The 57,527-nt window shown below is 49.2% G+C and carries 38 protein-coding genes and 1 pseudogene; 33 read left to right on the top strand and 6 right to left on the bottom strand.

All coding sequences use genetic code 11. The features are described 5' to 3' along the window. Positions 1 to 72: 72 nt before the first annotated feature. On the bottom strand, positions 73 to 477 hold the full coding sequence (locus AC6RNO_RS30320; protein ID WP_497107786.1) for a hypothetical protein: 405 nt from the start codon (positions 475 to 477) through the stop codon (positions 73 to 75). A 590-nt stretch (positions 478 to 1,067) separates the two neighbouring features. Here AC6RNO_RS30320 and AC6RNO_RS30315 point away from each other — a divergent pair. The 19 genes from AC6RNO_RS30315 (at position 1,068) to AC6RNO_RS30225 (ending at position 19,829) form a co-directional block, all read left to right on the top strand. Further along, positions 1,068 to 1,472 carry a hypothetical protein gene (locus tag AC6RNO_RS30315; RefSeq protein WP_497107785.1) on the top strand — a complete coding sequence of 135 codons (405 nt, stop codon included), beginning with the start codon at positions 1,068 to 1,070 and terminating at the stop codon, positions 1,470 to 1,472. 22 nt (positions 1,473 to 1,494) lie between these two features. Further along, a complete protein-coding gene (locus AC6RNO_RS30310; protein WP_474679924.1) occupies positions 1,495 to 1,917 on the top strand; it encodes an SAM domain-containing protein in 423 nt (140 codons plus the stop codon). 56 nt (positions 1,918 to 1,973) lie between these two features. Beyond that, on the top strand, positions 1,974 to 2,351 hold the full coding sequence (locus AC6RNO_RS30305; protein ID WP_497107791.1) for a hypothetical protein: 378 nt from the start codon (positions 1,974 to 1,976) through the stop codon (positions 2,349 to 2,351). 182 nt (positions 2,352 to 2,533) lie between these two features. Continuing rightward, a complete protein-coding gene (locus tag AC6RNO_RS30300) occupies positions 2,534 to 3,172 on the top strand; it encodes an FCD domain-containing protein (protein WP_497107784.1) in 639 nt (212 codons plus the stop codon). A gap of 68 nt (positions 3,173 to 3,240) precedes the next feature. After that, the gene (locus AC6RNO_RS30295) at positions 3,241 to 4,494 is read left to right on the top strand and encodes a glycoside hydrolase family protein (protein WP_474679926.1); all 1,254 of its coding nucleotides are present in this window, start codon (positions 3,241 to 3,243) and stop codon (positions 4,492 to 4,494) included. Positions 4,495 to 4,639: 145 nt separating this feature from the next. Next, a complete protein-coding gene (locus AC6RNO_RS30290; protein ID WP_497107783.1) occupies positions 4,640 to 5,977 on the top strand; it encodes an extracellular solute-binding protein in 1,338 nt (445 codons plus the stop codon). Positions 5,978 to 6,035: 58 nt separating this feature from the next. After that, positions 6,036 to 6,914 carry an ABC transporter permease subunit gene (locus AC6RNO_RS30285; protein WP_497107782.1) on the top strand — a complete coding sequence of 293 codons (879 nt, stop codon included), beginning with the start codon at positions 6,036 to 6,038 and terminating at the stop codon, positions 6,912 to 6,914. Between the two features lie 14 nt (positions 6,915 to 6,928). Beyond that, a complete protein-coding gene (locus AC6RNO_RS30280) occupies positions 6,929 to 7,744 on the top strand; it encodes an ABC transporter permease subunit (RefSeq protein WP_497107790.1) in 816 nt (271 codons plus the stop codon). Between the two features lie 16 nt (positions 7,745 to 7,760). Next, positions 7,761 to 8,498 carry an amidohydrolase family protein gene (locus AC6RNO_RS30275; RefSeq protein WP_474679930.1) on the top strand — a complete coding sequence of 246 codons (738 nt, stop codon included), beginning with the start codon at positions 7,761 to 7,763 and terminating at the stop codon, positions 8,496 to 8,498. A gap of 18 nt (positions 8,499 to 8,516) precedes the next feature. Beyond that, the gene (locus AC6RNO_RS30270) at positions 8,517 to 9,632 is read left to right on the top strand and encodes an isocitrate/isopropylmalate dehydrogenase family protein (RefSeq protein WP_474679931.1); all 1,116 of its coding nucleotides are present in this window, start codon (positions 8,517 to 8,519) and stop codon (positions 9,630 to 9,632) included. Next, positions 9,632 to 10,564: a sugar phosphate isomerase/epimerase family protein gene (locus tag AC6RNO_RS30265; RefSeq protein ID WP_474679932.1), complete on the top strand. Its 933-nt coding sequence runs from the start codon at positions 9,632 to 9,634 to the stop codon at positions 10,562 to 10,564. Before AC6RNO_RS30270 ends, AC6RNO_RS30265 begins: the two co-directional genes overlap by 1 nt. Beyond that, the gene (locus AC6RNO_RS30260; RefSeq protein WP_474679933.1) at positions 10,561 to 11,928 is read left to right on the top strand and encodes a four-carbon acid sugar kinase family protein; all 1,368 of its coding nucleotides are present in this window, start codon (positions 10,561 to 10,563) and stop codon (positions 11,926 to 11,928) included. The genes AC6RNO_RS30265 and AC6RNO_RS30260 overlap by 4 nt, the downstream gene beginning before the upstream one ends. A 157-nt stretch (positions 11,929 to 12,085) precedes the next feature. Continuing rightward, complete coding sequence (locus AC6RNO_RS30255; RefSeq protein WP_497107781.1) at positions 12,086 to 12,688, top strand: class II aldolase/adducin family protein; 603 nt, start codon at positions 12,086 to 12,088, stop codon at positions 12,686 to 12,688. 35 nt (positions 12,689 to 12,723) lie between these two features. Beyond that, positions 12,724 to 13,734, top strand: a complete 1,011-nt coding sequence (locus tag AC6RNO_RS30250) for a Gfo/Idh/MocA family protein (protein WP_474679935.1) — start codon at positions 12,724 to 12,726, stop codon at positions 13,732 to 13,734. A gap of 180 nt (positions 13,735 to 13,914) precedes the next feature. Continuing rightward, positions 13,915 to 14,733 (top strand): helix-turn-helix domain-containing protein, encoded by an 819-nt coding sequence (locus tag AC6RNO_RS30245; RefSeq protein ID WP_497107780.1) that lies wholly within the window; start codon positions 13,915 to 13,917, stop codon positions 14,731 to 14,733. Positions 14,734 to 14,738: 5 nt separating this feature from the next. Further along, entirely contained in the window at positions 14,739 to 16,223 is a 1,485-nt protein-coding gene (locus tag AC6RNO_RS30240) for an ATP-binding cassette domain-containing protein (protein WP_497107779.1), read from the top strand. A 120-nt stretch (positions 16,224 to 16,343) separates the two neighbouring features. After that, complete coding sequence (locus AC6RNO_RS30235) at positions 16,344 to 17,339, top strand: substrate-binding domain-containing protein (protein ID WP_488435309.1); 996 nt, start codon at positions 16,344 to 16,346, stop codon at positions 17,337 to 17,339. Positions 17,340 to 17,364: 25 nt separating this feature from the next. Further along, complete coding sequence (locus AC6RNO_RS30230) at positions 17,365 to 18,870, top strand: ATP-binding cassette domain-containing protein (RefSeq protein ID WP_497107778.1); 1,506 nt, start codon at positions 17,365 to 17,367, stop codon at positions 18,868 to 18,870. Beyond that, a complete protein-coding gene (locus AC6RNO_RS30225) occupies positions 18,870 to 19,829 on the top strand; it encodes an ABC transporter permease subunit (RefSeq protein WP_497107777.1) in 960 nt (319 codons plus the stop codon). The genes AC6RNO_RS30230 and AC6RNO_RS30225 overlap by 1 nt, the downstream gene beginning before the upstream one ends. 87 nt (positions 19,830 to 19,916) lie before the next feature. On the opposite strand, the gene AC6RNO_RS30220 is transcribed toward AC6RNO_RS30225, so the two are convergent. Together AC6RNO_RS30220 and AC6RNO_RS30215 are read right to left on the bottom strand one after the other, a co-directional pair. Then, positions 19,917 to 25,646: an invasin domain 3-containing protein gene (locus AC6RNO_RS30220; RefSeq protein WP_497107776.1), complete on the bottom strand. Its 5,730-nt coding sequence runs from the start codon at positions 25,644 to 25,646 to the stop codon at positions 19,917 to 19,919. A 383-nt stretch (positions 25,647 to 26,029) separates the two neighbouring features. Then, positions 26,030 to 26,503: a hypothetical protein gene (locus AC6RNO_RS30215; protein WP_474679942.1), complete on the bottom strand. Its 474-nt coding sequence runs from the start codon at positions 26,501 to 26,503 to the stop codon at positions 26,030 to 26,032. Between the two features lie 572 nt (positions 26,504 to 27,075). Between AC6RNO_RS30215 and AC6RNO_RS30210 the strand changes: the two genes are divergently transcribed. From AC6RNO_RS30210 to AC6RNO_RS30165, 10 genes and pseudogenes are all read left to right on the top strand, one after another. Continuing rightward, entirely contained in the window at positions 27,076 to 28,116 is a 1,041-nt protein-coding gene (locus AC6RNO_RS30210; protein ID WP_497107775.1) for an alcohol dehydrogenase catalytic domain-containing protein, read from the top strand. 184 nt (positions 28,117 to 28,300) lie between these two features. Beyond that, positions 28,301 to 28,693, top strand: a complete 393-nt coding sequence (locus tag AC6RNO_RS30205) for a MerR family transcriptional regulator (protein WP_474679944.1) — start codon at positions 28,301 to 28,303, stop codon at positions 28,691 to 28,693. A 67-nt stretch (positions 28,694 to 28,760) separates the two neighbouring features. Beyond that, complete coding sequence (locus AC6RNO_RS30200; RefSeq protein WP_497107774.1) at positions 28,761 to 29,333, top strand: TetR family transcriptional regulator; 573 nt, start codon at positions 28,761 to 28,763, stop codon at positions 29,331 to 29,333. Between the two features lie 492 nt (positions 29,334 to 29,825). Further along, on the top strand, positions 29,826 to 30,584 hold the full coding sequence (locus tag AC6RNO_RS30195; RefSeq protein WP_497107773.1) for an SIR2 family NAD-dependent protein deacylase: 759 nt from the start codon (positions 29,826 to 29,828) through the stop codon (positions 30,582 to 30,584). 439 nt (positions 30,585 to 31,023) lie between these two features. Beyond that, a complete protein-coding gene (locus AC6RNO_RS30190; RefSeq protein WP_497107789.1) occupies positions 31,024 to 32,157 on the top strand; it encodes a rhodanese-like domain-containing protein in 1,134 nt (377 codons plus the stop codon). Between the two features lie 16 nt (positions 32,158 to 32,173). Continuing rightward, positions 32,174 to 32,740, top strand: a pseudogene (locus AC6RNO_RS30185) (sulfurtransferase TusA family protein); the annotation flags it as partial. A 27-nt stretch (positions 32,741 to 32,767) separates the two neighbouring features. Then, positions 32,768 to 32,989: a sulfurtransferase TusA family protein gene (locus tag AC6RNO_RS30180; RefSeq protein ID WP_488435361.1), complete on the top strand. Its 222-nt coding sequence runs from the start codon at positions 32,768 to 32,770 to the stop codon at positions 32,987 to 32,989. Between the two features lie 28 nt (positions 32,990 to 33,017). Further along, positions 33,018 to 33,500, top strand: coding sequence for a DsrE/DsrF/DrsH-like family protein (locus AC6RNO_RS30175; protein WP_497107788.1), 483 nt, complete (start codon positions 33,018 to 33,020; stop codon positions 33,498 to 33,500). Positions 33,501 to 33,587: 87 nt separating this feature from the next. Continuing rightward, the gene (locus tag AC6RNO_RS30170) at positions 33,588 to 33,848 is read left to right on the top strand and encodes a metal-sensitive transcriptional regulator (protein ID WP_474679952.1); all 261 of its coding nucleotides are present in this window, start codon (positions 33,588 to 33,590) and stop codon (positions 33,846 to 33,848) included. A gap of 144 nt (positions 33,849 to 33,992) precedes the next feature. Then, complete coding sequence (locus AC6RNO_RS30165; RefSeq protein WP_497107772.1) at positions 33,993 to 34,715, top strand: alpha/beta hydrolase fold domain-containing protein; 723 nt, start codon at positions 33,993 to 33,995, stop codon at positions 34,713 to 34,715. Positions 34,716 to 34,770: 55 nt separating this feature from the next. On the opposite strand, the gene AC6RNO_RS30160 is transcribed toward AC6RNO_RS30165, so the two are convergent. Further along, entirely contained in the window at positions 34,771 to 36,159 is a 1,389-nt protein-coding gene (locus AC6RNO_RS30160) for an MFS transporter (RefSeq protein WP_497107771.1), read from the bottom strand. Positions 36,160 to 36,688: 529 nt separating this feature from the next. On the opposite strand from AC6RNO_RS30160, the gene AC6RNO_RS30155 reads away from it, so the two are divergent. Then, the gene (locus tag AC6RNO_RS30155) at positions 36,689 to 37,306 is read left to right on the top strand and encodes a hypothetical protein (protein ID WP_497107770.1); all 618 of its coding nucleotides are present in this window, start codon (positions 36,689 to 36,691) and stop codon (positions 37,304 to 37,306) included. 119 nt (positions 37,307 to 37,425) lie between these two features. Beyond that, a complete protein-coding gene (locus AC6RNO_RS30150) occupies positions 37,426 to 40,611 on the top strand; it encodes an SNF2 helicase associated domain-containing protein (RefSeq protein WP_497107769.1) in 3,186 nt (1,061 codons plus the stop codon). 27 nt (positions 40,612 to 40,638) lie between these two features. On the opposite strand, the gene ppsA is transcribed toward AC6RNO_RS30150, so the two are convergent. Then, positions 40,639 to 43,236, bottom strand: a complete 2,598-nt coding sequence (gene ppsA, locus AC6RNO_RS30145) for a phosphoenolpyruvate synthase (protein WP_497107768.1) — start codon at positions 43,234 to 43,236, stop codon at positions 40,639 to 40,641. 519 nt (positions 43,237 to 43,755) lie between these two features. Here ppsA and AC6RNO_RS30140 point away from each other — a divergent pair. Next, positions 43,756 to 49,542, top strand: coding sequence for an Ig-like domain repeat protein (locus AC6RNO_RS30140; protein ID WP_497107767.1), 5,787 nt, complete (start codon positions 43,756 to 43,758; stop codon positions 49,540 to 49,542). A 70-nt stretch (positions 49,543 to 49,612) separates the two neighbouring features. Beyond that, complete coding sequence (locus AC6RNO_RS30135) at positions 49,613 to 56,752, top strand: S-layer homology domain-containing protein (protein ID WP_497107766.1); 7,140 nt, start codon at positions 49,613 to 49,615, stop codon at positions 56,750 to 56,752. Positions 56,753 to 57,258: 506 nt separating this feature from the next. Here AC6RNO_RS30135 and AC6RNO_RS30130 read toward each other — a convergent pair. Continuing rightward, on the bottom strand, positions 57,259 to 57,527 hold a 269-nt coding region (locus AC6RNO_RS30130; RefSeq protein ID WP_497107765.1), incomplete at its 5' end, for a hypothetical protein.

Here is a 57,527-nt window from a genome sequence, read left to right as displayed (position 1 = left end):
TTGCGACGATCAGGAGGAGAACAATCTAGCGATTTGAGCTGAATACGATTCCCTTGTCCGAGTTTTATAGATTTATATTACCCATGTGAAACTGCGAATAGCCGCATTTTCGGGATTTTCTACGCTCAAAATAAGCCGCGAGAATCCTGCTGGCCTATCATAGATAAGGTCGTGCAAGGAAATATTTGAGAAGCAGCATGGAAGTTGTGCATGTAAATCCTCGAATGAAGTTTTCCAAGCGGTATCCATCGCATCGTGCCACCATTCCAGATCAACGATCATCTCGCAATTTGGACACGTAATTTTAATAAAGTTTTCTCCTTGATCAACGAATTGGATCTTTTCCGATTTCTCAACAGATACAACCGCAGTTGCGAAAATGGATTCGAGGAAGGTTCGAGCCTGATCAATTTTTAAATTCTCGGGCATAAAGGTTATATCTTCGGGTATCAATTTAACTATGGTATCAGACAACATCTATCTCTCCCTCCAACAAATTCCTCTGAATAAAGAAGTTCCACAATAATTTTTGTATTCCTGCAAAATCGTTTTCTCTGGTTTTGTCCCAACCAAATTGTGGTAGTATAGAATTGTTAGGCAGATTGATCTTGGTTTTTATAGATGCATAGTAAAGACCTAATTTTGAGTGTGATTTTTCCTACGACGGTGATGACATCGCCAATACTGGCATCTATATGATTCATCCTGAATTCGAAGATGAACATGGCAAAATCATTTTGGATCGTGAACTGCCGATTGCTTCGAAAGATACGGCGAGGAATGCGTTGGAGTTAGGGATATAACTGCAAAGCCGCCCTTTATTGGGCTATACAGTGAGCCGCGATGTAAAATCGTATTTGAATCCGAAGAGGAGTTTAGTATCTTCAGGAATAAGATTCATGATTTTGGATGGACAACTCTGGATTTGAGTTAATGGTAAGGTGCTAGAGTAGAAGATGATATGAGGGTTCAAGAATAATGGATTTGCTTGTGATGAAGAAATGGCGTACGAATTAACGAGGATTACCTTACATTAAGCTTAGAAATAAGGTTGGAAGAGGGAGATCATGACTGACTTCGTTTTTAATATGGATTACGAAAACCGAGATCTCATTTTAGGCATTCCTGGAGAGTGGGAGAATAAACGAGGTTCGGGAAGCATTCGTCGTTTTGATTACGTGAATGTCGATGTTTTGAGGAAGTTAATTGGACAAAAATATATAGATCCGGAAGATCGCGAAAATAGTTCGCCGAGTGTCGCTCAGATTTATGAGTTTATGATCAAGCACCCTCAAGTCTTAGTACAGGGATATGCGGTAAGCCCTCATCGCAAGGATTATCGAGTAACGATTACGACTCTTTTTGTGCTGGAGGAGAAAGTCAATCCGAAAATAAGGAACGAATTTAAGATGTTCTCTGCAAACGCGGATGAATTGATTACGGATACATACTTGTATGCCTGGTGGGACTGAAGATAGGCAGGAGGTGGAGTCTATGAAACAAGTACAAATACCCAAGCTAGAAGAGCTTGAAGAAATTTCACAAAGGAATGGATTTTGCACAAGGTTAGATGCCGATCTACAAAAGGAATTTGAAGTATTTAACTTGGATACAGAAAGCGGATTCATATGCTTAATGACTGCCGAACTTGACCTTTTTAGTATTGATATCATGAAGCCGAACGATAGAAAGCTCCTGGAAACATTAGCGGGAATACTTGAGCTATACGGGCTGCCAGCAGCAAATCTAACGGAAGATATCGTTTGTTGTGTGGAAAAGAAAGAAGAATTAAATCGGGATTATGAAGCTTACTGGGTTCAGTATTTTTTGAATGAAGAAGATCCAAATGTGATGTATGTCAGATACAGGGCGTTTGTAGATGAATCATGTGCTGAAATAAACAGTATGCGATGTTGAGGGGAAATAAAAAGGCTCGAAGTAGCCAAATGCACGGAGAAAGGTAGGTGTTAATCATGTGTCGATATGCAATGTATGGTCCTTATAAAGATATCTACGCATGCTTTCAATGCAGAAAAGCATTTAAGCAAATATCTGATCGTGAACTAAGTAAACGTGATGTGCAGAATAGAGCATATAAATGCCCACAATGTAGCGGAACTATGAACGACATGGGACATGATTTCAAGGCACCCAAACAGAATGATGCGAAGCAGTGGATGAAAGTAGAGATTCTATATAATAGCGGATTTACCTATCATTCATGTGGCTGTGGAGGTCCGGGATATAGACCTGCAAAATTATCAGAAGTAGAGCAATTCCTTGAGAATAATAAAACATTTAAGTCTGAAGGAGAAGTATTGCTCAAGATGCTAACAGTAAAGGCTTATTAGACTACATCATCACACGCGAGCGAAGCAATCCATTCAGAATCGAACTACAAACATTTCCTAATCCTTTCTGACATTATAATAACGCTTGCAATTTTACGGGGATAATGATACTGTATAACCATCAAATATTCGTACACCGTATACGAAAGTAAGTGGTCGAAAAGGAAGGAGGGGCATTATAATTGAGTGTTATAAAAATCGAGTATGAAGATTTGGACCAACTGACTTATAAAACATTAAAAAAGATGATTCTTGACGGTCAATTGAAACAGGGAGAAAAGATCATTCAAGACAATCTTGCCGATCAATTGGGTGTAAGCAGAACACCGCTTCGCAAGGCGATTGCTCAACTTACCCAGGAGTGTCTGATCGAAACCAACGGAAGAGGGACGTACGTTAAGCAATACACCACTGAAGAAATGATTGCGGCTTTTGAAATCCGTGCCGTACTCGAAGGTTTGGCAAGTCGGCTATGCGTACGATATATGACCGATGAAGATATTCAAGCATTGGAAAACCTTTTTAAGGAAGCCATGGCTAAAATAACGGATGAAGACTGGTCCGCCTATCGTGAAGCCGATCGGGAGTTTCATAACCGGATTTCCAAGCAGGCCAACAGTGTCATGTTATCAAACATGCTCAATCAGTTTCAAGTCTTGAGCATTACCTATTTAAAAGGATTAATGCGCCCTCCTTATGAAACAATCAGCGATCATATGGATATCATTCAAGCGATAAAAAACCGGTCAGAGGATGAGGCTGAACGGGCAGCTGTCGCGCATATTCGTAAATCCATAGAAGCAGTGAAAAATAATAAGTGACCATTCCATTTCTTTTTTTTGTAATTCTTCGTATACGGTGCACGGGATACTAAAAGGGAGTGAGTTGAATGAGTAAAACAGTGTTAAGCATCCAAGGCGAGCATTTTAAGATCAATGGGCAGAAGATATATTCCGAAATTGCCGGAAGCCGTCCTGAAGCGCACGGGCTATTGATGAACGCCCGATTCATTCAGGGCATCTTCGACGATAAAGCCGATCGGAGCCGATACAACCGGTTCGGGAGAGAATTCAACCCCGAGCGGAATACGGACGACTTAATTTCCGCATTGCCGCAATGGTATGCATACGGACTGCGTGCGTTTACCGTTGGCTTTCAAGGTGGAGGGTCCTGCTTTACAATCAACAACAACACGGTTGACAACAATCCGTTCGGTCCGGACGGGAGCGAGCTCGATCCAGCTTATGCCGCGCGTATGGATCGCTTGATTCGTGCAGCCGACGAGCTGGGAATGGTCGTAATCGTCAGCTATTTTTATCCTGGCCAGGTTTTCCAACTCAAGGACGCCCGCGCGGTGCTTAACGCAGTACGCGTTGCCTCGAAATTCCTGAAGGACGGTGGATATACCAACGTCATAATCGAAGTGTGCAATGAGCATGACATCGCAAAGCCGCATCCGTTGATTTATACGCCGGAAGGCATGGTGGCACTCATGGAGATCGCACGGAAGGAATCCGGCGGCTTACCGGTCGGTTGCAGCGGTACAGGGGGCTTCATCGATGAAGGGGTATGCAAGGAGAGCGACGTTATCCTTATTCACGGCAACCACTTAACCAGACAGAGTTATTACAACAGTATTCGGCAGGTACAGAAGTGGGCACCGGGGAAACCGGTCGTCTGCAACGAAGATTCGCAGGCCATTGGCAATATGGGCGTTGCTTACCGTACAGGTACCTCGTGGGGTTACTATAACAATATGACTAAGCAGGAGCCGCCTTGCGATTGGGGGATCACTCGTGGAGAGGACCAATTCTTCGCGTACCGGATGGCTGAGGGTATCGGCATCAAAGTGCCGGAGATACCGGAAGAAGATCGATTTTACCTGCAAGGTCTGGAGCCGGAGATGGAATTTGAAGGACAACGTTGGATTCGCCTCGCCAGCTTGTATCCAGAGGCCATTGACTATGTGGATTTCTATTGCAATGGTGAACTCGTATACACCAACTACGTGGAACCGTTTACCGTCAACTTCGACTCTAACTGGAGGCAGCTAGCTTGGCATGTGCGTCCCGGCGATCGGGAGTGGAAGGCAGTCGTACATTTGAAAAACGGTGAGGTTTTGGAGCGTAGAGCGAGTTTATAAATGAGCCGGCCATCGCCGGTTAAACATCTGAAATCGTTATCAGATCGTTTTGAAAGCGATTTCGAAAGGGCCGGCCAATAGCTCCATGATTGCGGTTGATCGCATTTTATGCTTTCAATAATCAAAAAAAAGGGGAGGAAAAAGAATGTTAAGAAAGCGTTTCAAATCAACGGTATTTACGGTTCTAGCGGGCATGCTCGTATTGGCGGGCTGCTCGCCCAGCGGAGGAAATAACTCCGCGAATGAAAAAGCAAACCCCTCCAAGAGTGGTAAAGCTGTAAAGATACGCTTTGCGCATAATTGGGGCGGATCGGATGGCAAAGCTGGGGTATTCAAAGCGCAATTGGACGCATTTCGGACTCAGCATCCGGAGATCAATCTAGTTGAAGAATTTGCTCCGGGCGATGAACTGAAAACCAAGCTCAAAGTGGACATGGCCAGCAACAATACCCCGGATATATTTCTATACTGGGCGGGGGAATCGTACATGCGTCCGCTCATTGACGGCAAAGTCGCCTTGAACATGAAGGATTATTTTGCGGCAAGCAAATCGGTCAAAAAAGATCAATGGTCAGATGCAGTTTGGAAAGACACGGCAGTCGACGGCGAAGCCTATTTGGTTCCGCTCGAAACGTCAAAGGCGTTCTTCTTGTATAACAAAGAAATTTTCGACAAGTATAAGCTTCAACCGCCGAAGACCTATGAGGAATTTAAACAAGTTTCCAAGGTATTGCGTGAAAACGGTATCATCCCGCTTGCAATGGGCAGCAAAGGCTCCAACCCGGGCCATTGGTTTTATTCGGCGATCGCAACGCAATTCGCGGGCGGCGTAGAAGATGCGGAGAAAATAAGCAAAGATTATAAATTTGATACGGATGCCTTCAAGAAAGCCGCACAAATCGTCAGCGAGATGAAATCCTTGAAGATATTCCCGGATGATACGGTTGCCAACGGCGATTGGGCTCCATCTGTAGTTCCTTACAATGAAGGTAAGGCGGCGATGCTGTTCACCTTGCCATGGTCTTTGCCTAACTTGAGCAAAGAGACTACTGCAAAATCGGAATTAATAAATGTCCCTAAAATGGAAGGTGCGGTAAAAGATCCTGCGTCTTACACGATCGGGGGATATACGATGAGCTTGGTCATCAATAAAAAGTCGTTCGAGGATCCGGCCAAAAAAGATGCGATTGTCGCAGTAGCAGATGCCTTGCTGTCCGATCAAATGAACGCTGCGTTAGCCGGCGCAGGCTTGATGCCTGCCAAGTCCTTGAAAACGACTGGGAACTCCCTGGATCCGTTCGCTGCCAAAGTATTCAGCTTCACGAATTCATACAGCGTTGTACCATTTACGAAATCCATGCTGCCCGGCGCGAAATCCACGGAAGCTTTCAATCGTGCAATGGATGAATTGTTTGCAGGCGTGATCAAACCGGACGATTTTATTAATAAGGTACAGACGGCCGTTGCAGGCGAGAAGAAATAAAACAGTTTGGGGAGGGACGACATCCCTCCTAAAAAATTTATTGTAATTAGGTGATGGCATGACACAAAAACGCAGTTTATTTTCCGCTATTTTCCTTGCGCCAGCCGTTTTACTGTTTTTACTGTTTTTTATCGTGCCCGTCCTGTACTCGATTTACTACAGCATGACGGAATGGGATGCGGTACAGAAACCGGAATTTATTGGGTTTGCCAATTTCTCGCAGCTGTTGCACGATTCGGATTATTGGAAGACGATGAAAAATACACTAGTAATAATCGTTCTTACGTTGACGATTAAAATTCCGGCCGCATTGATTCTGGCGTATTTATTACTCCGAATCAAGAGAGGATTTAAATTTTTCAGAACGGTTTTCTTTCTGCCGGTGGTCGTGTCGCCGATGGCGATCGGCTTGATGTTTTCCCTGATGTACAATTCGGAGGGCGGATTGCTGAATCAAATTTTAAATTTTCTTGGTTTATCCTTTCTCCAGAAAAACTGGTTGTCCGATCCGAACATTGTTCTTTATTCCGTGGCAGCACCGCAAGTATGGCAAACGATCGGCTTGTTCTTCATTATTTTCCTGGCTGCCTTGCAGAGTATTCCGAAAGAAATATTCGAAAGTTCCGAAATCGACGGCGCATCGTCGGGGCGTACTTTCTTCAGTATTGTCCTTCCTATGATGTGGGATGTTTTGCAAGTGTGTATTATTTTGGGTGTTACCGGTGCGCTGAAAACGTTCGAGCATTCCTGGGCGATTACCCAAGGGGGACCCGGCGTTGCTTCAGCTTTTGCTTCCGTGTATTTATTCATGAAAGCATTCGCTTCCTATGAATTTGGTTATGCGAGTGCAATTTCAGTGACGATTGCTGTATATGCTTTGGTGTTTACGGTCCTGTTCAAAAAATTCTTTTCCAGCAAAGACTCTCTGGAGTACTGAAAGGTGGGTTGGCGGTGCTTCAAGCAAAGAAACCGATCAAATATGTGCTGCTTTCCGCATATAGCGTGACAACATTATTTCCGTTCTTATGGGTGTTTCTAAGCTCTTTCAAAACCAACACCGAAATTTACAGCAGTCCGTTCTCGCTGCCGAAGGTATGGCAATTCGGAAACTATGTCAAGGCATGGACCAGCGGAAATATTGGAGCAACCTTTCTTAATAGCTTCTACATTACGGTCATTTCTGTAGTGCTAATCTTACTTTTCGGAGCGATGGCTTCATATATCTTGGCGCGCGTTTATCCAAGTTTAACGATTTATACGTTTTTTGCCCTAGGAATAATGATTCCCGCACAGACCATTCTAATTCCAACCTTTTCAATCCTTAAAGAACTCAATCTGATTAATAACCATGTCGGCTTGATTCTAATGTATGTCGTTAGCAATTTAGCGCTCACGATTTTCATTTTGGTATCCTTTATGCGGACGCTGCCCAAGGAATTGGAAGAAGCGGCGATTATGGACGGCGCAGGGCGGTATCGAACCTTTTTCTCGGTCATTCTGCCGCTGTCCACGCCTGGTTTGGCGACTGTAGGCATATTGGCGCTGCTGTCCTGTTGGAATGAGTATTTGTTCGCCTACGTTCTGATTTCCAATCCGGTACTGAAAACCTTAACCCAAGGCATCTATGGGATGAAAGGCGAGTATATGACTGACTTTGGACCGATGACTGCGGGGCTGGCAATTGCTATGATTCCGGTCGTCATTTTGTATATCATATTCCAGGAAAAGGTAGTTGCCGGGATGACTGCCGGTGCAGTGAAAGGATAAGAAGGGAGGAATCCGTATGCTTTCGATTATAGATACACATGTTCATCTAGGCACCTCCAAATTTTCAGGCGTAACGACAACAGAAACAGAGTTGCTGGAATCGATGGAACGTAACGGCGTCGCGACGAGCTTGGTGATGCCCCAACCGACGCTGGAAAATATCCAGGATGTACATGAACAAATTGCCCGGCTGGCTAGTAAACACCCTGGGGAATTTTACGGAATCGCGAGTTTGGATCCGTGGATGGAGGAGGAACCCTATGTCCAGCAGCTTGAAAAGTGCGTGAAGGACCTGGGATTTATTGCGGTTAAACTGCATCCATACGGGCATAACATCTCTCCGTTGTCGGATCGCTGCAATAAAATATACGAAACTGCACGAAAGTTGAATATTCCGGTAATCGTCCATACAGGTCTGGGTACACCTTCTTCCTTGCCGTCTTTATTAATCGAACCGGCTCGAAAGTTTCCGGATGTGACCTTTATTCTTGCGCATGCAGGCTTCGCGATATACACCGATGAAGCCATCGTAGCTGCCAAAACATGCGAAAATATGATTCTGGAGCCGTCCTGGTGCCCTACGTATACGGTTGTGAAAATGATTAACGCGATCGGACATCAGAGGATGATCATGGGATCGGACCATGTCACGAACTTACCTGTGGAAATTACGAAATATCGTTCCATTGGTCTAACAGAAGCCCAGCTTGACGATATCTTTCATAACAATGCCAAGCGGATTTTTAAATTATAACATTGAGGAGCGAAGGACATGAAGGTTTATAAAATTGCGGTCCTCCCGGGAGATGGCATCGGGACGGAAATTACCGACGAGGCTTTGAAAGTATTAAAAACGGTAGAATCCCATCTAAGCAACGCACGGTTTGAATTAGAGTCTTTCGACGCCGGGGCGGAAAGATTTTTGCGGACAGGGGTTACGATGCCGGAAGACACATTCGACCATTGCAAGGCTGCAGATGTAATGCTTATGGGGGCTATCGGTTTACCGGAGGCACGTCATCCGGATGGCAGGGAAGTGAACGGCGACGTTATTTTCCGCTTGCGATTTGACTTGGATTTGTATGCGGGTGTAAGACCGGTCAAGCTTTACGAAGGCATTGTCAGTCCTCTCCGGGATGTGAGCCGGGGCATCGATTACATCATTGTAAGAGAGAACATAGAAGGTCTCTACGCTTCCCGTACAGGCGGTTGCAATGTAAGAGGCGAGGTAGCGACGGATACGATCATCATGACCAGAACCGGTATTGAGAAAATTTCCCGCTATGCATTCCGATTGGCAGAGAAAAGAAACGGACGAATCTCAGACGGAGCATCCTTGGTAACATGCGTAGATAAAGCAAACGTTCTTAGTTCCTATGCCTATTTTAGAAGTGTTTATGATAGTGTCGGCGATCAGTTTCCGAATATCGGGCGGGATTATGTGTATGTAGATGCTATGACTTTGTACCAAGTGATGAACCCGCAAATGTTTGATGTCGTCGTAGCGGAAAACATGTTTGCCGATATCATATCGGATCTTTCGTCGGCTACGGTTGGGGGACTCGGGATGGCTCCGTCCGGCGATATCGGCGATCGGCATGCATTGTTTCAACCGGCTCACGGTACAGCTCCATCCATAGCCGGCAAAAATATCGCCAACCCATACGCTATGATCTTATCGCTCTCTATGATGCTGGATTGGATCGGAGAAAAGCATGCGGATAACAGCCTTATTGCCGCGGGGCAAGGAATTGAGGAGGCTGTCAAACGAATTTTGGCAAACGGCGGAGCGAAAACGGGAGACATTGGCGGTAAAAGCAGCACTTCGGATGTCGGCAATGCGGTCGTGGAAGCATTGAATCATTCGGTGAACGAGTGGGCGAAATAATGTTTGCGCCGAGGATTGAAGAACATTTAGAGATGGGAATCATCTTCAATGCGATGTATCCGGATGCATTTCAGGAAGATGAATCTTTGCTGCAAGCGGTTGATCATGTATTGCATGACACTTACTTCCGGAGAATTGAAATTTCAGGTATTCGCAACCCCGATTCCCGAGCCAAATTCAAAAAAAGGCTCGACATCTGCCGTATGAAAAACAGCTATCTGGCACAGCCGGCGATTTTTCGAGAGCAGCTGGATTTGGGGAGCCTTGATGAAGCGGTAAGGTCGAAGGCTTTAGCACGCATGCTGAACGCTCAGGACGAAGCGGAAGCTGTCGGAGCCGATATGTTTGAAATCATCAGCGGCCCGAATATCGAAGGAAATAGAAACCTGGCAATCGAGCGATTAGCTGAATCGGTCCTTCTTCTCGGTGAGCAAGCGCAAGCGCGCAATATGAAACTTCTCGTGGAAATGTTCGACTACGATGTGGATAAGAAGCGTTTGATCGGCTCCGTGGAAGATACGGTTCGCTTATTTCAATATATGAAATCGCCGGATCATGTAAAGCTATTGTTGGATTTGAGCCATATCCCTATGGTAAGAGCCGATATCGCAGCCGCCGTCCGGGAGTTGAACCCATGGATCGGCCATGTGCATGTCGGAAACACGGTAATGCGGACTGGCGACATAAGATATGGGGACTCTCATCCTTATTTCGGGTATCATGCAGGAGAGAATGATATTGAACAACTTGTAATTTATTTCCGTTCGCTCTTGCAAGCAGGCTACATTCATGCAACCCGATCTTCCTCGGTAAGCTTCGAATTGATATGCGCGTCTACGGAAAGACCGTCCGATCTCATTGCGAATGCCAAGCGTACGCTGCAACTGGCATGGCGTGAATTCCTTCGTGAAAGCGGGGATCGCAATTTATGACTGCTCATGAATTATGGATGGCCTTCTATGGAGATGACTTTACCGGTTCGACGGATGCGATGGAAGTGTTGGAAGGACAAGGCGTCAGGACGGTTTTGTTCATTCAACCTCCCACGAACGATATGCTGAAGGCCTTTTCCCACGTTCATTGCATAGGTGTAGCCGGTACTGCTCGTACAATGAGCCCTGCCGCGATGGACAAGGAATTGAGCCCGGTTCTGCAGCAATTACAACAATTAAATGCGCAGGTATTGCATTACAAAATGTGCTCTACCGCCGATTCTTCGCCCGAAATCGGAAGCATCGGAAAAGTCGTAGAAATCGGAAGAGAATTGTATCGCGAACAAGCTGCGATCCCCATTTTAGTGGCGGCGCCGCAGTTACGAAGGTACACGGTATTCGGAAATCATTTTGCCGCATTTCAGGGGGATGTTTATCGTCTGGACCGACATCCTTCGATGTCCAGACACCCGGTAACACCGATGAAGGAGGCCGATTTACAGCGCCATTTTTCCCTGCAAATGAATGGAACGATATCTTTATTTTCGGTATCGGACCTTGAACTTGCCGCAGATGAACGGAAAGCCTGGTGGGAGAGCTTGCTCCGGAAAGAGAAGAATGCCTTACTGCTGGATGCGCTACATGAAGGGCATATGCATTCCATCGGCGAACTGATTGGGGAAGCGTCGGAACGCCAGCCCATGTTTGTTATAGGTTCTTCAGGCATGTCTCTAGCTCTTGGCTCCTATTGGAAAGAACGATATGCATTTGAGAATCGGGTTGAACCGGACCTGGAACCGCAGCAAACCCTCGTATTGTCCGGAAGCTGTTCTCCGGTTACCAATATGCAAATCGACCAGGCAGCTGGAAACGGCTTTTGCAAAATGAAAGTAGATGTTTTGAAATTGTTGAAAGAGAATGAAAGCGATGACGCTTGTGATCGTATCCTGAAGGAAGCTAAACAATTGTGGCTGGAAGGCAGAAGCTTGATCTTGTATACCGCGGACGGACCGGAGGACAGCAGCATTAGGTTGCTGCATGACGAGCTTTCCCGGCAAGGCGTCCCCATCTCGAGCACCGGTGAAATGATTGGATGCAAAATGGGTGAAATCGGCAAACGTCTGGTCGAGATGCTTGGCATTCAGCGGGTTATTTTGGCGGGAGGAGATACTTCGGGATTTGCAGCCTTATCGATGGGGATAGAGGCGCTGGAATTGTTGCAGCGTACTGCGCCTGGCGCGCCCTTATGTCGCGGATATTCCAAAGACCCGGTTATGAACGGGATTGAGATCGCTCTGAAGGGCGGGCAGCTTGGACAGCCTGATTATTTCTTGAGAGTGGCAGACGGAAGGAGTGGCTCCTAGTTGAATGAAACGATTTTCCAAAATAAAGAGCTTGAATTAAGACAGATTTTATGCAAATTGGGCGCATATATGCTGGACAGACAGCTTGCATGGGGAAATTCCGGGAATATTAGCGCTCGTCTGTNTAAGACAGATTTTATGCAAATTGGGCGCATATATGCTGGACAGACAGCTTGCATGGGGAAATTCCGGGAATATTAGCGCTCGTCTGTCGGAGAATAAAATGATCATTACAGGTTCCGGAACCGACTTGGGGCAGCTATCTACGACGGACCTTGTCCAAGTGGACATTGAAAAGATGGAATGGGAGGGGAATCTGAAGCCATCCAAAGAAATTCCGATGCATGCCGAAATCTATAAGCACCGGCCGGATGCCAATGCCATTCTTCATGCATCTCCTTTCTGGTCTACTTTGATGTCTTGCACGAATATACCGTATATGTCCGAGCTTTTCGTAGAATCCATGTATTATTTGGAGCGGGTAGCTTACGTTGATTACTTTCATCCCGGTTCCCGGACGCTGGGGGCGGCTGTCGGGGAGAAAAGCAAGCAGGCCAATATTATCATCCTAAGAAATCACGGCGTGATCGTCTTCGATACGAGCGTCAAGGAAGCGAGAATGGCGCTTGAGACACTGGAGATGGCAAGCCGAATGATCATTACGGCACGAACAGGCGATATTTCGCTGCAAACATTATCTTCTGATGTGGCGGCGGATTTCTTGGATAATGCGGGTTATAAGCCGCGTAGAACTTTTTGAATAGCTAACAATCGGATTGGGGAAGGATTGGAAAGATGGAGAGGAAAAAGACATACCGAGGGGTTATTATTGGAGCAGGTCACTTTTCCGATGTGCAGCTGGAAGCTTGGCAATCCGTTTCCGGCGCGGAAATGGTTGCGATTTATGACATTGATGCTGCGAAAGCGGAGCATCTCGCCGATAAATACGGCATTCGTAGTTTTCAAGATTTTAATCGGATGATAACGGAAGTTAAGCCGGATTTTATAGATATTTGTACACCGCCTGCGTCTCATTTTGAATATGTTCGATATGCGGCTGATTTGGGACTGCCCATTTTGTGTCAAAAGCCTCTTGCACCAACGCTCGCAGAAAGCGAGGAATTGGTCCATTATGCGGCAGAACGCAATGTTCCGCTGATGGTGAACGAAAATTGGCGCTGGCAGCCATGGTATCGTCATATCAAAAAAATGATGGACGAGGGACAGCTCGGCGACGTTTATTATGCCTATTTTCATATGCGTCCAGGCGATGGATGGGGCAATGACCCGTATCCCGTTCAACCCTACTTCAAACAAATGGAAAAGTTTCTGATGTTTGAAACGGGAATTCACTTTATCGATACTTTTCGGTTTTTGTTCGGAGAAATAAACAACGTATATTGTCAATCCCGGAGGATTAATCCGGTTATCCGCGGAGAAGATTTGGCCATTATGTTCGCTAATTTTAAAAATGGCATTCTTGCCGTTTACGATGCAAATCGGGTCGCCTACACAACTATTAACCGGTCCCCAACCTACGGCTGCATGATGATCGAAGGCACGGAAGGAAAGCTCCGGCTTGATGAGGAAGGACGCATCTTCCTGACAAATAGAGGTGGCGCAGAGCAAGAGTATGTATATGAAATTAGCGAAGGCTATAAAGGTGGAAGCGCGATCGCTGCTCAGCAGCACTTTGTAGACTGCCTTTCGTCAGGAGGAGGATTTGAGACTTCCGGCTTGGATTATTTGACTAATATGCGAATTCTATTCTCATGTTATGAATCCATGCAGTCAAACGCCATGTAGCGTTTGAACGGGAGACATATAGCGGCAGGAACCGGGGATTGCACCCGGTTCTTTTTTTTAACAAAATACCGAAATAATTTTGCCCATTTTGCTGATTGTATGCAGAGTTTGAATCCGATAAGATAAATTGAAAACGTTTTAGGTACCAGCATTTGTCGAATTTTGAGGGGGGAGAAACGGTTGGGCGAACAACAAAAGCTATTCATCGATCCGCCGGCTCTCCTTTCCATCAAGCTGATTACGGAGAATGATAGCTTTCCTGTCCCTATTCGTACTCAGGAATATGCCTCTCTTTTTTATGTGAAGGAAGGATATTGTACGGGTATGAACGATCATGCCAGCTATGCTCTGAAGAGCGGAGAAGTGCTGCTGATTCACCCGAGAAGCGAGATGAAGCTGCATGCGGCGGATTCTCTACCATTGAAAGGAATCCTTGTCTCAATAGGAATTCATATCAACGGCAGATCGAAGGGGAGTCTGGTCGAGCAAGAAGGGCGTCCCGTACTTGCCTTAGGTATAGAACGTCAAGCCGTTGAAAATTACTTGGAAACGATTCGCCGGGAATTTGAGAACTTCCATTTGGGTTCTTCCGAAATGATCAGCAGCAGCCTGCAATCGCTTGCAGTTATATTAATTCGGCAATGGGAAAGGCCGCATCAAGCAAATACAGCATCGTTAGGTCAACTGGTGAAGGGATATATCGAGGCTCATTTTGAGAAGGAATTGACGTTAGCTGAGCTGGCCAAGTTGGTTCATGTGAGCCCGCATCATTTAGCTCATGTTTTTAAGGATGAAACCGGAATGGCTCCCATTCGATATGTCATTCACTGCCGCATTGAAGAAGCGAAAAAGTTATTGACGAGTACCGATATGAAGGTTTATGAGATTGCAGAAAGAATCGGTTACCCTAACTTGACCCATTTCAATCAAATTTTCAAAAAAATGTCGGGATTGTCGCCCAGAGAATTTCGCAAAAGTCGGGATAACCGAAAGGGGTGATTGCCTTGCTCAAGCTAAAATCCGTAAGTAAAAAATTTCTTAATGTAAAAGCGCTTGAAAAGGTTGACTTCGAGTTGGCGCCAGGTGAAATACATGCGCTCATCGGTCCGAACGGGGCGGGAAAATCGACCTTAATGAAAATATTGACGGGTATTATTCAACCCGATGAAGGACAAATCGAGCTGGACAATGCCCCTATTCAAATCAGATCGATACAGGATGCACAATCGTTGGGGATTGCCATGCTGCAGCAAGAACCTGTGTTGGTACCCGATTTAAGCGTGAGTGAGAACATTTTTCTTGGGGTGGAGCCGTGCATGGCCGGCCTCCTGCCACGCTTTCGTTATATGAAAAATGAAAGCCGAAGTCTGCTCAAAATGCTGGGATTTTCCGTTCACCCGAGTACTCTGGTAAGAGACCTGGCTTTCAGTCAACGGTCTATTGTTGCCATCGCAAAAGCTTTAGCTGTCAAATCAAAAATTTTGATCATGGATGAACCGACATCCTACTTGTCCGGTGTAGAAAGCGCGAGGATGTTCGACGTGATACGAAAGCTGAAGGAACAGTCGGTTTCCGTCGTGTTTATTACGCATCGCATTAAAGAAATTTTGGAATATTGCGACCGCGTAACGATCATGCGCGATGGCAGCAGGGTGCTCACAACCGATATCAAAGGTATGACGCATGAGCATTTGGTTCAATTGATGCTCGGTCATCACTTCGAGGATTATTTTCCCCCTATTTTGGAGGGAGAGGGTGAACCCTTATTTGAAGTGAAGGGGTTAACCAAAAGGCCGCATTTTTACGATGTGAACTTGAAGCTTCATGAAGGTGAAATTTTGGGAGTGGCGGGTCTGGTCAGTTCCGGCAAATCGGAATTGGCGAGAGCGCTGTTTGGACAAGACAAGAACGTGAGCGGGTCGGTGTTATGGAAAGAAGAGCAGATTCGTTACAAGGATATTTTGAATTCAAAGGCGTTTCGTATTGGGCTGGTCCACCAAAATCGGATGGAGGAAGGATTGTTCCACGAAATGGGTGTGAAAAGCAACCTGACCATATCCGCATTAGACAAGATGCTGAAAGGCCGGCTGTTAAGCCCGAGGCGCGAGCTGGATGCAGCATTGGATACGGTAATTGACTTGGGCATTAAGGTAGATTACATGAATCAAGAGGTTCGATATTTAAGCGGGGGCAGTCAACAAAAGGTCATGCTCGGGAAGTGGCTCGTATCGGAATGCGATCTTATTATCCTTGACGAGCCGACCAGGGGGATTGATATGGGGAGCAAGGGTGAAATCTATGCTGCGATTCACGAGCTGGCGGCGGAAGGGAAGGGCATTATTGTTTTTTCCTCCGATGTACCGGAGTTACTCGGATTATGTACAAGGATAGCTGTCATGTATGAGGGTACGATGGTTGCGGAATTGCATCGTAATGAAGCGACGGAAGAGAATATATACAGGCTTGCTACAGGATCTCCGCTTGAGTAAAGTATATCGCAAAAAAACATAAGGATGGCGCAAGATACAGTCTGTGAATTCGCTTCCAAATCCCGGAAAATGGAACGTGTAAGCGAGATTCAAACATTCATAATTTGGGAGGGTACAGCAATGAAAATGGTGAAAAAAGGGGTCGTCGCCATCCTGGCGCTCGTTATGATGTTGGCGCTGGCTGCTTGCGGAGGAAACAATGAGAACAATGCCAAAGGTGCTGGCGGTAATTCTTCCGGCGAAAATAATAAGGCCGGCAAAAAAGTGATCGGCATGTCGTTCCCGGCTGCCGACCATGGATGGCTGGGCGCCATCATCAGCAATGCGAAGGATGAAGCCAAGGCTCAAGGGATCGAGTATGTCATTACGACAGCAGCCGATCCGAACAAGCAAACGAACGACATTGAGGATCTGATCTCCAAGAAAGTCAATGCGATTGTGCTGCTGCCGATCGAAAGTGACGCGATAACGCCTGCCGCGGCGAAGATCAAGGCGGCGGGCATTCCTTTGATCATAGTGGACAGGGAAATCAACAGCGATAATTTTACTGCTTTAATTAAAGGCGACAATAAAGGAATCGGGAGAGGCGCAGGGAAATATTTGTCGGAAGTTCTGGGAGGAAAAGGGAAGATTGTTGAAATCATCGGTGTACCTTCAAGTGTAACGACAATGAGAAGCGAAGGCTTTAAAGAAGCGATCAAAGATTACCCGGGCATGGAGATTATCTCAAGCCAGCCCGGTGATTTTCAGAAGGAAAAATCGCTGAACGTGATGCAAAACATACTGCAAGCTCAACCGCAAATCGACGCTGTATTTACTCATGATGACGAGATGGCTCTTGGCGTACTGCAAGCGGTTAAAGAAGCCAACCGCACCGATATTAAAGTGATCACCGGGACAGGCGGAAACAAGGAAGTGTACAAAATGATTCAAGACGGCAGCAGTCTGATCAAGGCAACCTTTGAATATTCGCCTCTGATGGTTAAAGATGCGGTAAAAACAGCTGTGAAAATCTTGAATGGCGACAGTCCCGCAAATAAAGTGATCACATTGGAAGCGAACCGAATAACGAAGGACAATGTGAATCAATATTACGATCCGAATGCCAACTACTGATTACATGCAATGCGGGGAGAAGCGGATGAAGGAACATGTACTGCAGATGCTGGATATCTACAAATCTTTTAATCAAGTTCCCGTTCTGAAAGGCGTTGAACTGCTTGTCCAAAAGGGCGAAATTCACGCTTTGTTAGGTGAGAATGGGGCCGGCAAGTCCACATTGATGAATATTTTGGGCGGCGTATTGCAGCCGGATCGGGGAGATGTGGCCGTTCAGGGGGAGAAGGCTCATTTCGCGAATCCTCGGGCATCGAAGCAGAAGGGGATCAGCTTTATACATCAGGAGCTGAATGTCGTTGCCGATTTGAAGGTATATGAAAATATGTTTCTAGGCAATGAATTGACGAACCGGTTTGGCTTCTTAAATGTAGCTGATATGTGCAGTAAAACGACGGAAACACTCCATCGAATGGGAATCGAGATCGACCCAAGAAAATATGTCAGAGACATCGGAGCATCTTATAAGCAAATTATTGAGATCGCTCGGGCTTTATTGGATAATGCGAGGATCATCATCATGGATGAACCGACGACATCCTTAACCGAGCACGAAGTTGAGAGTCTCATGCGAATCATGCGCACATTGAAGGAATCCGGAGTAAGCATCATCTATATTTCACACAAGCTAAAAGAAATATTTCAAATTTGCGACCGATTCACGGTACTGCGCGATGGTTATGTAGCGGGTACAGGAGATATCCGGGATGCCGATGAGGAAAGCATTACGAAGCTGATGGTCGGGAAAACGGTGGGCGGAATCGAGTATTACCGGCAAAGGAATATAGGCGCGGAAGCGTTGAGTGTGAAACAGCTAAGCTGCGGCCGGATTTTCAAAAATATTCATTTTTCCGTGCATAAAGGTCAAATTCTCGGCTTTGTCGGTTTGGCCGGCGATGGAAGAACGGAGTTGTTTGAAAGCATTTTTGGATTCCGAAATAAAACGAAGGGTACGATTTCCGTCAATGGCGTTCCTCGCCATATAAAAAATACCAGACAGGCTTTGCAAGCGGGAATTGGCTTCGTTCCAAAGGATAGAAAAGAAAATGCCATCATTAAGGATATGAACGTGCTGCAAAATATGAGCATCTCTGCACTGGATCATTTTTCGCGGAGCGGTTTGATTAGATCGAAAGATGAAAAAGCGAAATTTGCTGAATATCAAGAGATGTTGAACATTAAAGTGACCGACCCCAGTGTCCTGATTACCGCACTTAGCGGAGGAAACCAGCAAAAGGTCATTCTTGCGAAATGGCTTGAGGTTGATTCAGACATTCTCGTGTTCGATCAGCCAACGCAGGGGATCGACGTCGGAGCGAAGAGCGAAATTTATCATTTGATTATGGGGTTGGCGGAAAAGGGCAAGGCCATTATTCTTTTATCGTCTGAAGTTCCCGAGCTGCAGAAGCTTTGCGATGAAGTGAAGGTCATGTACCAAGGCGAGATCGCAGCCACACTGTGCAGAGATGAAATTACTGAAGAAGCGGTAATGCTTTATGCGACCGGCGCCAAAAGAGAGGGAATAGCATAATGAACCTGAATAGTAGGACTCAACCTTTTATGCGTCACATGAACTGGTTATGGTCGGAATATAGCGTAATCATCGCCTTTGTAGTGATCGTTCTGTTCGCAGTCGTCGTGAATGGAGGAGATTTTGCTTCATATAACAACCTGGTAAATATTTTGCGCCAAGTTTCCATTATTGGGATTATTTCGCTAGGTATGTCGGTGGTGATGCTATCCGGGGGCATTGATCTTTCTGTTGGCGCGGTTCTTGCCTTTATCGGGGCCATTACGATCATTATACTGAACGATACGGGAAGCATTCCCATCGCATTATTGACAGCGCTCGGGGCGGGGGCGGCCATCGGATTCCTTAATGGAATCATGATTACCAAGGGGAAGATTGCTTCATTCATCGCTACTCTCGGTGTCATGGCTGCAGCCAGGTCGTTAGGGCTCTACATAGCGAATGGCGGGAGCATTGCCGGGAAAGTCAAGGGTTACACCTCGATCGCGAACAATGAGCTTTTTGGCATCTCATATCCGATTATCATTTTCCTGGCGGTTACCGTTGTGATTTATGTACTCTTGCATAAAACCAAATTCGGCAGATATGTTCACGCCATTGGCAGCAATGAACGGGCGGCGCTGCTTTCCGCGATTCGGGTCGATCGGGTGAAGATCGGCGTATACATGCTATGCAGCATACTTGTGGGATTGGCTGCCGTTATCGAATCCTCAAGACTGAACTCCATATCCTCCGCAAGCTCGGGATTATCGTACGAATTGGATGCTATTGCAGCTGTTATTATCGGCGGCACTCGAATGACAGGCGGGCGCGGCAAGGTCATCGGCACATTTTTCGGAATTTTGATCCTGGGCATTTTAAATAATACGATGAATCTGATAGGCGTGTCGCCTTATCTTCAAGGTCTGGTTAAAGGGCTAATTATCATTATTGCCGTGCTGCTGCAAAAGAAAGATTAGAAGCGGAAGGGATTTTTCCATAAATTGCTGAGGATAGTCAAGATGACCATACATCTAAAAGACGAGCCGTCCGGCTCGTCTTTTGTTTCATTTTTTTTCGATTAATCTTGCTTTTAATAGCACCCGGTAAAGGAGCACGGTCGTCTCGGCACGAGTCAATGACTTTTGAGGACGCAGCTCATGTCCATACCCCTTCACCAGACCCTCTTTAATAGCTGTACGCATCGCATCGCGCGCCCAGTCGCCAATTTGATGGCTATCGGCGTAGGCGGTTAAATCCGTTTGCTTACCGGGAGTTATCGAAGCGGCATTGGCCAGTCGCAGTGCTCGAAAGAACGTTACGATCGCTTCTTGGCGCGATACCTCCTGATTTGGACCAAACGTTCCATCTTCGAAGCCATCCATAATTCCGTATTCTTTAACTGCTGCAACAGCGCCGCTGTACCAGCTCGACTTGGCTACGTCCCGGAAAACGGCGTAATCTCCTTTTTCCGGCAAACCCAACGCCCTTGCAAGCAAAGAAGCGAGTTCTGCGCGAGTGATAGCAGTTTCAGGAGCGAATCGGGTTCCATCTACACCATGTACGATCATTCTGCTATTCATATCGCCAATTTCAGCTTGGGCCCAGTGTCCTTGAACGTCTGTTAATTGGGACGGTTTGTATACCAGTACAAAAGCGCTGTTCGAGAAACTGCGAATAACGGCGGCCTGCCGACCATCTACTTTGGTAAATTCCGTCGGCACCGGACGCACATCGGGTTTCCGATCCCAAGCCATGGCCGTTGAAACCGTTCCGACATCCGTCGGCAAGTAAATGATCCTCTCCACATAACGGCTGAAGCTGGAAATCTCTTTTGTCCCGCCATGACGCGTTACATGCACATTAAAATAAATCGGACCCGCCGCCAACCGGAAACCGCCTTTATTTGCCGCATCCTGCAGTCCAAGTATCGCTTCGTCATTGCCACGTTCGATCGTTATTTGAGCTTCCGTATCGTTCGTCCAATCCGATTCCCGGTTTACGATCTCAGAAAGCGGCAGGCGATATTGGCCGTGTTGTGTTTTTAAAGCAATGACAGTTGCTTTCTCAGCAATGAGCGTGACAGCTTTGCCGGGAAGCCGCAGAGTTATTTTGTCCGCCACATCCTCAACCGCAATCGATAGATTCGCTTGAAATGCGGCAGATAACGGGTCAAGCGCTCTGTTTAGAATGTCTGTATCTAATAGAATATCGATGAATTTCAATCCATTCGCATCTATTTGAACCGAGGCTTTCACGGAAACCTTTTTGTCATTTATCGCTATCAGAAGCCAATTGTCCGGAAACGAATCGCTCGAAAGATTTGCAGCGCCTGAAGGACTAGTTGAACCGGAATTGGAACCGGAACCGGGAAGGGAATTGGAGCTTTCGGTTGAACGAATCACGTTGAGGGTATACGTTTTAGTTGAACCGTCTTGAGCTTTGACAATGACCTCGAACGTGTTTTGGCCCGTTACAAGCGGATATTCATTTGTAATCGAATGGCTTGCTGCCTGCAATCCGTTCACATAGACGGCGGAATAAACATCCGAGGTTGTCAGCATCATTTTCAAACCTAATACCGAATGATTTACATTCACCGTATAGTTCGTAATCCCCGGATTAAAATCAAACTTCGCCGCCCCACCCAAGCCTGTAAGCTGCCAGCCGGTCAAGTTCGCATTGCCGCTCAAAGGAACGATGTTCGTAACCTCGATCAGGCTGACGTTCGCATTGCCGGCCGCATCTGCCACATAGACCGAATAAATCCCGTTCTTTTGCACGGTAAAACGGTCCGTGATTTCCACACCCATCTTATCGAAATCGGCGATCGAACGTCTTCCTGCCGCCCATTTGACCGACGAAACGCTATTGAATTCACCGTATACGGATGCAGTAACCGTTATGGTCACACTCCCAAAGGTTGGGCCGGCAGGATCCTCTTGCAGTCGGATACCCGGAGGCTGATCGTAAGTAAACACAATCTCCACGGTTTGATCTAGCGATAGTCCGCTTGCTTCTACTTTTGCAAAATAAACAACGTTCTCCGCTACAGTATTGCTCACCGTGTAGGCAGCTATGCCATCCGCATTGGTTACTCCGTAAACTGCCTGGATGATCGACCGTCCGTTTTTCGCTTGAAGACTCACTCGTTTGTCGGCTAGCGGATGGCCGTCTGCGTCCTTGAGCGTTACAAAGATCGAAGCGGTGCTTTTGCCATCTGCCCGAACGACCAGATCGCTTGCGGTGAGCGTTGAGTGAGATGCGCTCATGTCTCTCTCCATGAACTGAACGCTGGCCGTCGCTGGTATCGCACTGCCGCCGACCGATGCGCTGATCGTCGCGTTGCCGACTGTCGTCGGAGCCGTGAGAGTCGCCGTGTAGGAGCCGTCGGCGTTATCCGACACGGCGCTTAACGTGCCTAACGTCGAGTTGATGACGACCGCCGACCCTCCGGTCGACAAAGCGTGTCCCTGCGCGTCCTTCAACTTGACGGTCACCACCGTCTGGCTTGTCCCGTCAGCGGCAAGCGAAGCGCTGTCCGCATCGACAGTGCTGTTCGCCGCCGACGGCGCGCCCGGCACGAACTGAACGCTGGCCGTCGATGCAATCGCGCTGCCGTCGACCGTTGCGCTGATCGTCGCCGAACCTATCGTCGTCGGAGCCGTGAGCGTCGCCGTATAGGAGCCGTCGGCGTTATCCGACACGGCGCTTAGCGTGCCTAGCGTCGAGTTGATGACGACCGCCGACCCTCCGGTCGACAAAGCATGTCCCTGAGCGTCCTTCAGCTTGACGGTCACCGTCGTCTGGCTTGTCCCGTCGGCGGTAAGCGAAGCGCTGCCCGCATCGACACTGCTGTTCGCCGCCGACGGTGCGCCCGGCAAGAACTGAACGCTCGCCGTCGATGCAATCGCACTGCCGTCGACCGTTGCGCTGAGCGTCGCCGAACCTATCGTCGTCGGAGCCGTGAGCGTCGCCGTATAGGAGCCGTCGGCGTTATCCGACACGGAGCTCAGCGTGCCAAGTGTCGAGTTGATGACGACCGCCGACCCTCCGGTCGACAAAGCATGTCCCTGAGCGTCCTTCAGCTTGACGGTCACCGTCGTCTGGCTTGTCCCGTCAGCGGTAAGCGAAGCGCTGCCCGCATCGACAGTGCTGTCCGCTGCCGACGGCGCGCCCGACATGAACTGAACGCTGGCCGTCGATGCAATCGCACTGCCGTCGACCAATGCGCTGATCGTCGCCGAACCTATCGTCGTCGGAGCCGTGAGCGTCGCCGTATAAGTGCCGTCGGCGTTATCTGACACGGCGCTTAGCGTACCAAGTGTCGAGTTGATGACGACCGCCGACCCTCCGGTTGTCAAAGCATGCCCCTGAGCGTCCTTCAACTTGACGGTCACCGTCGTCTGGCTTGTCCCGTCAGCGGTAAGCGAAGCGCTGCCCGCATCGACAGTGCTGTTCGCCGCCGACGGCGCGCCCGGCACGAACTGAACGCTGGCCGTCGATGCAATCGCGCTGCCGCCGACCGATGCGGTGAGCGTCGCCGTACCTATCGTCGTCGGAGCCGTGAGCGTCGCCGTATAGGAGCCGTCGGCGTTATCCGACACGGCGCTTAGCGTGCCAAGTGTCGAGTTGATGACGACCGCCGACCCTCCGGTCGTCAAAGCATGTCCCTGCGCGTCCTTCAGCTTGACGGTCACCGTCGTCTGGCTTGTCCCGTCAGCGGTAAGCGAAGCATTGCCCGCATCGACAGTGCTGTTCGCCGCCGACGGCGCGCCCGGCACGAACTGAACGCTAGCCGTCGATGCAATCGCGCTGCCGTCGACCGATGCGCTGATCGTCGCCGTACCTATCGTCGTCGGAGCCGTGAGCGTCGCTGTGTAGGAGCCGTCAGCATTATCCGACACGGCGCTTAGCGTGCCAAGTGTCGAGTTGATGACGACCGCCGACCCTCCGGTCGACAAAGCATGCCCCTGAGCGTCCCTCAGCTTGACGGTCACCGTCGTCTGGCTTGTCCCGTCGGCGTTAAGCGAAGCGCTGCCCGCATCGACAGTGCTGTTCGCCGCCGACGGCGCGCCCGGCACGAACTGAACGCTGGCCGTCGATGCAATCATGCTGCCGTCGACCGATGCGCTGATCGTCGCCGTACCTATCGTCGTCGGAGCCGTGAGCGTTGCCGTATAAGTGCCGTCGGCGTTATCCGACACGGCGCTTAACGTGCCTAGCGTCGAGTTGATGACGACCGCCGACCCTCCGGTCGACAAAGCATGTCCCTGAGCGTCCTTCAGCTTGACGGTCACCGTCGTCTGGCTTGTCCCGTCGGCGTTAAGCGAAGCGCTGCCCGCATCGACAGTGCTGTTCGCCGCCGACGGCGCGCCCGGCACGAACTGAACGCTGGCCGTCGATGCAATCATGCTGCCGTCGACCGATGCGCTGATCGTCGCCGTACCTATCGTCGTCGGAGCCGTGAGCGTTGCCGTATAAGTGCCGTCGGCGTTATCCGACACGGCGCTTAACGTGCCTAGCGTCGAATTGATGACGACCGCCGACCCTCCGGTCGACAAAGCATGTCCCTGAGCGTCCTTCAACTTGACGGTCACCGTCGTCTGGCTTGTCCCGTCAGCGGTAAGCGAAGCGCTGCCCGCATCGACAGTGCTGTTCGCTGCCGACGGCGCGCCCGGCACGAACTGAACGCTGGCCGTCGACGCTATCGCACTACCGCCGACCGTTGCGCTAATCGTCGCCGTACCTATCGTCGTCGGAGCCGTGAGCGTCGCCGTATAGGTGCCATTTCTATTGTCCGTCACAGGGCCAAGCGTACCTAACGTCGGAGTGATGGCGACCGCCGACCCTCCGGTCGTCATGGCTCGTCCCTGAGCGTCCTTCAGCTTGACGGTCACCGCCGTCTGACTTGTCCCGTCAGCGGTAAGCGAAGTGCTGCCCGCTTCAACTGAGCTGTTCGCCGCCGACGGCGGGCCCGCCAAGAACTGTACCTTCGCTGTCGACGGTACCGCACTACCGCCGACCGTTGCGGTGATCGTCGCCGTACCGACCGTGGCCGAAGCAGTGATCGTCGCCGTGTAGGTACCGTTATTGTTGTCCGTTACGGGGCCAACCGTCCCCGCCGTCGAAGTGATGGTGACAGGCAGCCCCCCGGTCTTCCAATCGTTGCCCTGCGCATCCTTCAACCTCACGGTAACTGTCGTCTTACTTGTCCCATTGGCTGCGAGACTGGACTGCGCGCTGTAAACCTTACTCTCCTCCAAGGATAACGAATAATCCGGAATCATGTAGGTCCTGAAGGCAAGGTCATATCCCGCAACAAAGGAGTATCCTCGTTTATAAGGATCGCCAGTACTGCCGTACCATTCAAAACCCGTAGTGCTTCCTCCATTTTCCGAGGAAACAACCATTCTATACAACGTAGCTTTCTTCAAATAAGGCGGTGCTCCTGAGAAATCGACCGTTATCCAGCCTGCACTGTACGACGTCAATTGTGCTGTAGCAAGCGGTGTCGCGAGATTATCGTTCTTATAAATACTCACCTTTATTGCGCCGGGCGATCCGGAAATATTATCTATCCATAGATCGATCTTATTGAGCTCGCCCGTAATAGCCGGGGTAAAAGTTTGATGACGGGGGGAATCGCGATTTACTACCCATACATTTCCTGCCTTATTTGCCTGCTCTTGATCTAAAACAGGCGAATCCGCAGCAAATCCATTCCCGCCGGGAGCCACTCCTAAAATAAGCACGAATACAAGAATCCATCGCTTATTTTGATTCGAGCCTTTCATCCATATCCTCCGTTCTTGCCCTCGATGTTACAGACTTTTGCATTTCAATTACCCTCAGCCAAGCCCCCGGTTATTCTCGGAAACACCTCGCGCTTACCGCTGCCATTATTCGACAAAATCAAGCATCTGCGTTCCTCCAAAAGTTTTCCGGCATATTTTTTCGCTCCGCAACACACCCGCTCCCCTCTATATTGTACCGCGTCCAGATCTACGAAAATGTAGTTGGACTTCTGTCAAGATAGAGGGTGCAATCTGAGAGAAAAGCTTTGGGCTATGCGGTGAATCGCACGGATGGCGGCTAAGTGATGAACTTGAAGAACACGACGAAAACCGCAACAAAAAAACTGGGTGATCCCAAGCCCAGTTTTTTTGAAAAATGTTAATTAGTTAGTGGCGGCAAGAGTGATATCATCTGTGTTGTAATTGAGGATGTCTTTATTGCTTTGAATCAAGTTTGGCAAGTTTAAACCGCCACCGCCGTTGATTCCGAATTGGCTGCCAATTTTGTAAGTAGCATAAGTTTTTACAAGATTTCCCGAAGCATCATATTGATAAACGATTGCGGGAATGTTCGGAGAGTGGTCAGAGTAGAGAACTTGACCGTCATGACGAAATACTTGTTTGCCGTCTTTTGCAGCAGAGGTGTCAAATGTTTGTTTATCGACAATAAGAAGGCTGTATTTTGTTCCCGTTTCATTTTGGCCAAACACGTAATATTGAGTCTCCAAATTGACTTTGGAGGCAATAGCGCTATTCAACCATTGCGGAGCCGTTGTTGTACTGGCACTTGCCATACCTGGAAGAACCAACAATAGGATTGCAGTCAGTGCTAAAAATAGATGAGTGATTTTTTTCATACTTTCTCTCCTTTGCCATTTGGGTATGTATGTATCCAAAACAGCTTAGCCATTTTGGTGGGATCACAATTGCCGGATTAAAAACGAATTCAAGAATGATATGAAATAATAATAGGACAAAAGTTGGTAATTTTCGACAGTATTTGTTGTTAGAATGTGTCAAATTATTGGCTTAATTGTCGTCCTTTGTTAAATATTGGCTGTTTTTAAATTATAAATCAGATTATGATCTGTATGCAATGCAAAATTTCACTGCTGTTTAAAGAAATTGAGTTCGCCGGTGTTATTTTTTGCGGAAATCAATTATGCATCGCTTACATTTGCCTTTTGCGTGAGAAAGCATCATCAGGTAATGATGATGCTTTTTTGGTGTCATCTTTACGGTGGAAGTCCCAAGCTGCATATCAAGCAGAAGGGTATTGACTTGGAGTTAACTCCAGAGTGTAAGCTTTTCTATATAACCGGAGAGAGGATTTGATAAATGACATTTAATTTCATTTGTTCATTAAATTGCAGGTGGCTGAATAGGTCAGCGGCCTCACATTTTCCAAGAGAGAAGGAGTAGAGAAATCATGTGCAGAACCCATGTTCTAAGTGTCTCAAATGCTAAAGCGCCATTTGAAAGGACTACTATTGAGCGGAGAGAATTACGACCGGATGACGTCTTAATCGATATTAAGTTTAGTGGTATTTGCCATTCCGATATTCATAGTGCATTCGATGAATGGGGGGGCGGCATGTTCCCGATGGTTCCCGGTCACGAAATTGCAGGTGTCGTGACGGCTGTCGGACCGAAAGTTACGAAATTTGCCGTTGGCGATCGCGTTGGCGTTGGCTGCTTTGTTGATTCCTGCGGAGAATGTGAATATTGTCTTCGCGGCGAGGAGCAATTTTGTACAAAAGGTGTAATCAACACATATAATTCATTGGATTATGACGGCAATCCAACATATGGCGGCTACAGCAAGAAAATCGTTGTAAAGGAAGATTTCGTTGTCCGCATTCCGGACGCACTGGATTTGGATGTTGCAAGCCCGCTTTTGTGTGCCGGCATCACCACGTACTCTCCTTTGAAACAATGGAACGCCGGTCCGGGCAAGAAAGTTGCCATTGTAGGAATGGGCGGGCTTGGCCACCTGGCGGTGCAATATGCGCATGCTCTGGGTGCGGAAGTAACGGTCTTGAGTCAGTCTTTGAACAAGAAAGACGAAGCTCTCGGTTTTGGTGCGGATCATTACTTTGCAACCAGCGATCCCGCTACATTTAGCGAGTTAGCCGGTCGTTTTGACCTTATTTTAAATACCGTGTCTGCAAATCTTGATGTTGATGCGTATTTATCCCTGCTTCGTGTAGACGGAACGCTTGTAAATGTTGGCGCACCAAGCCAACCGGATAAATACCATGTATTTTCCTTAATCATGCGTCGTCGCAGCATTGCCGGTTCACTCGTTGGCGGAATCCGGGAAACGCAAGAAATGCTCGATTTCTCCGCTCAACATGGCATTGCCCCTAAAATTGAGGTAATCCGCGCTGACCAGGTAGACGAAGCTTATGAGCGTGTTCTCCGCAGCGATGTGCGTTACCGATTCGTCATTGACATCTCTACCCTGTAACTTGTAAAGATGCTTTTATCATCTTGAAGCGGCTTTGATGAGAGGTGGGTTGGCCAGTTATTTGGTTAGCCCATCTTTTATTTCCTGAAATTAAGTTTCACGCAATTTAAAAAAGGTGCTTTTTCCTCTTGACTTGGAGTTAGCTCCAAATGCAATAATATCTGATATCAGGAGGTGAAACCGCATGGCGGTGACAATTGCACAAGTAAGTGAAAAATTTGATCTTTCGCAGGATACGCTCCGCTATTATGAACGGATCGGACTGATTCCTCGTGTGAACCGCAATAAAAGCGGAATCAGAGATTATTCGGAAGAAGATTGCAGGTGGGTCGAATTCGTCAAATGTATGCGAGGTGCAGGTCTTTCCATTGAAGTATTGATTGAATATGTCGGGCTGTTTCAACAAGGCGATGAGACCGCTGAGACAAGGAAAGAGCTGTTGATCGAGGAGCGTAAGCAGCTCGCTGAAAGAATGGAAATTATGAAGAAAACATTGGAACGTCTGGACTACAAAATTTCAAGATATGAAGAGACCATAGGCGAAACAGAAAAAAATCTAAAAAGACCGCAGGAATAAAACGGCAATCGATAGCTGCTCTATGAGCTAGTTGACTTTTAATCGAATAAACGTTTATTATAGACTCATGAGACATAAAGACGAAAACAAAAACGAAGCGATCTTTCAAGCGACGATTCAACTGCTGAACGAGATAGGCTTTTCCGATATATCCATGTCCAAGATCGCCAAGCGAGCGAACGTGTCGCCATCGACCATTTATGTGTATTTCGAGAACAAGGAGGACATGCTGGGCAAGCTGTTTTTGAATGTGAGACAAAAAATGAGTTCGACAATGTTTGCGGGAATAGATGAATCCATGCCCGTCAAAGCCGGACTTGAGTTAGTGTTTAGAAACTACATCACGTTTATTTTTGAACATAAAGATGATTTTTTATTCCTTGAACAATTTAGCAATTCACCGCTTGTTGAGAATTTGAATCTGGAAGACGTCGATTTGATGTCCAAGCCGTTTTATAAGCTAGTTGAGAAAGGCAGGGAGCAACTGCTGTTTAAAGATTGCAATGATAGTTTGTTGTTCGTATATATTCAAAATCCGTTATCAGAACTGGCTAAATTGCATTTCAAGGGCGATTTTGAATTTACAGATAAGAATGTGAAGGACTTGGTTCAAATGTGTTGGGATGCCATTAAAGCATAAGTGTGTCCCTCTTTATTTTGATCGTAAATAAACGAACGTTCGATTAAAATTATGTTATCCTCTCTGGAGAATGGATATTACGAAAGGAGGTGACTATGTTCTGAACCCAAACGCAATCTTTGAAACAACTGAAAGGAGTACCTCAAATGACAAAAATCGTTCGCCTGCATGCTTTTGGAGGACCTGAAAATAAGGGGGAAGAGGTTTCAAATGACTGCGATGGCTTCAACCTGTCAAAAGTGTTTATTTCTATTTAAGTTCCTCCGTTTTCCTAAACAAATAGGGAGCGTTATTCCGAGCTCAAAGGCATTGGCGAAAAAGATGGTTTCCTCCATCCCTTGGGATGTGGTGCATCACGCTGCAGAGCTCGGAGCCGGCACAGGGCCCGTTGCCGAAAAAAAGAAATGAACGGCCAGTCGTGTTGATTTGTATTGACTTGGAGTTAACTCCAGAGTGTACGATAGTTTAAATCCATAATTGGGAGGAACAGGAGTGGAGGGAAATTATCAGACGCGCATAGACAAGGCAAAAAAGGCGATAGAAGAGGCTGAATATATGTTGTTAGGCGGTGGGGCAGGCTTATCTGCCGACATGTATTCGTCGGCTTTTTACGCGTTTCGTACACAGGAGGAAAGATGGGCGTACTGGGCCAAACATATCAGCCTCAATCGTTATGAAACAGGCCCTACCAAGCTTTACAAGGATTTATATCGGTTGGTTGAAAACAAAAAATATTTCGTCATTACAACCAATGTCGAAAGCCGGTTTGAGAAGGCGGGATTTTCGCTATACAAAGTATTCGAGCTCCAGGGCAATTGCGGCTACCTGCAATGTGCAAAAGGCTGCCATGACAAGCTGTATCCTAATGAAGGACTGGTAAAGGACATGATTGAGACGACAGTTGATTGTAAAATACCATCCGAGCTCGTTCCCACATGTCCTGGCTGTGGCGGCGAGATGGTTCCAAGAATCAACCGATACTGTGTACACGATGAGAAGTGGGATGAATTAGAAGCGCTGTACAAAGACTTCGTACTGGATTCCGTAGGAAAGAAGAGGGTCTATATGGAGTTGGGTATTGAGCGTGAGAACCTAATCCGATTGAAACAAGATCATCCGGGGAGCTTTGAGGAAAATGAAGAAAGCGCCGTGGCATTCACCGAAGACATGCAAGAGGTTGTATCGGCCTTAATGATCAAGCGTGCTGAATTTGTAAATCCCAACAGGTTCGTTCGGCATGGACAATATTAATCTAACGTGCGCGGTTCACGATGAAGTTATCCAGGCCGGGAACGCTGGGAAATTGGGCCCAATAAAATTGCCCTGCAAGCAGTGAATCCAGGGCTTGCCGCCACTATTCAAACGGCATACGGTCCCTTCGCCGCCGGCATTTTCATTACGGTGTTGCCATAATCATAGAGCACCGGCAAAAAGCAGACCCAAACTGGAGACAGTTTTGGTCTGCTTTTTCTGTTTATAGGCATGATTATTTAATAGCAAGGGTTGACGAAGCAGAGAACTTTTATTATATTATCTATATACCTATACGGGTATATGTAATCGAGGGAGGTGAGCCCCTGTTTCAGGCAGGAATTTTTTTTGTGGTTTTTAATACCCTATGGGGTATATGGGCGGACCTAGTGAAATCCGGATCATAACTTGATTCATGGAGGGATTATTCATGGGAAATATTCATTTGAAGGCTATGCAGGCATCGGAACTTGCTAAAAAAACGATAAACAACGTACCGATTTTTATTCTGGATGTGCGGAATGAAGCGGACTATAACGACTGGAAAATCCAAGGGAATGAAATTGATTCGATCAACGTTCCTTATTTTGATCTTTTGGACGGTGTCGATGCTGTTATTCCCCGGCTTCCGGACGATCGTGAGATTGTGGTCGTGTGTGCGAAAGAAGGTTCTTCCATATTTGTGGCGGAACAGCTGGTGGATCATGGGCAGAACAATGTGTCCTATTTAAAAGGCGGAATGAAGTCATGGAGCGAGCACCTGGAACCTGTAAAAGTAGGCGATCTGAAGAACGGAGGCGAAATTTATCAATTTGTCCGGATCGGTAAAGGCTGCCTTTCTTATATGGTCATTTCAAACGGTGAAGCAGCCGTCATTGATGCCGTCCGGATGACCGGCGTGTTTGAAGATTTTGCCAAGGCTCGTCATGCAAGCATTAAATATACGATCGATACTCATCTTCATGCGGATCATATTTCCGGCGGTCTGCAGCTGGCCGAACAATCAGGAGCTTCCTATTGGCTGCCGCCTAAAGATGCAGATGAAGTTGTGTTCGATTATATGAAGCTTGAAGAAGGAAATGTTCTCACAGTAGGAAATACGGAAATCCACATTCAACCCGTATATTCGCCGGGCCATACCATTGGCAGTACATCCTTGATCGTCGATAATCAGTATTTGCTTTCCGGCGATATTTTATTTGTTCGATCGATTGGGCGTCCCGATTTGGCTGGCAAAGCGGAAGACTGGGTAGCAGACCTCAGAAAAACATTATATGAGCGGTATAAACAATTGCCCGAACATTTGATCGTGCTTCCGGCTCATTTTGGCCGTGTTTCGGAATTGGGTGAGGGCGGCAAAGTTTCGGCGCGGTTAGGTGACTTATATCAAGATAACGATGGATTGAAAATAGCAAACGAATCAGCATTTAGGCGGGCTGTAACCGAAAATCTTCCTCCGCAACCTAATTCTTATGTGCAGATAAGACTTGCCAATATGGGGAAAATTGCGCCCTCGCCGGAAGAACAACGGGAAATGGAAATCGGCCCGAACCGATGCGCAATCCAAGATTAAAAAAGGAGGTTAACCGATGACTAGTTGGCATGCAGACCGCATTTTAGTGTGTGTTGGACTTGCTTGTCCGCTTCCGGTAGTTCAAACCAAGAAAACGATTGAGGAACTGAATCCCGGAGAAGTGCTGGAGATTCGGGCTACCGATAAAGGCTCTATTGCCGATCTTCGGGGGTGGGCCGCTCGTACAGGACATCACTATCTTGGGCTAAATGAAGAGAATGGCGTCATTCATCACTACATTCGCAAGGCCGGCGTATCCGAGACGCATGAAGAAATCAACCATCCGCATACGGCGACGAATTCGGAGGTTCAATCCAAGTTAATGGCTGGAGAACAGCCGATTATCCTTGATGTGCGGGAGGCTTCCGAATATGATTCCGGGCATATCCCCGGCGCAATTTCGATCCCTCTGGGAGATCTGGAAGAAACAATGACCCGGCTGGACCCGGACAAAACGTATTACTTGGTATGCCGCACCGGAAACCGAAGCGATAGGGCCTGCCGGAAGCTTGCGGAAAACGGGTTCAGAAGTGTTATCAATATTTTGCCCGGCATGTCTCAATGGGAACACGAAGTGGAAAAAAACAATCATTTTGCAGGAGGAACAGAAATGGCGCATTTAATTGTCGATGCTAAAGGTCTTGCATGTCCGATGCCGATCGTAAAAGCTAAAAAGGGAATGGCCGCGTTGGAACCCGGACAAATCATGGAACTTCAGACGACCGATAAAGGTTCGATGAAAGATTTTCAGGCATGGGTTCGGCAAACCAAACACGAGCTGATTGAAGCAAAAGAAGAGAACGGAGTATTTACGTTTATAGTGAAAAAATGATAACGATACAGGGGCGTGGGTGAACGAAATGGATTCGGCAAAGGAAAAAACGACGATTGTTCTTTTCAGCGGGGAACTCGACAAAGCGATCGCTGCGTTTATTATAGCTAACGGCGCCGCGGCATATGATCATGAGGTTACGATTTTCTTCACGTTTTGGGGTCTTAACGCACTTCGCAAAGATGAAGCCGTTCAAGTCAAGAAGGGCTGGCTGGAGAACATGCTTGCAAAAATGATGCCTCGCGGCGCCGATAAACTCGGATTGTCCAAAATGAATTTCGGCGGAATAGGCCCCCAAATGATCAAGCACGTCTTGAAAAAACACAATGCGCTGACGCTGCCGCAATTAATTGAACTGGCTCAAGAACAAGGCATCAAGCTGGTAGCCTGTACGATGACGATGGACTTGCTTGGCCTGCAAGCGGAAGAGTTGATGGACGGCATACACTACGCAGGCGTTGCCGCCTATTTGGGTGACGCCTCGGATGCAAGAGTGAATCTGTTTATTTAGTCTCTCCTTGCGCTTCCTCTATATTGTTTTCCGAAGTTACATCGGTAATAATATACCTATACAGGTATGTTGGAAGGAAGGGTTGCTATGAAATATGATGACGATGTAAAAAAAAGGCTAAAACGCGTGGAAGGGCAAATTCGCGGAGTTTTAAAAATGATGGAAGAAGAGCAAGATTGCAAGGATGTGGTCAGTCAAATCTCTGCTGTCAGAAGTGCTGCGGATAAAGCGATTGCCTACATTGTTGCGGTTAATTTGGAGAACTGCATTCGCGAGGAAAAGGAAGCCGGAAGAGATACAAGCAAAATGGTCAGACAAGCGGTCGATTTATTGGTCAAAAGCCGTTAATATTGAAGGCAAAGATGACGTCCCGGGAATCGGGGCGTCATTTTTAGGTTTAGGCTTATGACTTGGACTGGACAACAATTTAGTGTAATAACACCATGTGCTCTATACATACAAATGAGGTAAATTAATGACGGAGGTGATTCCATGTCTATCCTTTTGTGGCCCAATGGCGCGCCGCTGGCGAGAAGTAATAAACCCGCAGATTGCCCGTCAATGACTGCATACTTGTTGAAAAGCGATAGACCAAGCTCCTGCATCATCGTGTGTCCTGGCGGTGGCAATAAATATCTGGCAGAGCCCAAAGAAGGGATGAACATTGCGAAATGGCTGAATGAGATTGGTTTTTCGGCCGTCGTCCTTCATTATCGCGTGGCTCCTTATGACTATCCATGCCCTCTGTTGGACGCGCAACGGGCCATCCGGCTTCTTCGTAACAAAGCGCAAGAATGGAACATTGATCCAACGCGAATAGGCATCATGGGTTTTTCCGCAGGCGGCCATTTGGCCGCTATGGTCGGGACCCGCTACGATGCCGGTACGCCCGATGCCGATGATCCCGTTGAGAGAGAAAGCTCGAAGCCCGATCTGATGATTCTTTGCTATGCGGTGATGCTCTTATCGAACGAAAAGCACGTCACTTCGAAAACACCTCCGGCATTCCTATGGATAACTGAAAATGATAGTAAGGTACCGGTCAAGCACAATTTGCGTTTTGCCTCTGTTCTTAAAGAACATGGGGTGCCGTGCGAAATGCACGTTTTTGAGGGTGGAAGTCACGGTTTAGGGCTCGCAGCAGATCACCCCAGCGCCAAATATTGGACGCAGCGTTGTCAGCGGTGGCTGGAAAAGCAAGGTTTTTCAAATTAGAGAACAATAACGTCCCGCCTTTCGTGGGAAAGGTCGGGACGTTATTCGATTCAAACTACCTTGCGGACGTCATTTCGGATGATTTTTGTGACTGGCCGTATGCATAAAGGAAGCCGATCGCTCCCACAACCAGAGCTGCAATAAAGATAAGCATCAAGTTGCTATAATGAAATGCGGCAGCAACGGTCACAGTCGGAAGGAGAGGGAAGGCGAGCCAAGATTTTGTCAGCAAGCCTCCGACAGCGGCCACGCCAATCCCTTCGCCCAGGAAGCAGGCAAAGTTCAAAAAGCCCATGCCCGAACCGGATTCCTCGGAATCCAAGGCTCCCGCAACGCTGGCGGATACGACGGTTTTCACAAACGAAAGTCCGCCGAATGTCAGAACCATGGCGACGGAAACAAGCCATGGCGTTCGATCCGGGAACAATGAAACGCTCAGAAAACTTGCGCCGATCATGAATAAGCCGACCAACATGGTGAAAACTGTCCCTAACTTATCGACCAACACCCCGCCGACAAATCCGAATAGTACCACACTGACTGTCCCGGGAAACAGGACGCCGACTCCGATAAAACTTGTCGGCAGTTGATAAACTTCTTTCATCATATATGGAACCATGGATACATAACCGGCGACTGTGCCTAACAGCAAGCTTCCCGTGAGCACACCGACAATAAACGTGCGCTTTTCAAACAAATAAGGTTTTATAAAAGGTTGCTCCGCATATCGAATACGCAAGCCAAACGCGATGAGCAACAGCAAAGAAACGGCTAGAAATCCCCATTGGTATACGGTTGTGAACAGCGTAAAAGCTACAATCCCGACACTTAACAAAGAGGCACCGATGATATCGGTCTTTCCTTTTTTTGCAGTTTCGTCAGGCATCGTTCGCATGAAAAAAGGAATCGTGAGAAGCGTCATCATCGGCAGAAGGAACAACATGAACCAATGGAGATATTCGGTTACGAGCCCGCCAATCACAGGGCCGATTCCTTCGCCGCAGGCTACCATCGAACCTATCATGCCAAAAGCTTTTCCTTGGTGTTTCGTATCGATATACCGGGTAATGATGACCACGATCAATGCCGGAACCGCAGATATTCCTGCCCCTTGTATCAATCGGGCCGTCAAGACGCCCGGATACCACGAATGAAATAAAATTCCGATCAAGGAGCCCGCACCGTAGATCCACAGACCGAACAGGAGCAGTTTCTTCACACCATACAAATCGGACAGCTTTCCATACAGTGCAGTACCTATTGCGAACGTAAGGATAAAACTGGTGTTTACCCAATTCGCAGACGAAGGCGCGATGTCAAACTGGGCAGCGATATCCGGCAACGACACATTAAATATGGTCTCATTGAGAACGCTGAAAAACGCAATAAAACTAAGCCAAACGATCGATTTGGAATCGCCGGCCGCCTTGAATAACTTTTTCAATTGGATAGCCCCTTAATCTTTCAAGGGGAATCACGCAGTTTATAGGGCCAATGATGCGAATTCCCCTATTTTTTGTGCCCTTTTCTGCAAGTTGTACCTCATCGTAACGCCTCCCAATTCGAGTAGTCCAGTAAATTATACTATATAATCAGTTCTCGTGGTAAAACATGTGATGCCCGTACTTTCGGTAAGCCGGAGGCTGGGTAAACTTCACAATCGCCAAGCGTCCTTGCTTCTTGAATAAATCGTTTCACATCGCTCATATCATCGCCCCGGCTATAAAATCTTTTGATGTAAAAGTTCCACAATTATACACTAATTCCTGCAAAGTCGTTTCTCAAGGCATTGTTCCGGTCCTTTTCATTCACCGCGGCAACAAAGCAGGGATTCCTCAGTTGTATCTAGAATGTTTTCTCGACCGGAAACCCAGTCGTAGCATGGTTTGTTAGGCTTTTGTGCATTGATTTTTTCAAGCGTTTTTCGTGATCTTTTCTCTAAATGTTGCCCTAGACGGAGAGGAAGTAAAAGTATGAAGACACTGTATCGACCCGTTGGACTTTTGGAGATGAAGTTGATTCTGGACTTGGATTTGAGGGGGTTCCCGCCAAGACTGCCGGAGCAGCCCATTTTTTATCCTGTGCTCAATAAGCCCTATGCGGATCAAATCGCACGGGAATGGAATACAAAAGACAAATTTTCGGGATATGTCGGCTTTGTAACCGAATTTGATGTTGCCAGTCCCTATATTGATCGATTTGAAGAGCAAGTGGTCGGAAGCAGTCAGCATAACGAATTATGGATCCCTGCCGAAGAGATGGATGAATTCAATCACAACATCATCGGTCAAATCAAATTAGTTGATGTATTTTATGGTCGGGACTATGAGGGGTTAGCTTCGGAAGGATTGAATTTTGAAGCTAAAGACCCTATGGAGCAATTCACGATTTGGAGAGATATGCATAAACTTGGTATTCTAAATCGGGAAATTAAAGAGCAGTGGAAATATCTTTTCATGAATTATCCGTTTTGGAGTCGATCCGATTTCACCAATTATGGGATAACGCATGAAGAAAAAACAGCGATCCTGGCAGCTTTGAAGAGAGAATGGCACGAACAGTTTCCAAACATACCATTGTTTGCCGGCTAGATGAAGTCTTAATCGCGCGGGGAATAGGACAAGCGGCGGGCGCTGCTTATTTATGCTAACATGTAGAAAAGAACCCTACCGGGACATCTCATGTGAATCAAAAAGGCAGGATTGAAACGATGAGCTTTCAATTAAACGATCAGGTGATCAGACGGCTGTGCGGCCGATTCTCTTATGAAGCCGGCACGGCTCTCTGCCAAGCCGGCAAAGTAACGTTTACGACGGCGGAGCCCGAAGCATCGCTCTTCAAAGCGGCGGTCGAAGGAAACATTCAGGTTTCCGTCGATTGCTCGCGGGAGGAGCCGGTTGCCACATGTTCCTGTCCCGTATTTCATCCTGACGACCAATACTGCGAGCATATCGCCGCCGTTCTGCTCAGCATAGGCGATTCTGAGCATAGGCCGCTGGAACAAATGGAATTGGCGGACAAAATGCTGGAGCTATTTAGCGACAAACCGCTCCGTCCGACGGGGGCCCGTTCGCTTTTCGATTCCAGGAAAGTTCTGGAGGTCGAGTTTATTTGCAAACCTTTTTTGTACAAGGATCGGAAGCACATGTTCGGCATCGAGATGAAGGTCGGGACTAAAAGGTTGTATGCCGTACGGCATGTGAGGGAATTTCTGCATCAGATCCAAAGAAGGGGGTGCTGCGCCGTCTCCAGGCATTTCACTTACGATCCGGAGCTCCACAGTTTTCAGGCGGCCGATGATGCGGTCATTCATATGTTAATCCGAATCGGGGACAGCGCCCCTTTTTACAATGGGCCCGGAAGCCGGGATGCCGACCGGATGCTTGCGATTCCGCCGGCCTCATGGGAAGAGCTTCTTTCATTGCTTGCTCAAGCTCCATCGGCAAAACTCGGCCACAACGAAAACACTTATCACGGAATTTGTGTAACGGACGAACCGGTTCCGCTCGTTTTTGCATTCGACCGCACTCCAGGCCCGGCAGAAAGTTATCAACTGGACGTGGAAGGTTTGGATGCAATTACAGTTATGGAATCATACGGAGTTGCCGTTGCGGAAGGAAAGCTGTTTCAACTAGCGGCAGATCAGCTCAAGCGTTTAATGGAATTAAAGCAAATATTCGGAGAGGCCCGCAAACACCAACTGCACATCATGCCGGAGCAAGCGGAAGCTTATTTGGAAAAAGTAATTCCCGGCTTGATGAAGCTGGGAAGGGTTACCATCGCACAAGCCGTTTCGGACCGGATGGAGCAAACGCCGCTGAAAGCCAAGCTGTTCCTGGACAGGCTGAAGGATCGGCTGCTTGCGGGCCTGGAGTTTCAATATGGCGATGTGATTATCAATCCGTTGGAAACGGGCGGCCGCAGCCGCGGCGAGGGGCGCTTGCTTTTGCGGGACGGAGACCGGGAGCGGCGCATTCTGGAGCTTATCGAGCGCAGTTCTTTCATTCAGACCGAAGGCGGGTATTTTTTGGCTGATGAAGAAGCGGAATACCATTTTCTGTATCATATCGTTCCACAGCTGGAAAAGCTGGTCCACATCTATGCAACATCAGCGGTGAAAGTCAGACTTCACCCCGGCGATGTCCCTCCGAAAGTCAAAGTCGACGTAGATGAACGAACCGACTGGTTGGAGCTGCAGTTCGATATCGACGGAATTCCGCAATCGGAGATTCGCAATCTCATTAAATCGCTTGAAGAAAGGCGCAAATACCATCGTCTGCCTAACGGTTCGTTAATGCCGCTGGAAAGCGCCGAGTTTCAAGAAATGATTCGCCTAATCAACGATATAGGTCTACACCGAATGGATGAAAAAGGGGCCCAATTTCGTCTTCCGGCCGTTCGCGGACTCCATTTTGTGGACGCCTTTCAAACGGGAAATGCCGTACAATTAGGCAAACCGCTCCGCCGCCTCCTGGAAAATATGCGGAATCCGGACTATCTGGATTTTCCGGTTCCCGACGGGCTCGTCCGTACGCTTCGGGATTATCAGAAGTACGGTTATCAATGGCTGAAGACGCTTGCCCACTATCGGTTCGGCGGTATTTTGGCGGATGAGATGGGTCTGGGCAAGACGGTCCAAAGCATCGCTTTTGTGGCCGCTGAGCTGCCTGTAATCCGGAACGAAGGAATGCCGGCGCTGATCGTAGCGCCTGCTTCGCTAATGTATAACTGGCATAACGAGCTCAAGCGATTCGCACCCGAAATTCGCGCCGTCATTGCCGATGGCAGCAAAGAAAGCCGGGGCGGTACGCTGAATGGCGTATCCCGGGTAGACGCGGTCATCACCTCGTATCCGCTGCTGCGGAGAGACATTGCGCATTACGCCGGTGTTTCCTTCCATACGCTCATCCTGGACGAGGCTCAGGCTTTCAAGAACCATACTACGCAAACGGCGCAGGCGGTCAAAATGTTGAAAGCCCGGCACCGCTTCGCCCTCACGGGAACTCCGCTCGAGAATTCGCTGGAGGAGCTTTGGTCGATTTGCGATGTCGTCATGCCCGGGCTATTTCCGGACAGAAGGTCTTTCGGCGAATTGACCAGGGAAGCTATAGCGAAAAGAGTGCGTCCCTTTTTGCTGCGCCGGCTGAAGACCGACGTACTGAAGGAGCTGCCGCAAAAGATCGAATCGCTGCAAGCTTCCCGGCTGCTGCCTGAGCAGAAGAAGCTGTACGCGGCCTATTTGGCTAAATTGCAGCAGGAGACGTTGATGCATTTGAGCACGGACGGCTTTAACAAAAACCGGATCAAAATATTGGCCGGTTTAACCCGGCTGCGCCAGCTGTGCTGTCATCCGGCCTTGTTCGTGCAGGACTACGCGGGAGGTTCGGCCAAGTTCAATCAGCTGATGGAGCTGATCGAAGAGTTCCGAAGCATGGGGAAGCGGATGCTCGTTTTCTCGCAGTTCACCGAGATGCTGGGTCTTATCGGCCGCGAGCTTTCGCGTCGGGGTGTGCCGTATTTTTACCTGGACGGGCAGACCCCCGCCGCGGAACGTGTTGAGTTGTGCGGCAAATTTAACGCAGGCGAGCGGGATTTGTTTCTTTTATCCTTGAAGGCCGGGGGGACCGGGCTGAACTTGGCCGGAGCGGACACCGTCATCCTGTACGATCTATGGTGGAATCCGGCGGTGGAACAGCAGGCGGCGGACCGGGCGCACCGGATCGGGCAAAAAAGCGTAGTCCAAGTGATCCGCCTCGTCACCCAGGACACGGTGGAAGAAAAGATGTACGCGCTCCAGCAGAAGAAGCAGAACTTGATTGATGAAGTGATTAAGCCCGGGCAAGAAGGTTTGTCCGCCTTGTCGGAAGACGAAATTCGCGAGCTTTTGATGATTTAGTGTTCAAGGAATTTATACTTGTCGTATTTACAATATTTCGATATACCCTTCTGTTCCATGCACGCGAATTCGTTGCCCGTCTTTTATCAGCTTGGTAGCATTCTCCACTCCGACAACTGCCGGTAAGCCATATTCACGTGCGATAACTGCTCCGTGGGTCATCAGTCCGCCAACTTCGGTGACCAGGCCTTTTATGGATACAAACAATGGTGTCCAGCTAGGGTCTGTAAAGGAGGTGACTAATATATCTCCATCTTCCAGATCGGCATCTTCCATGTTTAAAATGACACGTGCCCGTCCCTCTATAACTCCGGAAGAAACAGGTAGACCTACAATAGCTTCGGCCGGCAGATTTTCACGTTTGTACTTACCTGCAATGATTTCACCATCAGACGTGATTACACGTGGGGGAGTTAGTTTTTCAAAAAACTTGTAATCGTCTTTTCGTTTGGTGATGATCTGATAATCCAGTTTATTTGTGCGTACGACTTCGTGAAGTTCTTCAAAAGTGAGATCGTATATATCTTCTTTTTCATGAATAACGCCCGCTTGTACGAGCTGCTCGGCTTCTTTCAGCAAAGCCTGCTTATAAACGAAGTAGCGAGTAACCATGCCGTATTTGGGATATTCCCGATACCCGATGAAATTGCGGACGAGGTCGATCATTCGTTTTGTTTCTTTGGCTTTTTGTTCACCATCCGGCAATTGCTTCAATCGATCTAATAACTCTTGTTCCTTTGCCAAAGCTTCCTGTTGCCCTTGCTCAAATTTCCGATTGCTGGCATTAGGCTCAAAGTTTTTGATGTTACCAAGAATCATGGGGACAAGTGTAGTTGGTTTTTCGCTCCAACGAGTTCTGGTAATATCGATTTCTCCGGCACATCGCATTCCGTATTTGCTGAGATAAGCATCGATAGCGTCGTGGGCTTCCTGTCCACCGTCAAACTTAACCAGTTCATCCAAAAAGTTATCATCTTTTACATGCTGCAAATAATCAATGACTTCCGGATAAGGACGAATCACATCTGCGACATCCAATAGCGCCAGACCCATTTCCGAAGTAATATTGCCCAGTACGGATTGAGAAAGCGTATCTGCTGCGTTTTTTTCACCTAACCACTCGTTCATTTTTTCATTGATCCATGATGAAGCATCCATAGCAGCCATAATCACACCCGAACTTTGTGGGGCAAATAAAATCTTCTTTAATTGCTGCTGGATATCTTCCAGAATAAAATCAAATAAATCGGAACCCGATTTCGCTTGGATGTTTTGTTTTAACTCTCCTATCGATGTTTGACTACGCTTAATCAAATCAGAAACGATTGTCGGATCGTTCTCGAATTGTGCCAGCATATCTGTATTGCTTCTGCCCGGACTCGGTGCTGTTTGATCATTTGGTAACAATTTTATAAAATCTCGCTCTATTATGGTCATGAGTGCGCCTTTTATGAGCGGATCGGATCCCAGGGTATTTAATAAAGTCTCCCGGCCGACAGGTGAAGCCAGCCTGGATGTAACATCAACAAACAACCTTCCACCAGCTTTGCGCATGGGTGCAGGAGTCGTTAACAGGAAAAAAGACAATCCCAGCGGTTTCATGGGATCTGTCATCATTTGTTGGTGACCGACAGATAGATAGACGTGATTTTCTTGATCATTCGCTTCAGGGATCGGGTATAAAGTCGTGATCGGACGACTCTGGACAATATAAAATGTATCATGGGCCAAACACCATTCGATATCTTGCGGCTGGCCGAAATAAGCTTCGATCCGTCTTCCGAGGCGTTCCAGTTGTAAAATTTGTTGTTCAGTAAGTGTCTGAGTTTTTTGCCGATCAAGTTCGATCTGCTGCGTCTCTGTTCCGCCTTCTTTTCGTCCATAGATCGCCAATTTTTTGGTTGCTATCCTCTTATCGACGATTTGCCCATCGCGAACTTTATAACAATCGGCAGATACCAAGCCAGAGACAAGTAGCTCTCCAAGTCCAAAACTGGCGTCGATGGATAACAACTTTCGGTTGCAGGTAATCGGATCAGCGGTAAATAAAATCCCTGAAGCCTGCGGGAAAACCATCCTCTGAACGATTACGGATAAATAAACTTGGCTGTGGTCAAATCCGTTTTGCATACGGTAGATTACCGCGCGATCCGTAAATAGGGAAGCCCAGCATTTACTGATATGCTGCAAGATTGCTTGTTTGCCGATGATATTTAAATAGGTGTCTTGCTGGCCGGCAAAAGAAGCATGCGGTAAATCTTCAGCAGTCGCACTAGAACGTACTGCATATGCATGCTCCTCGCCAAACCGGGAGAGATAGTGAGTAACTGCTTTTACAACATCGGATGGAATTTCTACTCCCATAATGGTTTGTCGAATCTCCCGGCTGATTTCACCAATTTGCGCTCGATCCTCTACTTTTAGCACGGTTAGTTGATCCAACAAAGCATGATACGTTTCGTTTTGTTCGATGGCTTTTTGATATCCCGCTGTTGTAACACAAAATCCTTCTGGTACTTGTATTCCTTCAATTTTTGATAATTCCCCTAAATTTAACCCTTTTCCGCCAACGAGCAAAAGCTGCGTTTTTTCCATTTCCTGAAAGCCGAGAACCAAAGAACACATTCTACATCTCTCCTAACCATTAAAATGAGAAAAACCATTTGACAAGAGTTAGCCCGACGTGGTACACTAAAATTGTAAGATGCGATAACTTTGTGTTTTCAAATATAAAAAGTCGTAATCCGATTATATCATCGTGATTGTTTATATGCAATACAAAAAGAACCTGGTGAAAATTCCTAGGTTCTTTTTTGATTTTCCACCACCGTTAGTTTAGAGCGAGCGATCTCCTTGCTCTTTTTTTGTTTCAGGAAATAATTGGGGCTGTTTGTGAGAATTTTGAGAGACGCTTGTGGTAATATCCAAGACAATAAATATTTTGTCACATTTTGAAAGTGTTATCTGGGAGTCTGTCCGATGAACCACGTAGAAGGTATATAAATGCAAAATGACAGCAATTATGCAGTCATTATTCATTCGGTATGCACAAAAGTAACTCCGTCGGACAGACTCCTGGGTAAAAGGAACTATGCAAAATGACTCTAAGGATCCCACCATCTCATTTCCAAGGAGGAACAGCGAATGATACAGAAACGGAAGCGCAGAAAAAAGGAAAGGATGAAGAAAAAATATTCCTATCTCGTTGCCATGCTGGCGGCGCTGGGTTTGCATGCGATGCTGGCCGATAGGGTGGAAGCGAAGCCTGCCTGGGCGGATGATAATTTTCTTCAGTATGTGACTTACAACAGCGCGTTGTCCAAGTTTTCGAATGAAAATGACGACTATGACGAGAGCAATTTGCAGGCAAATGCATCCTATATTCCGAAGTTTCCCAACAATCTGAGCTTAAGGACGAAAAATTCAGGTTCTGATGACGATGGATTTGCCCTGGGCGGAACGATCTCGCCTGCGGATCTCCCGGCGCCTCTGACGGAGCTTGCGAAGATGGGGCAGCTGGAATTCAAGGTCGATACTTCGGTAAGGATCGATGACAACGATACGATGATTCTGGTCACAAACGGAGACCAGGTCAAGAGACAAAAAAATAGCGATGACGGAGGGCTAGCGGTGTCGTACTCGATGACCTCGGGGTGGACTCCCTTTAAACCCGGCGGCAATAGCGTTCAATTTGTGCTGGACGATTCGCGGACTCCTCTTAGTTATTTTGAGAGCATAAAGCTGTCTCTTGTCGATACTGTTGGACCCGGCTTGCAGAGCATCACCGTGCCGAACGCAGGAAGCGGTAAATTCCATCTGGGCGAAACGATCGACATCGTCCTGCATTTTGATGAAATCGTGAATATCGACACGTCTTTCGAGCTGCCGATGAACACGGGGAAAAAAGCCGTCTATTATTCAGGCAACGGAACGAAAGACATTACGTTTCACTACACCGTCGCAGCGGACGATATGACGCGCAGCGACGTTGGCAAAAAGCCTTACAATCAAGGAAGATATCTCGGCATCGGCACCCGAACTGCGAGCGAATGGGACAGCCAGCAGGGCGGAGACGACAAAATCGGCTCGATTCTGCCGCCAAATGTGAAGGATCTCTCCGACAATGAGATGCTGGGCAGTACGATGGCAAATCCTATGAATTGGAAAAGTAAGTATGATACTTCTTACAATTATACAGGCGGTTCCAGCTACTCTAACCAACTGGACAGCAGCATGCTGCAGGTGGACGGCGTCGTGCCGATCATTAACGAAGTTCAAGTGGCGACGTCCACCGGAACGAAATATTTGAAGGCCGGCGATAAGCTCACGGTCAAGCTGCTGCTGGACGATATCGTTACGGGAACGAAAGGGTATATCGAATTCAACAACGGCAAAAGAGCCGTTTACAAATCGGGCAGCGGCACGAAGGAAGTAACCTATGAATACGTGGTGCAGCCTGAGGACGAGGGCAACGATTTGGCTTACAAGAACTTCGTCGCGAATCTGGGCGTTACCGACGATTTCGGCAATACGGCGATAGTGCAAAACAACTATACGCCCCCGTTGTCTCTTGAAGGCGAAGCGATTTGCGTCGATGCGAAGCTGCCGACCGTGCAATTTTTGCCGGATACGGACGGCACCTATGAGCGCCAGCATACGGTCAAGCTGAATGTGATCGAGCAAGGGTCGGGCCTGAAGGGCGATATTCTCAAGTATGCATGGGTGCAGTCCCCCGACCAGCAGAGCGTTGCATGGGTGACATATGGGGTCATGGACGGCAAATTGCCGACCGTCTTCAAAGACAACACCAACGGAGACTGGTTTGTAACGGTCCTGCTGGAGGATAAGGCCGGCAACGTCAACCGGATTACGAGCCCGGCCATTCGCTTTGACAACGTCAAGCCCGACATTGCCATTACGCCTGACGGAAGCGGCGGCGCATATATAGGTTCGCTGACGCCGCAAGTGACGGTCACCGATGCGCTGGCCGGTCCGGATGACGCCCGGCTGGAGTATCAGTGGGTGTATTACGACGACGAACTCAGCGAAACCGGATGGCTTCCGTTCCGTAACGGCCAGCCCGTGCAGACGCCTCAGTTCCCGGAGCACGGCCGATACACCTTGTATGTGCGCGCCTTTGACCGTGCAGGGAACAAATCCGAGGCTGTTACGCTGCCCTTTTATCTGGATGCGAAACCGCCGGAAATCAGCATGACGCCTGACGGCAATTTAACGCAGCAGCGGACGCAAAAAGCAAGGATCAGCGCCGTGGACGCCAACAGCACCTTGAAGCCGATCCAGTACTTCTGGAGTCAGGACGCCGAAGCGAAAAATGCGGTATGGAAGGAGCTCGGCTCCCAGTACGAGGTTTCGACCGACAATGAGAGCCAGCCGATGGAAGGCATCTGGTATCTGCATGTCCGGGCGTCGGACATTTGGGGCAATGAGGCCGTGGAGAGCAGGGCGTTTTACGTTGACAATACGCCGCCTTCCGTTGTATTTCAATATGCGCCGTCGGTGACCGCATCGGTTAAGGAAGCGAAGGCGGCTGTGAAGGCGAAGGATGCGAACACGATCTCGGGGCTGTACTACCAATGGACGAGCTCCGAGGTCAAGCCTCCTTCGACGGATGCCGGCTGGGCTTCCTTTACGAACGGCGCGGCATTAACGAAGGGTGGCGCCGACGACGACTGGTACCTTCATATCAAAGCGGTGGATTCGTTCGGTAATGAAAGCATCAGCACATCACGGGCGTTCAAGCTGAGCAATACGGCGCCGAAAAGCTCCGATTTTCAGATCGACATGCCGGAGCAAACGAACGCGAGTGAAGTGAAAATAAGGATCGGCACGGCATCGAAGGAGCCTTATATGTATCATGTTGCAGACCGGAACGGGCAAGAAATTCAAAGCGGCCCGGTAACGGACGGTTCGGCGTTATTTACGCTGGAGCTGCCTGCGGCCGAAGGGACCTACGGGTATGATTTCAGCTTTGAAAATGAAGTCGGCATCCGCAGCGATACGGTACCCCGGTCCATCGTCGTGGACAAGACGCCTTCCGTAGCCGAAGCCGTTTATAGCGAAACGGCGCTGACCCGCGGGCCGGTCACGGTTCGTCTGGCGAATCTCAGCGACAACGTGACGCCTGCGAATGAGCTGCAAACACCTGACGGCGACAGCCATGTGTTCGCGGAGAACGGCAGCTATACGTTCAAGGTAGTAGACAAGGCCGGCAACGAGCGTTTGATTCCCGTGCAGGTGGCGAACATCGATAACGTCGCTCCGAATATCCGCATCGACGCCGATAGGCAGCAGCAGCCGAGCCAAACTGTGAGCGCGGCCGTCTATGCCGACGATAATCGGACCGCCAAGGGCGATCTACAGGTGTATTACCAATGGGCGAAATCCCAGTCGGCGCCTGACGCATCGGACGGCGGGTGGATAGCTGCGGCGAACGGAACCGTCATTACCGAGAGCGGCCTTGAGTCCGGGGAATGGTATTTGCACGTGAAGGCGGTCGATCAAGCGGGCAATGCGGCTATTCGAACGAGCGACAAACTGATTGTCGACCGGACTGCGCCGATGGCGTCAATTGCGTATTCGATGACAGAGCCTACGGCTAATACGGTAACGGCGCATATCACGTTTGACAAAGCCGGCGTCCGTGTGCTCAATACGCCGGGAGGTATCCCGTACTATACGTTCAACGCGAACGGTTCCTTTGCCTTTGAATATGAGGACGAGGCGGGCAACCGCAGCAGCGCCCTGGCGACGGTCGATCAGATCAATCCGTCGCTGCCGAAAGCGAATGTTTCCTTTTCGACGACAGACCTTACGAAAGACGATGTTACGGTTACGATCGCCACATACAACAACCGCTTTTCGTTGGCGGATATGACGTTCGAAACAGGGATGGGCGAGCAGCTCGTCAGCAGCCAAACGAACGGCCTGTCGGTCACGGAATCCGTGTACACCATTTCGCATAACGGCATCATTTCCTTCGTTCTCCGGGATACGACCGGAGCGGTGGCCGATCAGCCGGTCAAGGTGCCGGTATGGAACATCGACAAAACGGCGCCGGTCGCGACGCTCCGCTACGGCAGCACCGGCTGGACAAGAAGCGGCGTCGGCGTCACGCTCCAGTTGGAGGATGAGTCGCCTACGACCATTTTGAACAACGGCGGCAGCAATTACATCGTTCTGGAGGAGAACGGCACGTTTACGTTTGAGTTCCAGGATGTGACGGGCAACCGGTCTTCCGTGACGGCGGAGGTCACTCACATCGATAAAGAAGCGCCGACCGCCACGGTCGCCTACAGCACGACGGAGCCGACGAACGGGCCGGTCACGGCGACCATTCAAACGGCGGACAACAGCGGTGCGCCTGTGACGATTGTCAATAACGGCGGACAGGCGAGCTATACGTTTACGGAGAACGGAACTTTTACTTTCATCATTCGGGATCAGGCCGGCAACGAAAGCAGCATCCCCGTCGAGGTTAGAAACATCGACAAGGTCAAGCCGACAGGAACTGTCGTATACAGCACCAAATCGTTGACGAACCAGGATGTAGTCGTCAATTTGACGGCGGTTGACGACGGCGGCGAACCGGTGACGATCACGAGCGACGGCGGCCCGCAGCATACGTTTAAGCAAAACGGCGTGTTCACTTACACTTTCAGAGACAAAGCCGGAAATGAGGGAACTGTCGTCGCCGGCGTCAATTGGATCGACAAAACGCCGCCTCGCGGAACGATCACCGCCTCCGAAACGAGCCCTACCCGGGAGGATGTCACGCTGACGCTGAATTTGCCGGACGGGGGCGATATTGTCAATAACGGCGGCAGCAATACGATGGCGGCGCATGAAAACGGCGACTACACGTTCCAAGCAGCCGATGCGCTCGGCAATACGGCGGAATTCACGTATCACGTAGGCAATATCGACCGCAAAGCGCCGGTCGGGCAAATCATTTACAGCACGGACGGCCCTACGAACAAAGACGTGATCGCCACGGTGACGGCTGGTGAAGACTTCAAGGTGTTAAACAACAACGGCGGCAAGCAGGTGGTGTTCAAAGAGAACGGCGAGTTCGTGTTTGATCTGCAGGACGAAGCGGGCAACACGTCGTCCGTCAAAGCAACGGTCAACCAGATCGACAGAACGCCGCCAATCGTCACCGTCAAGTACAGCGAGACGAAGTTGACCAATCAGAGCGTCACGGCCTCCGTGTACAGCGAGAATGGCAAAAAGCTGATTGGCATTAATAACGACGAGAAAACGAGTCTCGTATTTAAGGAAAACGGCTCCTTCACCTTCATCGTCTCGGACGAAGCGGGCAACCGCGTCCGTGTCGGCGCCAAGGTGCAAAACATCGACAAAACGGCGCCTGTCGTCAAATTCGCCAATTCCGTGATGGTTTTCATGCCGGGCGAGACGATCAATTTGAATGATTTTGAAGCTTACGACGACCGCGACGGCGCGATCGCTCCCGACCGCGTTACGTTGAACCCGCCGCAACTGGACGCCTCGAAGGGCGGCGAGTACGTAGTCACGTACAGTACGACGGATCAGGCAGGCAATACCGCCGAGGTGAAGCGGCCTGTGAAAGTTTTGTCGCCGAGCGACTTTCTTGTTCTGGTGAACGGCCAATTCGAGCCTAGCGCGCAGTACATGGTCGAAGGCAATCAGGCCACTTTTAAAATCGTGAACTTCGTCGAGCAGTACAAAGCCTTCTACAAAAAGGGCGACGGCATGCTTAAAAGCGGAGATTTCAAGCTCAGCCCGGAGACGCTGGAACACGACGTAAACGGCGCGCCTGTCGCCAAGGAAATCCAATTCCAGGCCAAGCAGCCAGGCTGGCATACGTTTTATTTCCAGGATTTGAACCGGAGAACGGTGACGATCAACATTTACTTCCTTGGAGGCCAATGAGAAAAACTTCAATCGAAGGATTTCGAGGATGAGCGAACGCATTTTTATGTGGTGAGAAAGGAGCCAGGCTGTGTACAAATGGATTAGCAGTTTTTTAGTCGTCCTCATGCTGTTTATGTATTCTTCCGCTGAATTGGTTCATGCGGCGGTCGTAACCGATCCGCCTCTGGAGCTGGACAACGGGATTGTGAAGATGGTCGTTGACGGCAAGGGCCATTATACGATCAAAACCGTTCAAGGCAACCCGCTCAGAAAGAGCGATGATGACAAATGGCTGTTGTTTCAGGATAAAAGTCCGGATACGTCGTTTACGACGTTCCGGATCAATGACGAGGATTACATTTTCGGGGAGGGCTACGGGTTCAGTCTGGCGCGCAAGGCCGCTTTGCAGGGCCGCCCGGAAATTCAAGGCAAAGCGATTGTAACGACGTGGGATGTCGATGGCGTCGAGATCAAGCAGAAGCTGGAGCTCATCATCGATAAGGAAAATCCGAATTACGGCAATGTGTTCATTCAATACGGCGTAACGAACAAATCCGCGGCGTCCGTACAGGTCGGCAGCCGCATCCTGCTTGATGTGATGACCGGAACGAATGACGGCGCAGGCATCAAGATCGGGAATCAATTTATCGATACCGAGAAGGTTTTCAAAGGCGGCGACGTGCCCAAAATTTGGCGCGCGAGCGACAACGAATTTGCGCCAAACGTCGTTTCATACGGGTTGACCAGCGGTTGGGGCAACAAAGCGCCGGATTCGATGATCATCGGACACTGGCAGGGATTATCCAAATCGACATGGGATTACCAGGCGAATCCCGATCTCAATTTTACGATTGAGTCAAGCTACGGGAAGAAGGATACGGCTGTCGCTTTTTATTGGAATCCTACAGAGCTTCCGAGCGGAGAGCGCACCGTTTTTGAAACGTACTACGGCATCGGGGAAGTGCCCGACAAGACGTACAGCTATAACGTACAGTTGTCCTCCATCTCCAAATTGAATGTGAACGATACGTATGACGGTTATAAGGAAGAAGAGTTCGAGATTACGGCATTTGTCGAAAACAATCTTCCGAACTCGGCCGAGGTATACAACGTCACGGCGTCCATCAGCTTTGAGAAAGGGCTGCAGCTTGTCAAAGGCGAGGAGAGCACCAAGGTCAAGCGGCTTCTCAAGGTCGGCGAGCAGCAGGCGTTTACATGGCGGGTCAAGGCTTTGCCGCAGGATATTTACAAAATGGAGAAATATCGCGTCGATGTGTACGACAGCAGACAGATCGGGGCCGACGGCAAGGTAAGCACTTCGGACATTTACACTTCCAGCCGTTTCGTCCTGCTGCCGAGCGTGAACGGCGGACCGCCGAAAACGGTTTATAATACCGTAAGCCCGGACAAGCTCTACTACAGCGGCAAACGTTCGTTTACGATTAAAGGAACGGGCTTCGAGATGTACAAGGACACGACCAAATGGAAGCTGCTGCTGCAGCATACGGGCACCAAGCAGGAGCTGAAAGTTCCGTCCAGCCAAATTTCGGTGCCTGACGATACGACCATTTTGGCAACGTTGGAAGATGAGCAGCCGGTAGGCGAATACAACATTATTGTCGAACAGAACGACGGCACGAGAACCCAACTGCCGTTCAAGCTGATGTCTACGAACGATAAATCGTATATTTCGAGAAATTACGGCGTTCTTGCCGTTCTCAAAGATTTTGCGCTCAAGAGTTCGGGCAGCGAGCCGACGTTTATTTACCGCGTTCTGCCGCTGAAAGACGAAAGTCAGCTGGAGAAGCTCAAAGCGAGCCTTCTGACCAATCATAAGGAAGGCGATCCGGAACGCAGCGTGCTTCTCACCATTAAGGGCGATATTCGCGAGGTGCGCACTCCGGCGGGGCAAGTATCGAAATATTTGGTTTACTCGGCGAACAAGAAGGCCATTATCAACGATGTCATGACTTACAGCTCGCCGGTTCCGATGATCATTTCGGACAACAAGCAGCAGGTGCGCAACATCGACAGTACTTATAATTTCGGCTTTGATTACGAGCTGAAACCGGGATTCGATCCCGGCTTCCCGTGGAATTTCGATGTCATCGGCAGTCCGCTTCAGCAGGGAACGGAAGTGAAGCCTGCCGCGAACGCCGATCTGGGTCTGCCGGAGTTCGGCTTCAACAATGTGTTTAAAGCGACCAACACGGGCTTTGATATCGATTATCCTTATAGCGGCGGTCAATCCGGACTGAATAAGGATCAAATGAATCAATTGAAAGATACGTACGTGTATATTCAAGGACAGGGCTTGCTCGGCGTTAACGCCAAGAACGGCTTTGATTTCTGGTACGACAACTTCAATATTGCGCTGCAGGACGGCCGCAAATATACGCTGGACGGGGAACGCGACGGAGCGAAGGACGAGACGGTCGTCGTGCATATGGACGGCGTCGGCAAGTTCCTGAACGTCATGCTGTCCGGTTTGCCGATCGACATCAATGATTTGATTCTGGCGAACCGCAATGATAAGGACGTATTGTCCTTCGGCGCGAAGGTGTCTCTGCCGTTCCTTGGCAGCGGCAAGAAAAACGCGGACGGGGAAGAATCGAAAGGAACGCTGTCCATCGATGCGAAGGACATTCTTTTCTCCCGCAAAGGCTATGAAGGTCTGATCGCCAAGGGCGAGCTGTCGCTATCCAACTACGGGATAGTCAAAGGCGTCGAGGCTAACGTGGGCGTCGACACCTTCAACGGCCATTACACAGTGGACGGGTCGGCGGAAATCGGCGTCGTGAAAGCGGAGGTCAGCTTTGAGATTATCCGCGAACGGCAAAACGATACGTGGTATTTGAACAAGCTCGTGCTTTCGGGCGAGGGCGATCCCGGCATTCCGGTCGTTCCCGGCAGCGTGTACGTGACGAAGCTGGGCGGCGGCGTTGAGAATCTGGCCGAGCTGACGAATCCGTACTACGGCGGAGCCGATATTTTCACGGTGGTCGTGCTCAGCGATATTAGCGCGGTCAAGGTGTTCAAGGGAGAATTCGAAGGGAAATTCACCCGGAGAAAAATGCGCATCGACGGCAATCTGGACATTGCCAGTCTGCCGATTTTCAAGACGGCCTATTTGGAAGCTTCCTGGGATACGGGGACGGATGAGAGTTTCTATGTCACCGGCGGCGGTACGATCGATATTTTGGACGGGCTCGTTAGCGGAGGTGGCAGCGTTTATATATCCGACAAGCGTTTTGACGGAAGGGCCAGCATTGAGCTGAAAATCCCGGATTCGGTTCCTTTTGTCGGCGGGGAAACGCTGGCGAGAGCTTCCGCGGGCATTAACAACGAGGAGATTTGGGCCGCGGCGCAGATCAATCTGCTTCTCGTGTCTATCGAACTGACAGCCGATTATTATTGGTCAGGCGGTCTGGATGTCGGGGTTGGTATCGCATCTTCCGATCCGAGTTATATTCCTCGTACGAGCAGGGGCCGAGGCATTTATTCCATGCCGGTCAGAAAAGGGAACCAAAAAGGCACGATGATGTACGGCACGAATATGCGGATCATCGGCAGCTCGAAGCCGACATCGCTGCTGGCTTCGAAGAACGGCGTAACTTTCGACAACGAGTCGCCGGTCTACGGCACGGGCGCGGCGCTTGCGGCAGCCGACGACAAAAAGACGCATACTTTTGCGATGAATGACGCTTCCAGCAGCTATCTCGTCGAAGTGGCGTATGAGGGCGCTCTCCCTCAGGTGAGTGTTACCAAGCCGGACGGCACGCCTATTGATCTTGTAGAAAAAGGCAACTACTTCATTCGCAAGGCCACGGTTGACGGCGTCGAGAAGCACTTCATGGTGATCGGCTTCGAAAAGCCGGCGGCAGGCGTCTATACGCTGACATCCGACCGCGAAGTCGAAACGAAGCTGGCGCAGGTGCTGCCTGTGCCGAAGCTGACAGCCGCAAGCGCGGAGCTTGCAGCCGGCAATAAGCTGCAGTTGAGCTGGAGCGGCGAGCATTATAAAACGTCGGCCAACCCCGACGAAGCGTCGAACCTTATCGTCTCCTTGTCCACGGAGAAGGAGAACGCCGGCCGAGTGATCGCCACGCTGGACCCGCAGACAGGCGGGCAGACGATCGATATACCGGACGATGTGCAATCCGGCGATTACTACGTCCACTTCGGTCTGTCGACGGAGAAAATGTCCTACAGCGAAAAGGATTCGGAGCTGCTGCATATCGTGAATCCGAAAGCTCCGGCAGCCGTCGGCTCCGTGCAGGGCGCCAAGAACGGCAACGGCATGCTGCGCGCTACCTGGCCGGCAAGCGCCGATCCGGCGACTACGGGCTACAATATCGAAGTGTTCGACGCGGACGGTAAAGCGATCGACACATTCGGCGTCGCCTACGTTGGCGCGAAGAATACGAAGAAAGAGCAGAACGGTAATTACAACGTCATTATTGGCGGTACTTACAAAAGACCGGCCGGTGCCAGCAAAACGCCTGAAATTCTCGGGCTGGAAACTGGTAAAACTTACAAGATCGGGGTTACGCCGGTAAGACAGGAGACGGACAGTCAGGACAACAAGAAGAGCAAAACTTTTTACGGACCGACCGTCATCAGCGCCGCCGTGGAGCTGCCGAAGCCTAATCCTCCGCAGATTGCGGTCAGCGTCGCAGGCAAAACGAAGGAGGGCGTCCTTATCGCCGATACGGAAGCCATCGACATCGTACAGGGCTCCGCTCCGCAAATGACGGGCGTGAGCGAACGCGATGTGAAGCTGAAGCTGAGCGCCGGGGAAGAAGTTACGGCCGACATTTACGTCGATTCCGTGAAGTACAGCAAGCAGCTGCAGGGCACAAGCGATGAGCTTACCCTCTATCAGCTGACGGACGGCATTCATTATGTTGATGTGGTCGCTAAAAACAAAGACGGAGACATCGCCGTGAAGCGGGTGAAGTTCGTTGTCGATACGAAGGCGCCTGTAGTGATGCTCGATAGCCCTGCATCCGATTCGATTGCGCCAAGCGGCACCGCGGAAATTCAAGGCAGTACGGAAGCGGGCGCCAAAGTGGTCGTTGACGGCCGCGAAGTGTCCGTTGACGACAAAGGCAAATTCCATGCGTCCATACCGCTGAGCAATCAGTATAAAAGTCAGATTGCCGTTTCATCTTCGGACGCCGTAGGCAATACGACTACTTCCAGGCTGCAGGTTATCAACGGCTCCATCAAGCCGCTCAAGAAAGTGCGCTTGACGCCGAATGTGGAGAAGATGAAAGCCGGGGATTCCGTGCAGCTTCAACTGATCGGCATTCAAAACGATGCCGCAGGAACTGAAATGGTCGTCGATCCGGAATATGTGAAATGGGAGTTCATGGAAGGCGAGTCGATCGCCCAAGTGGATGCGAGCGGGAAGCTGACGGTGAACCAGGAAGGGGACGTCGTTCTCCTTGCCTCGTATCAAGTGGCGGATACGTATTCGTTCCAGGATGCCGTCGTTGTGAAGGTCGGCGGGGAAACGGATATCAAACCGATAAGCAAAGTGAAGCTGTCTCCGACCGTGCAAAAAATGTTCATCGGCGACACGGTCAAACTGGATCTCACCGGCTTGAGGGATGACGGCACCGCCGTCACACTCGATGACAGCAGGGTGACCTGGGAGCTCACGAGCGGCGATACCTTCGCCAGCCTCGACCGTTCCGGCAGCCTGACGGCGCTTGCCAAGGGGGATGTTACTGTCCGCGCTTCCTACAAGTTGATCAGCGGTGCGACGGCCCAAGACGAAATGACGATTCATATTGAAAGAGATCCGAAAACGATCCAGCTTGTCGGCGTCAAACAGTCGCCGGATGTGTCCAAAATGCAAGCAGGCGAATCGCTTCAGCTGAAGCTTACCGGCATCGATGACGAGGGTTCCACGGTAGCTCTCAAGCCGGATCAGATCAAGTGGGAGCTGACCAAAGGCTCAGAGATCGCATCTATAGATGCATCCGGCAAGCTGAAGGCGCTGCAGGCCGGCGATGTCAGCGTACTCGCCACCTACACGCTGGATAACGGAACCGCCTTGCAGGATACGAAGACGATTAAGATCGAGGCCAAAAGCGATTCCTCGGATAGCGGCGGCACACCGCCGATCACCGGTCCGGTTGTTCCCGCCGAAGACGGGAACAAGGACAAGAACAAGGATTTGGATGCGCTGCTGCAGCAAATGCTCGACCGCTTCAAAACGCAAGGCATTAAGGAATCAGGCGTATTCGATCTGTACCCGGATACCGATTTGCAAAGCAAGCGGGTTGAAGAAATTACCGTTTCCATCTATAAAGGTTCGGTCAGCCAGGCTGACAAACTGGTTGTCGGCAAAGCAAGCGACGCCGGCAAATACGTCAGCAGCGAAGAGAAGCGCACCAAACAGCTTGTTTCCGGCATTTATGAGCTGGGTATTGTCCGCAGCGGCAAGCAGACGAGCAAGCCGGCCGAAGTGAAGTTCCATTACGACGCTTCGCAATTCCCGGATTCAAGCGGCTTGACGGTATACCGTTTTAACGACTATATGCAAAAATGGGAAATGGTTCAGGGCGTGAACGACGCCGCTCGCGGCGAGGTCACCGTGCAGGCCGGGCGTCTGGGCAAGTTTGCATTGTTTAATGTCGCACAGCCTGTCAACTTTAAAGATGTTGCCAAAGGCAGATGGTCCGCCGCAGGCATCTACGCGCTGCAATCGCTGGGCGTCGTCGACGGCGTTTCCCAAGGCGATAATCTCCTTTTCGAGCCGGAGCGCAGCATTTCAAGGGCGGAATTTATGAAACTGCTCGTTGCGGCGAAAAAACTGGCCTTGCAAAACGGCAATCTGGAGAATGAGTTTAAAGATTGGAATCGAATTGCAGACTGGGCCAAGCCTTACCTGTATACGTCCGTGGTTCAAAATATTATGGGAGGCCGTCAAACCGCTAGCGGACTCGTGCTGGATAGCGATGCGCCGATTACGCGCGCGGAAGCCGTTGCGCTTTTGGGCAGAGTTGTGAGCGGCGCAAGCAGTGCGGCGGGAGACGGGAAGCCGTTCGCAGATGCGGCCGACATACCGGAATATGCGCGTTCCTATGTCAAGCAAATTCGTCAGAGCGGATTCATGGACGGCTACGAAGACGGCACGTTCAGGCCTTCGAACCCGATGACCCGGGAAGAAACAGCCGTATTGATTCACAGATTGATCAGTTATTTGGATAAATAAACAGCCTTCTTGCAAGGCGGCAGTAACTTTGGGACAGATCCTTTGGGGTCTGTCTTTTTTTATTCTAAAAACTCGACGCCTTCACCGATGTCCTTCATCCGATGGTGTCGCAGGCGCCCGTCCGTGACTCGCCCGAAGCCTACCCGAGGCTCGTCCGGCGGTGGGTTGCGGCGGTTCGCGGCGGTTCGCACCGCGCGCAGCTCCCAGCGCGCGGTGTCGCGCTGCATGACGGCGGTCGGTTGGCCACATGCCGCTCAAAGATGGCGCAGCCGCCCGACAGGCAGACCGACAGCGAGATCAAGCCTAAAAACCCCCGCGCCAGAGCCGAACAGCCGCAATCTGCCTGGCGGCACGAAGAAAACCTGCAAAAACACATGAATTTGCACCCTTTTTACGCCGGCCGCGAAGAATTCCTGCAATTGTGCAGGTTTTGCGCCGCGCACATAGGCTCAGGTTCATTTTCGCCGAAAAAGCCTGCGCTTTTGCAGGCTTTTTGCCAAAATGAATCATTTCCGCTGGAAAACCTGTATTTTTGCAGGTTTTTCCTGATTCCGGCTAGCGGATTGCCTGGCGGCACGAAGAAAACCTGCAAAAATACATGAATTTGCACCCTTTTTACGCCGGCCGAGAAGAATTCCTGCAATTGTGCAGGTTTTGCGCCGCGCACATAGGCTCAGGTTCATTTTCGCCGAAAAAGCCTGCGCTTTTGCAGGCTTTTTGCCAAAATGAATCATTTCCGCTGGAAAACCTGTATTTTTGCAGGTTTTTCCTGATT

It is taken from the genome of Paenibacillus sp. sgz302190, from assembly GCF_059820445.1.
Note: the sequence above shows the minus strand (reverse complement) of the source record. Positions and strands in the feature narration are given on the sequence as shown.

What these genes read in the sequence shown, in the direction of transcription:
- AC6RNO_RS30180 (WP_488435361.1), top strand. Translation starts at nt 32,768, where the DNA reads ATGGCGCATTTAATTGTCGATGCTAAAGGTCTTGCATGTCCGATGCCG.
- AC6RNO_RS30155 (WP_497107770.1), top strand. Translation starts at nt 36,689, where the DNA reads ATGAAGACACTGTATCGACCCGTTGGACTTTTGGAGATGAAGTTGATT.
- AC6RNO_RS30215 (WP_474679942.1), bottom strand. Translation starts at nt 26,503, where the DNA reads ATGAAAAAAATCACTCATCTATTTTTAGCACTGACTGCAATCCTATTG.
- AC6RNO_RS30200 (WP_497107774.1), top strand. Translation starts at nt 28,761, where the DNA reads ATGAGACATAAAGACGAAAACAAAAACGAAGCGATCTTTCAAGCGACG.
- AC6RNO_RS30275 (WP_474679930.1), top strand. Translation starts at nt 7,761, where the DNA reads ATGCTTTCGATTATAGATACACATGTTCATCTAGGCACCTCCAAATTT.
- AC6RNO_RS30235 (WP_488435309.1), top strand. Translation starts at nt 16,344, where the DNA reads ATGAAAATGGTGAAAAAAGGGGTCGTCGCCATCCTGGCGCTCGTTATG.
- AC6RNO_RS30265 (WP_474679932.1), top strand. Translation starts at nt 9,632, where the DNA reads ATGTTTGCGCCGAGGATTGAAGAACATTTAGAGATGGGAATCATCTTC.
- AC6RNO_RS30220 (WP_497107776.1), bottom strand. Translation starts at nt 25,646, where the DNA reads ATGAAAGGCTCGAATCAAAATAAGCGATGGATTCTTGTATTCGTGCTT.
- AC6RNO_RS30260 (WP_474679933.1), top strand. Translation starts at nt 10,561, where the DNA reads ATGACTGCTCATGAATTATGGATGGCCTTCTATGGAGATGACTTTACC.
- AC6RNO_RS30270 (WP_474679931.1), top strand. Translation starts at nt 8,517, where the DNA reads ATGAAGGTTTATAAAATTGCGGTCCTCCCGGGAGATGGCATCGGGACG.
- AC6RNO_RS30140 (WP_497107767.1), top strand. Translation starts at nt 43,756, where the DNA reads ATGATACAGAAACGGAAGCGCAGAAAAAAGGAAAGGATGAAGAAAAAA.
- AC6RNO_RS30225 (WP_497107777.1), top strand. Translation starts at nt 18,870, where the DNA reads ATGAACCTGAATAGTAGGACTCAACCTTTTATGCGTCACATGAACTGG.
- AC6RNO_RS30175 (WP_497107788.1), top strand. Translation starts at nt 33,018, where the DNA reads ATGGATTCGGCAAAGGAAAAAACGACGATTGTTCTTTTCAGCGGGGAA.
- AC6RNO_RS30255 (WP_497107781.1), top strand. Translation starts at nt 12,086, where the DNA reads ATGCTGGACAGACAGCTTGCATGGGGAAATTCCGGGAATATTAGCGCT.
- AC6RNO_RS30205 (WP_474679944.1), top strand. Translation starts at nt 28,301, where the DNA reads ATGGCGGTGACAATTGCACAAGTAAGTGAAAAATTTGATCTTTCGCAG.
- AC6RNO_RS30285 (WP_497107782.1), top strand. Translation starts at nt 6,036, where the DNA reads ATGACACAAAAACGCAGTTTATTTTCCGCTATTTTCCTTGCGCCAGCC.
- AC6RNO_RS30170 (WP_474679952.1), top strand. Translation starts at nt 33,588, where the DNA reads ATGAAATATGATGACGATGTAAAAAAAAGGCTAAAACGCGTGGAAGGG.
- AC6RNO_RS30165 (WP_497107772.1), top strand. Translation starts at nt 33,993, where the DNA reads ATGTCTATCCTTTTGTGGCCCAATGGCGCGCCGCTGGCGAGAAGTAAT.
- AC6RNO_RS30295 (WP_474679926.1), top strand. Translation starts at nt 3,241, where the DNA reads ATGAGTAAAACAGTGTTAAGCATCCAAGGCGAGCATTTTAAGATCAAT.
- AC6RNO_RS30230 (WP_497107778.1), top strand. Translation starts at nt 17,365, where the DNA reads ATGAAGGAACATGTACTGCAGATGCTGGATATCTACAAATCTTTTAAT.
- AC6RNO_RS30290 (WP_497107783.1), top strand. Translation starts at nt 4,640, where the DNA reads ATGTTAAGAAAGCGTTTCAAATCAACGGTATTTACGGTTCTAGCGGGC.
- AC6RNO_RS30310 (WP_474679924.1), top strand. Translation starts at nt 1,495, where the DNA reads ATGAAACAAGTACAAATACCCAAGCTAGAAGAGCTTGAAGAAATTTCA.
- AC6RNO_RS30320 (WP_497107786.1), bottom strand. Translation starts at nt 477, where the DNA reads ATGTTGTCTGATACCATAGTTAAATTGATACCCGAAGATATAACCTTT.
- AC6RNO_RS30150 (WP_497107769.1), top strand. Translation starts at nt 37,426, where the DNA reads ATGAGCTTTCAATTAAACGATCAGGTGATCAGACGGCTGTGCGGCCGA.
- ppsA (WP_497107768.1), bottom strand. Translation starts at nt 43,236, where the DNA reads ATGTGTTCTTTGGTTCTCGGCTTTCAGGAAATGGAAAAAACGCAGCTT.
- AC6RNO_RS30210 (WP_497107775.1), top strand. Translation starts at nt 27,076, where the DNA reads ATGTGCAGAACCCATGTTCTAAGTGTCTCAAATGCTAAAGCGCCATTT.
- AC6RNO_RS30315 (WP_497107785.1), top strand. Translation starts at nt 1,068, where the DNA reads ATGACTGACTTCGTTTTTAATATGGATTACGAAAACCGAGATCTCATT.
- AC6RNO_RS30305 (WP_497107791.1), top strand. Translation starts at nt 1,974, where the DNA reads ATGTGTCGATATGCAATGTATGGTCCTTATAAAGATATCTACGCATGC.
- AC6RNO_RS30250 (WP_474679935.1), top strand. Translation starts at nt 12,724, where the DNA reads ATGGAGAGGAAAAAGACATACCGAGGGGTTATTATTGGAGCAGGTCAC.